Source organism: Lysinibacillus sp. IITD104 (assembly GCF_036698265.2).
Taxonomy (GTDB): domain Bacteria; phylum Bacillota; class Bacilli; order Bacillales_A; family Planococcaceae; genus Lysinibacillus; species Lysinibacillus boronitolerans.
The window spans coordinates 1,497,672-1,555,342 of sequence record NZ_JBAHYH020000001.1; the positions used below are offsets into that span (position 1 = coordinate 1,497,672).

General features: G+C 38.2%; 62 protein-coding genes, 1 riboswitch and 1 other annotated feature (1 of these 64 only partly in view). Of the genes, 54 read left to right on the forward strand and 8 right to left on the reverse strand.

Annotation, left to right across the window (positions count from 1 at the left end; genetic code table 11):
- The 12 genes from V1L66_RS07545 to V1L66_RS07600 form a co-directional block, all read left to right on the forward strand.
- Positions 1 to 561: the 3' portion of a GntR family transcriptional regulator gene (locus tag V1L66_RS07545; RefSeq protein WP_016991628.1), read on the forward strand. 162 nt of this gene lie to the left of the window's left edge; 561 of the gene's 723 nt are visible here — the last part of the coding sequence; the start codon falls outside the window, past its left edge; the stop codon is at positions 559 to 561.
- Positions 562 to 565: 4 nt separating this feature from the next.
- Positions 566 to 1,285, forward strand: coding sequence for an SIS domain-containing protein (locus V1L66_RS07550; protein WP_333004803.1), 720 nt, complete (start codon positions 566 to 568; stop codon positions 1,283 to 1,285).
- A gap of 19 nt (positions 1,286 to 1,304) precedes the next feature.
- Complete coding sequence (locus V1L66_RS07555) at positions 1,305 to 1,583, forward strand: HPr family phosphocarrier protein (RefSeq protein ID WP_258859809.1); 279 nt, start codon at positions 1,305 to 1,307, stop codon at positions 1,581 to 1,583.
- A gap of 86 nt (positions 1,584 to 1,669) precedes the next feature.
- Positions 1,670 to 2,845, forward strand: coding sequence for an enhanced intracellular survival protein Eis (gene eis / locus V1L66_RS07560; protein ID WP_258859810.1), 1,176 nt, complete (start codon positions 1,670 to 1,672; stop codon positions 2,843 to 2,845).
- Between the two features lie 226 nt (positions 2,846 to 3,071).
- Positions 3,072 to 3,383: a PTS sugar transporter subunit IIB gene (locus V1L66_RS07565; RefSeq protein WP_016991624.1), complete on the forward strand. Its 312-nt coding sequence runs from the start codon at positions 3,072 to 3,074 to the stop codon at positions 3,381 to 3,383.
- A 17-nt stretch (positions 3,384 to 3,400) separates the two neighbouring features.
- Positions 3,401 to 3,721, forward strand: a complete 321-nt coding sequence (locus V1L66_RS07570) for a PTS lactose/cellobiose transporter subunit IIA (RefSeq protein WP_016991623.1) — start codon at positions 3,401 to 3,403, stop codon at positions 3,719 to 3,721.
- Between the two features lie 47 nt (positions 3,722 to 3,768).
- Positions 3,769 to 5,094 carry a PTS sugar transporter subunit IIC gene (locus tag V1L66_RS07575; RefSeq protein ID WP_016991622.1) on the forward strand — a complete coding sequence of 442 codons (1,326 nt, stop codon included), beginning with the start codon at positions 3,769 to 3,771 and terminating at the stop codon, positions 5,092 to 5,094.
- 25 nt (positions 5,095 to 5,119) lie between these two features.
- Positions 5,120 to 6,202, forward strand: coding sequence for a MupG family TIM beta-alpha barrel fold protein (locus V1L66_RS07580; RefSeq protein ID WP_333004801.1), 1,083 nt, complete (start codon positions 5,120 to 5,122; stop codon positions 6,200 to 6,202).
- Between the two features lie 194 nt (positions 6,203 to 6,396).
- Complete coding sequence (locus V1L66_RS07585) at positions 6,397 to 7,158, forward strand: tRNA threonylcarbamoyladenosine dehydratase (protein WP_333004800.1); 762 nt, start codon at positions 6,397 to 6,399, stop codon at positions 7,156 to 7,158.
- Between the two features lie 140 nt (positions 7,159 to 7,298).
- On the forward strand, positions 7,299 to 7,685 hold the full coding sequence (locus tag V1L66_RS07590) for a hypothetical protein (RefSeq protein ID WP_333004799.1): 387 nt from the start codon (positions 7,299 to 7,301) through the stop codon (positions 7,683 to 7,685).
- Between the two features lie 209 nt (positions 7,686 to 7,894).
- Positions 7,895 to 8,413 (forward strand): hypothetical protein, encoded by a 519-nt coding sequence (locus V1L66_RS07595; RefSeq protein ID WP_333004798.1) that lies wholly within the window; start codon positions 7,895 to 7,897, stop codon positions 8,411 to 8,413.
- Between the two features lie 279 nt (positions 8,414 to 8,692).
- Complete coding sequence (locus V1L66_RS07600; RefSeq protein ID WP_016991618.1) at positions 8,693 to 9,409, forward strand: hypothetical protein; 717 nt, start codon at positions 8,693 to 8,695, stop codon at positions 9,407 to 9,409.
- Between the two features lie 84 nt (positions 9,410 to 9,493).
- Here the strand turns inward: V1L66_RS07600 and V1L66_RS07605 are convergent, their stop codons facing one another.
- Positions 9,494 to 10,780 carry a replication-associated recombination protein A gene (locus V1L66_RS07605; protein ID WP_016991617.1) on the reverse strand — a complete coding sequence of 429 codons (1,287 nt, stop codon included), beginning with the start codon at positions 10,778 to 10,780 and terminating at the stop codon, positions 9,494 to 9,496.
- A gap of 204 nt (positions 10,781 to 10,984) precedes the next feature.
- On the opposite strand from V1L66_RS07605, the gene cymR reads away from it, so the two are divergent.
- From cymR to V1L66_RS07630, 5 genes are all read left to right on the forward strand, one after another.
- Positions 10,985 to 11,404, forward strand: coding sequence for a cysteine metabolism transcriptional regulator CymR (gene cymR / locus V1L66_RS07610; protein ID WP_004226809.1), 420 nt, complete (start codon positions 10,985 to 10,987; stop codon positions 11,402 to 11,404).
- A gap of 339 nt (positions 11,405 to 11,743) precedes the next feature.
- A complete protein-coding gene (locus V1L66_RS07615) occupies positions 11,744 to 12,892 on the forward strand; it encodes a cysteine desulfurase family protein (RefSeq protein ID WP_016991616.1) in 1,149 nt (382 codons plus the stop codon).
- 78 nt (positions 12,893 to 12,970) lie between these two features.
- Positions 12,971 to 14,095 carry a tRNA 2-thiouridine(34) synthase MnmA gene (gene mnmA / locus V1L66_RS07620; protein WP_333004795.1) on the forward strand — a complete coding sequence of 375 codons (1,125 nt, stop codon included), beginning with the start codon at positions 12,971 to 12,973 and terminating at the stop codon, positions 14,093 to 14,095.
- Positions 14,096 to 14,169: 74 nt separating this feature from the next.
- Positions 14,170 to 14,829, forward strand: coding sequence for a lipopolysaccharide assembly protein LapB (locus tag V1L66_RS07625; protein WP_016991615.1), 660 nt, complete (start codon positions 14,170 to 14,172; stop codon positions 14,827 to 14,829).
- Positions 14,830 to 15,002: 173 nt separating this feature from the next.
- Positions 15,003 to 16,448: an MDR family MFS transporter gene (locus tag V1L66_RS07630; RefSeq protein WP_016991614.1), complete on the forward strand. Its 1,446-nt coding sequence runs from the start codon at positions 15,003 to 15,005 to the stop codon at positions 16,446 to 16,448.
- Between the two features lie 87 nt (positions 16,449 to 16,535).
- Here V1L66_RS07630 and V1L66_RS07635 read toward each other — a convergent pair whose 3' ends face one another.
- The 3 genes from V1L66_RS07635 to hisA all read right to left on the reverse strand — a co-directional run bounded on the left by V1L66_RS07635 (position 16,536) and on the right by hisA (position 19,131).
- Entirely contained in the window at positions 16,536 to 17,285 is a 750-nt protein-coding gene (locus V1L66_RS07635) for a GTP pyrophosphokinase family protein (protein WP_333004885.1), read from the reverse strand.
- A gap of 794 nt (positions 17,286 to 18,079) precedes the next feature.
- Positions 18,080 to 18,367 carry a hypothetical protein gene (locus V1L66_RS07640; protein ID WP_016991611.1) on the reverse strand — a complete coding sequence of 96 codons (288 nt, stop codon included), beginning with the start codon at positions 18,365 to 18,367 and terminating at the stop codon, positions 18,080 to 18,082.
- Positions 18,364 to 19,131, reverse strand: a complete 768-nt coding sequence (gene hisA, locus V1L66_RS07645; protein ID WP_036076247.1) for a phosphoribosylformimino-5-aminoimidazole carboxamide ribotide isomerase — start codon at positions 19,129 to 19,131, stop codon at positions 18,364 to 18,366. The genes V1L66_RS07640 and hisA overlap by 4 nt, the downstream gene beginning before the upstream one ends.
- Positions 19,132 to 19,319: 188 nt before the next feature.
- Here hisA and V1L66_RS07650 point away from each other — a divergent pair, with 188 nt between their 5' ends.
- From V1L66_RS07650 to mtnN, 22 genes are all read left to right on the forward strand, one after another.
- On the forward strand, positions 19,320 to 21,752 hold the full coding sequence (locus tag V1L66_RS07650) for an ATP-dependent RecD-like DNA helicase (RefSeq protein ID WP_333004791.1): 2,433 nt from the start codon (positions 19,320 to 19,322) through the stop codon (positions 21,750 to 21,752).
- A 136-nt stretch (positions 21,753 to 21,888) separates the two neighbouring features.
- Complete coding sequence (gene hpaB, locus V1L66_RS07655) at positions 21,889 to 23,322, forward strand: 4-hydroxyphenylacetate 3-monooxygenase, oxygenase component (RefSeq protein ID WP_333004788.1); 1,434 nt, start codon at positions 21,889 to 21,891, stop codon at positions 23,320 to 23,322.
- A 48-nt stretch (positions 23,323 to 23,370) separates the two neighbouring features.
- Positions 23,371 to 23,536: riboswitch (M-box (ykoK) riboswitch) on the forward strand.
- A 246-nt stretch (positions 23,537 to 23,782) separates the two neighbouring features.
- Complete coding sequence (locus tag V1L66_RS07660; RefSeq protein WP_016994168.1) at positions 23,783 to 24,748, forward strand: magnesium transporter CorA family protein; 966 nt, start codon at positions 23,783 to 23,785, stop codon at positions 24,746 to 24,748.
- A 68-nt stretch (positions 24,749 to 24,816) separates the two neighbouring features.
- Positions 24,817 to 25,033 (forward strand) — a binding site (T-box leader).
- An 88-nt stretch (positions 25,034 to 25,121) separates the two neighbouring features.
- Positions 25,122 to 27,782, forward strand: coding sequence for an alanine--tRNA ligase (alaS, locus tag V1L66_RS07665; protein ID WP_333004785.1), 2,661 nt, complete (start codon positions 25,122 to 25,124; stop codon positions 27,780 to 27,782).
- Between the two features lie 88 nt (positions 27,783 to 27,870).
- Positions 27,871 to 28,137 (forward strand): IreB family regulatory phosphoprotein, encoded by a 267-nt coding sequence (locus V1L66_RS07670; RefSeq protein WP_004226839.1) that lies wholly within the window; start codon positions 27,871 to 27,873, stop codon positions 28,135 to 28,137.
- A 2-nt stretch (positions 28,138 to 28,139) separates the two neighbouring features.
- The gene (gene ruvX / locus V1L66_RS07675; RefSeq protein ID WP_016994166.1) at positions 28,140 to 28,556 is read left to right on the forward strand and encodes a Holliday junction resolvase RuvX; all 417 of its coding nucleotides are present in this window, start codon (positions 28,140 to 28,142) and stop codon (positions 28,554 to 28,556) included.
- An 18-nt stretch (positions 28,557 to 28,574) separates the two neighbouring features.
- A complete protein-coding gene (locus V1L66_RS07680; protein ID WP_016994165.1) occupies positions 28,575 to 28,883 on the forward strand; it encodes a DUF1292 domain-containing protein in 309 nt (102 codons plus the stop codon).
- Positions 28,884 to 29,174: 291 nt separating this feature from the next.
- On the forward strand, positions 29,175 to 29,702 hold the full coding sequence (locus V1L66_RS07685; protein WP_333004763.1) for a DUF1292 domain-containing protein: 528 nt from the start codon (positions 29,175 to 29,177) through the stop codon (positions 29,700 to 29,702).
- Positions 29,703 to 29,970: 268 nt separating this feature from the next.
- Positions 29,971 to 30,780 carry a MetQ/NlpA family ABC transporter substrate-binding protein gene (locus V1L66_RS07690; protein WP_333004761.1) on the forward strand — a complete coding sequence of 270 codons (810 nt, stop codon included), beginning with the start codon at positions 29,971 to 29,973 and terminating at the stop codon, positions 30,778 to 30,780.
- A gap of 40 nt (positions 30,781 to 30,820) precedes the next feature.
- The gene (locus V1L66_RS07695; protein WP_205444559.1) at positions 30,821 to 31,900 is read left to right on the forward strand and encodes a methionine ABC transporter ATP-binding protein; all 1,080 of its coding nucleotides are present in this window, start codon (positions 30,821 to 30,823) and stop codon (positions 31,898 to 31,900) included.
- Positions 31,893 to 32,495 (forward strand): methionine ABC transporter permease, encoded by a 603-nt coding sequence (locus V1L66_RS07700; protein ID WP_333004883.1) that lies wholly within the window; start codon positions 31,893 to 31,895, stop codon positions 32,493 to 32,495. The genes V1L66_RS07695 and V1L66_RS07700 overlap by 8 nt, the downstream gene beginning before the upstream one ends.
- 14 nt (positions 32,496 to 32,509) lie before the next feature.
- Complete coding sequence (locus tag V1L66_RS07705; protein WP_333004756.1) at positions 32,510 to 33,346, forward strand: MetQ/NlpA family ABC transporter substrate-binding protein; 837 nt, start codon at positions 32,510 to 32,512, stop codon at positions 33,344 to 33,346.
- A gap of 14 nt (positions 33,347 to 33,360) precedes the next feature.
- On the forward strand, positions 33,361 to 34,707 hold the full coding sequence (locus tag V1L66_RS07710) for an LLM class flavin-dependent oxidoreductase (protein ID WP_333004754.1): 1,347 nt from the start codon (positions 33,361 to 33,363) through the stop codon (positions 34,705 to 34,707).
- Positions 34,704 to 35,891, forward strand: coding sequence for an acyl-CoA dehydrogenase family protein (locus V1L66_RS07715; protein ID WP_333004751.1), 1,188 nt, complete (start codon positions 34,704 to 34,706; stop codon positions 35,889 to 35,891). The genes V1L66_RS07710 and V1L66_RS07715 overlap by 4 nt, the downstream gene beginning before the upstream one ends.
- Before the next feature lie 169 nt (positions 35,892 to 36,060).
- Positions 36,061 to 37,188, forward strand: a complete 1,128-nt coding sequence (gene mltG, locus V1L66_RS07720; protein ID WP_333004749.1) for an endolytic transglycosylase MltG — start codon at positions 36,061 to 36,063, stop codon at positions 37,186 to 37,188.
- Between the two features lie 286 nt (positions 37,189 to 37,474).
- Positions 37,475 to 38,107: an O-methyltransferase gene (locus tag V1L66_RS07725; RefSeq protein WP_258859814.1), complete on the forward strand. Its 633-nt coding sequence runs from the start codon at positions 37,475 to 37,477 to the stop codon at positions 38,105 to 38,107.
- A gap of 5 nt (positions 38,108 to 38,112) precedes the next feature.
- Positions 38,113 to 39,045 (forward strand): peptidase U32 family protein, encoded by a 933-nt coding sequence (locus V1L66_RS07730; protein WP_333004747.1) that lies wholly within the window; start codon positions 38,113 to 38,115, stop codon positions 39,043 to 39,045.
- 14 nt (positions 39,046 to 39,059) lie between these two features.
- Positions 39,060 to 40,340, forward strand: a complete 1,281-nt coding sequence (locus tag V1L66_RS07735; RefSeq protein ID WP_036076254.1) for a U32 family peptidase — start codon at positions 39,060 to 39,062, stop codon at positions 40,338 to 40,340.
- Positions 40,340 to 40,978: a uridine kinase gene (gene udk / locus V1L66_RS07740; RefSeq protein WP_004226858.1), complete on the forward strand. Its 639-nt coding sequence runs from the start codon at positions 40,340 to 40,342 to the stop codon at positions 40,976 to 40,978. The genes V1L66_RS07735 and udk overlap by 1 nt, the downstream gene beginning before the upstream one ends.
- 175 nt (positions 40,979 to 41,153) lie before the next feature.
- Positions 41,154 to 41,642 carry a transcription elongation factor GreA gene (gene greA, locus V1L66_RS07745; protein WP_016994160.1) on the forward strand — a complete coding sequence of 163 codons (489 nt, stop codon included), beginning with the start codon at positions 41,154 to 41,156 and terminating at the stop codon, positions 41,640 to 41,642.
- A gap of 143 nt (positions 41,643 to 41,785) precedes the next feature.
- Complete coding sequence (locus V1L66_RS07750; protein ID WP_048392147.1) at positions 41,786 to 42,445, forward strand: YrrS family protein; 660 nt, start codon at positions 41,786 to 41,788, stop codon at positions 42,443 to 42,445.
- A 60-nt stretch (positions 42,446 to 42,505) separates the two neighbouring features.
- Positions 42,506 to 43,198 carry a 5'-methylthioadenosine/S-adenosylhomocysteine nucleosidase gene (gene mtnN, locus V1L66_RS07755; RefSeq protein WP_016994157.1) on the forward strand — a complete coding sequence of 231 codons (693 nt, stop codon included), beginning with the start codon at positions 42,506 to 42,508 and terminating at the stop codon, positions 43,196 to 43,198.
- A 330-nt stretch (positions 43,199 to 43,528) separates the two neighbouring features.
- Here mtnN and sigK read toward each other — a convergent pair whose 3' ends face one another.
- The gene (gene sigK, locus V1L66_RS07760) at positions 43,529 to 44,236 is read right to left on the reverse strand and encodes an RNA polymerase sporulation sigma factor SigK (protein ID WP_004226867.1); all 708 of its coding nucleotides are present in this window, start codon (positions 44,234 to 44,236) and stop codon (positions 43,529 to 43,531) included.
- Between the two features lie 86 nt (positions 44,237 to 44,322).
- A complete protein-coding gene (pssA, locus tag V1L66_RS07765) occupies positions 44,323 to 44,823 on the reverse strand; it encodes a CDP-diacylglycerol--serine O-phosphatidyltransferase (RefSeq protein ID WP_052125329.1) in 501 nt (166 codons plus the stop codon).
- Positions 44,824 to 44,959: 136 nt separating this feature from the next.
- Between pssA and V1L66_RS07770 the strand changes: the two genes are divergently transcribed.
- The 13 genes from V1L66_RS07770 to V1L66_RS07830 all read left to right on the forward strand — a co-directional run bounded on the left by V1L66_RS07770 (position 44,960) and on the right by V1L66_RS07830 (position 54,725).
- Positions 44,960 to 45,742, forward strand: a complete 783-nt coding sequence (locus V1L66_RS07770) for a phosphatidylserine decarboxylase (RefSeq protein ID WP_333004739.1) — start codon at positions 44,960 to 44,962, stop codon at positions 45,740 to 45,742.
- A 36-nt stretch (positions 45,743 to 45,778) separates the two neighbouring features.
- Positions 45,779 to 46,300: a YqeG family HAD IIIA-type phosphatase gene (locus V1L66_RS07775; RefSeq protein ID WP_016994153.1), complete on the forward strand. Its 522-nt coding sequence runs from the start codon at positions 45,779 to 45,781 to the stop codon at positions 46,298 to 46,300.
- Positions 46,297 to 47,400 (forward strand): ribosome biogenesis GTPase YqeH, encoded by a 1,104-nt coding sequence (yqeH, locus tag V1L66_RS07780; RefSeq protein WP_004226877.1) that lies wholly within the window; start codon positions 46,297 to 46,299, stop codon positions 47,398 to 47,400. Before V1L66_RS07775 ends, yqeH begins: the two co-directional genes overlap by 4 nt.
- A gap of 32 nt (positions 47,401 to 47,432) precedes the next feature.
- Positions 47,433 to 48,263 carry a shikimate dehydrogenase gene (aroE, locus tag V1L66_RS07785; RefSeq protein WP_312126019.1) on the forward strand — a complete coding sequence of 277 codons (831 nt, stop codon included), beginning with the start codon at positions 47,433 to 47,435 and terminating at the stop codon, positions 48,261 to 48,263.
- A gap of 5 nt (positions 48,264 to 48,268) precedes the next feature.
- Positions 48,269 to 48,571, forward strand: coding sequence for a ribosome assembly RNA-binding protein YhbY (gene yhbY / locus V1L66_RS07790; RefSeq protein WP_016994151.1), 303 nt, complete (start codon positions 48,269 to 48,271; stop codon positions 48,569 to 48,571).
- 9 nt (positions 48,572 to 48,580) lie between these two features.
- Positions 48,581 to 49,171 (forward strand): nicotinate-nucleotide adenylyltransferase, encoded by a 591-nt coding sequence (locus V1L66_RS07795; RefSeq protein ID WP_026023467.1) that lies wholly within the window; start codon positions 48,581 to 48,583, stop codon positions 49,169 to 49,171.
- On the forward strand, positions 49,140 to 49,712 hold the full coding sequence (gene yqeK / locus V1L66_RS07800) for a bis(5'-nucleosyl)-tetraphosphatase (symmetrical) YqeK (protein WP_312126016.1): 573 nt from the start codon (positions 49,140 to 49,142) through the stop codon (positions 49,710 to 49,712). Before V1L66_RS07795 ends, yqeK begins: the two co-directional genes overlap by 32 nt.
- On the forward strand, positions 49,709 to 50,053 hold the full coding sequence (gene rsfS / locus V1L66_RS07805; protein ID WP_004226890.1) for a ribosome silencing factor: 345 nt from the start codon (positions 49,709 to 49,711) through the stop codon (positions 50,051 to 50,053). The genes yqeK and rsfS overlap by 4 nt, the downstream gene beginning before the upstream one ends.
- Positions 50,054 to 50,791 (forward strand): class I SAM-dependent methyltransferase, encoded by a 738-nt coding sequence (locus V1L66_RS07810; protein WP_036076261.1) that lies wholly within the window; start codon positions 50,054 to 50,056, stop codon positions 50,789 to 50,791.
- Positions 50,792 to 50,835: 44 nt separating this feature from the next.
- On the forward strand, positions 50,836 to 51,012 hold the full coding sequence (locus V1L66_RS07815; RefSeq protein ID WP_409072218.1) for a hypothetical protein: 177 nt from the start codon (positions 50,836 to 50,838) through the stop codon (positions 51,010 to 51,012).
- A gap of 117 nt (positions 51,013 to 51,129) precedes the next feature.
- Positions 51,130 to 51,759 (forward strand): helix-hairpin-helix domain-containing protein, encoded by a 630-nt coding sequence (locus V1L66_RS07820; protein WP_312126011.1) that lies wholly within the window; start codon positions 51,130 to 51,132, stop codon positions 51,757 to 51,759.
- A gap of 105 nt (positions 51,760 to 51,864) precedes the next feature.
- Positions 51,865 to 52,434, forward strand: coding sequence for a ComE operon protein 2 (locus V1L66_RS07825; RefSeq protein ID WP_004226897.1), 570 nt, complete (start codon positions 51,865 to 51,867; stop codon positions 52,432 to 52,434).
- Positions 52,435 to 52,448: 14 nt separating this feature from the next.
- Complete coding sequence (locus tag V1L66_RS07830) at positions 52,449 to 54,725, forward strand: DNA internalization-related competence protein ComEC/Rec2 (RefSeq protein WP_409072219.1); 2,277 nt, start codon at positions 52,449 to 52,451, stop codon at positions 54,723 to 54,725.
- 28 nt (positions 54,726 to 54,753) lie between these two features.
- Here V1L66_RS07830 and V1L66_RS07835 read toward each other — a convergent pair whose 3' ends face one another.
- Positions 54,754 to 54,891, reverse strand: a complete 138-nt coding sequence (locus V1L66_RS07835; RefSeq protein WP_004226902.1) for a YqzM family protein — start codon at positions 54,889 to 54,891, stop codon at positions 54,754 to 54,756.
- A gap of 165 nt (positions 54,892 to 55,056) precedes the next feature.
- On the opposite strand from V1L66_RS07835, the gene holA reads away from it, so the two are divergent.
- Positions 55,057 to 56,067 carry a DNA polymerase III subunit delta gene (gene holA, locus V1L66_RS07840; protein WP_258859821.1) on the forward strand — a complete coding sequence of 337 codons (1,011 nt, stop codon included), beginning with the start codon at positions 55,057 to 55,059 and terminating at the stop codon, positions 56,065 to 56,067.
- A 100-nt stretch (positions 56,068 to 56,167) separates the two neighbouring features.
- On the opposite strand, the gene rpsT is transcribed toward holA, so the two are convergent.
- Positions 56,168 to 56,416, reverse strand: a complete 249-nt coding sequence (rpsT, locus tag V1L66_RS07845) for a 30S ribosomal protein S20 (protein ID WP_004226906.1) — start codon at positions 56,414 to 56,416, stop codon at positions 56,168 to 56,170.
- Positions 56,417 to 56,579: 163 nt separating this feature from the next.
- Between rpsT and gpr the strand changes: the two genes are divergently transcribed.
- Positions 56,580 to 57,596, forward strand: a complete 1,017-nt coding sequence (gene gpr, locus V1L66_RS07850) for a GPR endopeptidase (protein ID WP_312126005.1) — start codon at positions 56,580 to 56,582, stop codon at positions 57,594 to 57,596.
- Positions 57,597 to 57,671 lie beyond the last annotated feature (75 nt).

Below are 57,671 nucleotides of genomic sequence, written 5' to 3' on the forward strand. Positions count from 1 at the left end.
ACCAATCTAGTAAATAGTGGTCTATTATATCGAGAAAAAGGGAGAGGTACATATGTTGCAAATCCAAAATTAGAGCAACCGTTAAAAGGCTTAACGAGTTTCACGGAAGATATGCGAGCAAGAGGAATGGAACCAAGCAGTAAGGTGTTACGATTTGAGAAAATCATACCACCAGTGGATATTGCAAGAGATTTAATGATAGAGCCTGGCGAAGAAGTATTTTTTGTAGTGCGTATTAGAAATGCAGATGCGCAACCAATGGCAATCGAAAGAACATATATCCCCGTTAAAATTTATCCAGAGTTGGATGAGAAGCAAATAATGGGTTCGCTTTATGCCTTAATCGAAGCAAAGTTCCATCAAAAAATTGGAAATGCAGTACAACAGATGGAGGCAGCCATCGTATCGAAAGAGGATAGTAAGTTTCTACAAATTAATCAAACAGCACCAGTTTTAATTATCAAACGTACAAGTTATTTATCAGATGGTAAGCCCTTTGAGCTTGTACGCAGTACGTATCGAGCTGATCGTTATAAATTCATAAGTGAAATTAAAAGGTGATTTTATGCATGCATATTTTTCTGAAATCGAAAAGCTTATCCAGATTGTGAAGGAGCAGGAGGCATCCCATATAGGTGAGGCGGCACAACTCATTGTCCAACGTCTCCAAAAAGGTGGGATAATTCAATTATTTGGTTGTGGTCATTCACAGCTATTGGCACAGGAGGCATTTTATCGAGCAGGTGGTTTAGTACCCGTACGTCCTATATTTATTGAACCTTTAGCTTTACATGCTGGAGCATTAGCTTCTTCAATCAATGAAAAAGATCCAACTATTATTGAACAGCATAAGGAACAGTTTGACTTTCGTGAAAATGATGTTTGCATCGTCATTTCAACCTCAGGGAGAAATGCAGCACCTATTGACGTCGCTTTATTAGCAAAGGACTCAGGGATATTTGTGCTATCCCTCCAGTCACTCCTCTATAAGGAACAGTCTACACGGCATTACAGTGGGCTACGGCTAGAAGATGTGGTAGATTTCGTCATCAATACCCATATACCGATTGGCGATGGTGTACTAAATATACATGAGATGCAGTATGCGCCAGCATCCACTGTTATTGGCTCATTACTATTAAATGCTTTATTCAGTGAAATCATAGAAACGTTAGCAAAGTCCTCCATAGAGTTACCGATATTTGTCAGCAATAATGTTGATTCCGATTGGACGCATAATGAGAAAATGATTGCCAAATATCAACATCGGATTAACTTTACTTGAAAGAAAGGAGGTATGGTAAATGAAGAAAATGTATAAGATTACATCTCCTGAAGGTATTCATGCCAGACCTGCTGCATTACTTGTTACTGCAGTGACACCATTCCAAAATGATATTAAATTAACATACAAAGAAAAATCCGTTAATTTAAAGTCTATTATGGGCGTGATGTCATTAGGTGTTAAACCAGAAAGTGTAGTGGAAATTTCAGCAGAGGGGCCAGATGTGGCAACATTATTTCAAACTGTTACCGAAGTCATGTTGTCTAACGCAATAGGAGAAGAATGGCAAGAGGAATAAAAGATTCTTGCAGTGGTTACGATCATGCCACTGCAACAGAATCTTATAACTAATTGTCTGAATATTGGAAATTAAGAGGTGGTTAAATGGACATTCACATCGTCTCGCCTAATGATTATGGGCAGATTCATCGACTGAGAGACTATTGCTTTCCAAATAAGTATACAGGGGCTCGTCGAGAAGATTTTCATTATTGGATTGAGCAAAGCACGACATTAGGTGCTTATGATCATAATAAAGTTGTTGGTCAGCTTTTAATATTGCCGTTAAATATAACGGTTCATGGAGTTTCTTATAAAATGGGAGGCATCGGCTTTGTTGCAACGTATCCTGAGTATCGACAGCAGGGTATTATCAAAAGGCTTATGACAGAAGCGCTACAAAAAATGCGAGACAATGGACAAACGATTTCAGTATTAGCACCATTTTCTGTGTCCTTCTATCGTTATTTTGGTTGGGAATTATTTTTTGAGAAGCTCCATTATACAATTCCTCAGACGCTTTTTCCCTCTTTAGGGAAACAAGTAGACGTCATGAAAAGAATGAGCTTTGAATGGTTAGATCCTGCACTTTTTCAGATGATTAAAGATTTTCATAATGCACTGGCAATTGTTCAAAATGGTGGCATGGTAAGGGATGAAGGATGGTGGAAAAGAATTGAGAGAAGGAGCCCAGATAGTCACTTTGCAGTCTATTTTCAAGACAATAATATAGAGGGCTATATTCGTTATACGATTCAAGATGGGATATTTACTATCCAAGATTTTGTTGTAGCAAATCACTTAGCCGAACAAGCTATGTGGCGTTATATGACATCTCATGCAGCGAGTGTCAGTAGCATAACTGGGGTTACTAGTAATCATTATCCTTTTGGCTTTTATTTCAAGGAGCCACAATTCAAAAGAGAAGTCAAACAGGATGTGATGATTAGAGTAGTAGACGTTTTCGCATTTATGCAGCAGTATCCGTGGAAGGATATTCAAGAAACATTAACCATTCGTATTGAAGATCCATTTTGTCTCTGGAATGAGCATGTTTATCAAATAAATAAAAATGGTCAGGTCTCAATAATTGAGACAAATTCAGTCTCTGACAAGCATATGCTAACACTACCAATTAATCTTTTTTCTGCGATGATGGTAGGATATCTTTCCGTCAAAGAAACGGTTGTCTATGCTAATCAACCTACGGCAGAAAAAATTATCGAACAGTGGCAACGGGCACTCCCTACTGAAAAGCCAGCATTTTATGAGTATTTTTAGGTAGTGAATAATAAGAAAATTTGAAATTTTTTTGGCTTTTTTTCTGGACTATACCAGTTGAGTATAACCATTAATTTTACGATAAAAATAACGTAGCCCAATTTTGTAAATAACTTGATTAATATAAATTTAATGTAAAATTTATATTGTGGTATATACCAATAGGTGCTATTCTCAAAATAAGTAAGCGATTACACAATCGAAGAAAATAAAAGGAGTGTATCGAATGAAAAACATCATGTTAGTGTGTGTAGCGGGTATGAGTACTAGTTTATTAGTGTCAAAGATGCAAAAAGCAGCTCAAGAGCAAAATATTGAAGCCGATATTTTCGCCATTGCTGAGGGAGAGGTTGAAAAGATCCTAGCGACAAAGAAGGCTGATGTTCTTTTATTAGGCCCACAGGTTCGTTATTTAAAAGGATCCTTTGAAACAAAATATAAGGATAAGGGCTTTCCAATCGATGTGATCAATATGGCGGATTATGGCATGATGAACGGTGAAAATGTCCTGAAACAGGCACTACAACTAATTGGATGAAAGAAGGGCAAAGGGGAATGGAAGATACAGCATTAATGGAGTCCATTATGGGACTGATTGTGCATAGTGGAAATACGAAAAGTGAGTGTATGGAAGCTATTCAACTAGCAAAAAAGGGGCACATTGAGGCAGCAAAAGAAAAAATTAACCTAGCGAATGAGTCATTAATTGATGCACATCATTCTCAAACGGGCTTACTGTCTCAAGAAGCAAGGGGAGAAAAAGTAGAGGTTTCGATGTTATTAATTCATGCGCAAGATCATTTAATGAATGCCATTACTTTTCGCGATTTAGCACAGGAAATGATTGAGCTATATGAACGAATCAAAGGGGAGTAACATCAAATTTTGATGTTATAAATAAAAAGCAAAGGGAGTGTATGTGAGTGTTCCGTTTTTTAGAAGAAAAGTTTGTACCGGTTGCTGCTAGGGTAGGGAATCAGCGTCATTTAGTTGCCATTCGTGACGGATTTATTACGATTATGCCTTTAACGATTGTGGGATCTTTGGCTGTACTTATTAACAATTTGCCTATCGATTTTTATCAAAATGCACTCGATGCCATTTGGAAACATGAGACATGGACTCAATTCGGCGGTAATATTTGGAGTGCTACATTTAATATCATTTCACTGTTACTTGCCTTTACCGTTGCTTATCATCTTGCAAAAAGTTATCAAAAAGATGGGCTGTCTGCTGGGGTCATTAGTCTATCAAGCTATATGACATTTGGAACTTTCGGGGAAGGCGGATTAACCGGCTTAACAACAGGTACCGGTGGAATATTTATTGCTCTGATTGTTGCACTACTTTCTACAGAATTGTTTTGTAGATTGTCTGGCAATCCTAAGCTACTAATTAAAATGCCTACGGGTGTACCACCAGCTGTTGCCAAATCATTTGCTGCGTTACTTCCTGCCATTATTACGATTGGAATATTTGCTATAGTACGTACAATTATTTCAGCAGGTTTTGATATACCTGATATTGTCGGATCCTTCTACTCTGCGGTTCAAGAGCCATTTATGGGTCTAACAAATACATGGCTAGCCGCTTTAATTTTGGCATTTATACCTACATTTTTATGGACACTTGGCGTACATGGAGCAAATATCATCGAACCATTTATGCAAACGATTAATTTACCCGCTATTAACGAAAACGTTGCAGCTATCTCTGCTGGTAAAGTTGCGCCTTACATTGTCAATAAACCATTCTTTGATGCTTTTATTAATATGGGAGGCTCTGGCACGACAATAGCACTTATTATTGCGATTTTCATATTTGCTAGAAAGAATAAGCAATATAATACAGTTGGGAAATTATCTGCAGCACCTGGGATTTTCAATATTAATGAGCCATTACTTTTTGGGTTACCAATTGTATTAAATCCGGTTTTATTCGTACCGTTCATTTTGACACCAATGATAAATGTAACCATCGCATTCTTTGCAACGAAATGGGGCTGGGTGCCAGCTGCTACCGTCTCACCACCATGGACAACACCGCCGATTATTAATGGATTTTTAGCAACTCAATCTTGGCGTGGTGCTGTTTTGAGCATGGCCTTAATTGTCATCGCTGTTTGTATTTATCTGCCATTTATCTCGATGGCAAACCGTATGGCAAGGCAGAATGAGCAAAAAGCTGCTTTAGAGGCACAGAGTGAGGAGTCTGTAGTGGAATCCAGAGGACAAAAAGTAGAAGTATAAGCGTCAAATTAACGGAGGGTTTGAAGTGAAAAGATTAGGAATCTCGCTATATCCGCAGCATAGTACGTTTGAGGAAATGAAGCGCTATGTTCAGCTGGCTCATGACAATGGCTTTGATCGTATTTTTACATGCCTAATGTCATTAAAACAGGATGAGGAGCGTCAAAAGTTACAGCAAATCAATGAATTTGCCCAACGCCTCGGCTTTGACATATCCGCTGATATTGCACCAGGTGTTTTTGAAGATTTAGGGTTAACCTATAGGGATATTGGCTATTTAAAAGAACATTATTATTTGGCAGCCTTACGTTTAGATATGGGGTTTTCAGGTCAGGAAGAAGCGTTGATGTCGCTTGATGCAAGTAATCTAAAAATAGAATTAAACATTAGTAATGGTACGAAGTATGTAGATAATATTCTCTCTTATCAGCCCAATAAGGAGAACATTATTGGCTGTCATAATTTTTATCCAAGACGCTTTACTGGGCTATCTCGTCAGCATTTTTTACAAACGTCTCAACACTTTAAAGCACACAATGTGAGGACAGCAGCGATGATCTCCTCGCAACATGGTCAATTTGGACCTTGGGAGCAAACAGAGCACGGGTTACCTACATTAGAGGAACACCGTCATCTCCCAATCACTGTACAGGCGAAAGATTTATGGCATACGGGGTTAATTGACGATTGTATTATTGGCAATATGTTTGCTTCTGAGGAAGAACTACATGCATTAGGACAATTAAATCGTAATAAGCTTGAGTTAAGGGTTGTCCAGGATGAAGACACGAGCATTTTAGAGGAGACGATTCTTTATAAAGAGCCTCATTTTAATCGAGGTGATGTGTCTGAATACGTGATTCGGAGCACCCAATCCCGTGTGAAATATAAAAATGGAGATTTTCCTGTGCATGATATACGGCCATTAAAAACAGGAGATGTCACGATTGATAATAATTTAGATGTTCGTTATAAGGGAGAGCTACAGATTGTGCTAAAGGACATTCCGAATACGGGATCGAGTAATGTCGTAGCTCGCATTGTGGAGGAAGAACAATTTTTATTGACACATATTCAACCATGGTCAACATTTGGATTTACAAAGTAAAGAAGAGAGAAAAAGAGATTGAGTCATCAATCTCTTTTCTTTATGGTGGTCTTACATATTCCGTAGGCAATTTGGATTTTTTCTTTATATTTTTCTCTTGAACAATAACATGATAAAATGTAAGATAGGTTTTGATTTTATCTTAGTATATAACTAGGTTTACTAATAAAATTTCATAGATGGAGAGTGTCAGGATGTTACATCAATTTTCACGTAACGAGCTCGCAATAGGAACAGAGGGTCTCGAGAAATTAAAAAATACAACGGTTGCCATTCTTGGTGTGGGTGGTGTCGGTTCATTCGCGGCTGAGGCATGTGCACGAAGCGGAATCGGCCGTATTATTCTAGTCGATAAGGACAATGTAGATATCACAAATGTCAACAGACAACTTGTTGCATACTTATCAACAGTTGGTCAATCAAAATCAGCTGTCATGAAAGAGCGTATTGCAGATATTAACCCAGCATGTGAAGTGATTGACATGCACATGTTTTATACGGAAGAAACCTATGAAGAATTTTTTGCACAAGGCATTGATTATGTGATCGATGCAAGTGACACAGTGATGTATAAAATTCATATAATGAAGGAATGCTTAAAGCGTAATATCCCTATTATTTCAAGCATGGGTGCAGCAAATAAAATGGACCCTACTCGCTTCCAAATTGCAGATATTTCAAAAACACATACAGACCCATTGGCTAAAATCATTCGTACAAAGCTACGTAAAGAAGGAATTCATAAAGGTGTTACGGTTGTATTTTCAGATGAAAGTCCAATTGTCGTACGTCCAGATGTTGTCGAACATGTAGGTAAGCCTGATGCAGCAATTCGCAAAGCAAAGATGCCGCCTTCATCTAACGCCTTTGTACCGTCCGTAGCGGGTTTAATTGCAGCAAGCTGGGTAATCAATACCATCCTAAAAGATGTAAAAATTATGCGCGTACAAGGTTAATACCATTTACGTGCTTTGGTAATAGTCAAAAAACAGCATAAATGTTCATATTCGTAGAAGTAGCTGCCTTAATTGTATTTAGAGGTAGCTACTTTTTCTATGTTACAATTAGACCGTTGTAAAAAAGGAGGCGTATACAAATGGAAAAAATTTATCAAATGGAATATAGAGGTTTAAATCTTTTCGACGAGATTAGCACAGTAGAGTTAGCTATTGATGAAGAAAACCAAACTATACATATTTTTGATGTTGGACAGGTTGTCAGCCCCATTTTTAATTTTGATGTATCAGCCTACGAATTGTCAGATGGTTTTTATAAAATGGCTGATGTTCTGCGACATAAAAAAATCTTAACAAATCAACAAGCAGGTAGTGATTTAACATTAAGTGAATGGTTAATTATGAACAATGCTTATTTTTATATACCCCAAAAGCGCATTAAAAAATATGTGTATGGAAGTATTATCGAAATCATCGATCGAGCAAAGGATCCATGGTTATTTGATGAATATGTACAAAGGGTATAATTTTACCAAAATAGTTCCTCTTATGTACATAAAATGCTATTAATTCACGAAATTGTCTTATTTTTTTCATGTCCACACTACTTCATATGGTTTATTGCTATAATTTAAATCATCCATTAGATAATCGATCAGTTTGTTTGGTATGCTTGGTGCTACTCAGTGAATAGCCAGGAAGTTAAACAGCAAATGACATATGGGAGAGTGGGGAAATGGAAATTCAAGTAATTCGTGATCATTTAGATATTGTCAAACTTCAAGAGAAAATGAATGCCATTGTATTTGACTATTTGGATACATCCAACAATTATCCGAAAGCCATGAGAGAATTGAATCCTTTATATATACAAGTCATAACCTATTATAAGGAATATGTTAATCAGCGGGCAGGGGAATTACCAAAAGCAAATACGTATTGGCATTTATTTATCGATTGTTGTGCAAAATTATGCTACTTTTTAGCTGCATCGACCTATTATTCTTCGAATGCTTTACAAAAAACGCCTGAAAAAGTAGAGCATTTATTAAAAATAGCAGCCTATTCCTTACCAAGTATTGAGCAGGAAGAGAATGAGCAATTATTAGAAGATATCATTGCTCTTTTAACTGAAGTGCTAGAGGATGAAGAACAAGCAACAATCATACGCAACGAGGTGCTGTCACAGAAAGGTGAAGTGAAGCAATGTCTTCAACAGTTTAAATTATTTGTTGATCAGGAACTTTCTTCTTAGACCTTAGACAATAATAGACTATCTATTTTCTGAAAATAGCCTATACGTCAAGAATCTACGTAACTAATTGTAAATAAATCAGTTTTTTCTACAATGTTCGATGTGGAAAGAGAGTGATTTACTTGCTTTTTTAGTGGCGTGGATTCTTTTTTTTATTGTGGGGAAAGTAAAAAGACATATTTTCTTGAAAGGTATTTATGTATTTTTGTCGAATTATAGTTAGAAAATTGGTAATATATGTGCTCGCGCTGTAAGAACTTATTGGAAGGGGGCTAAGCAATGATTGTAAATGGAATAGAAATAGATTTGGCGAATTTGGAAAAACCTCTTTTATTAGTTAGTGAGGAAGATGAACTATTATTTCAACAGCTTATCCAACCGACAATTGAACAGGAGCTTATTCAATGTCAATTAGCGCTCTCAACAAGGAAATCTATTTCATTGGTCAAAGATATTTGGTTGGCTATGTATAGAGATCGGGAAAAGCTGTACATCAATAGCGGCCATGCCATGCTTTATCCAATTCGTTTAATTCTTTTTGAACTAGTCACACAAGCAGAATATTTCCAACGCTTGGCAAAAAAATCACGTGGCGATGAATGTCTTTCCCTTATCTATGCAGTGATTCTTTTGCAATTTGTCTTGCAGTGGTTAAAAGATCGATTTAGTGGAAATCAAGAGGTCTATGGTGCATTAAAACGGTTATACAGAGTGTCGGATGATGAATTAAGTACGGACCCCTCCTGTGAAACAAGAGAACAAAAAATTGCACAAGCAATTGCTGTAAAAGCAATTCGCTTTGAGGTAAGAGAAAACAATCAAGAGTTCGCGAGCTTATTGTATCAGTCGTATAATTTAATTGTCTTTTTGCATAGTAAGGCAGATAAAGGAGATGTAAAAGAATCCATTTTGCCATCACTTCGACATTTAGCAGAACCATTAAATTTGTTTTACCAAGAACGCTACACAACAAATAACCCGAGCTTTACAGGTTGATTGCTAGAGCAGCCTATCCTGTTGTTAGATAAAAAGCAAAGTCATTTCAATTCCTTGAGATAGTGACTTTGCTTTTGTGTTTTATTATTTCTTATATTGAAATGATTTGAGTTTGTCGTAGATACTGGCCATGCGTTTTTCCTCACCAGCAATAACAGGCTTGTAGAATTCAGTGCCTACAAGTTCGTCTGGCAAGTATTGCTGGTTTACCCAACCACCAAAAGTACCAATCGGTGTGTTATGAGGATATTGATAGCCAACATGTCCTAAATCTTTGGCACCCTCGTAATGAGCATCTCGCAAATGATGTGGAATATCGCCTGTTTTGCCTTCATGAATAGCCTTAATGGCAGCATCAATTGCCACAATGGCTGAATTGGATTTTGAGGCAAGGCACATTTCGATGACAGCACTTGCAAGTGGGATACGTGCCTCTGGTAATCCAAGTCGTTCGGCTGCTTGAATAGCAGCTAACATATGAGGTCCGACTTCGGGATTAGCCAGACCAATATCCTCATAGGCCATAACAAGGAGGCGTCTGCTGACAGCCACTAAATCGCCTGTTTCCAATAAATGCGCTAAATAATACAGAGCAGCATTGGTATCACTGCCACGCACAGATTTTTGCAGGGCTGATAGTAAATTATAAAAATGTGATCCTTTTTTATCGCCATATACACCAATTCGACTGATGAGATGTTCAATGACATGGTCTGCAGCAATCGTTTGCCCATCCACCTCGTCACTGGCATAATAAATGGATTCAAGCAAAGTTAATGCCTTTCGCGCATCTCCGTTTGCTGCGGCTGCAATTTGTTCAATTTGTGATGGTGTTAAGGCAAAATGATATTTGCCTAGTCCCCGTCTTTCATCAGCTAATGCTTTTTCGATTAATTCGATTAAATTTTCCTTCGTTAAGCGTTTTAGCTGATAAATTTCGCCACAGCGTGAACGAATCGCTGGATTAACATCATGATACGGATTTTCTGTCGTGGCACCAATTAATACAATCGATCCATTTTCTACATGTGGTAACAGCGTATCCTGCTGTAATTTATTGAAGCGATGAATTTCATCCAAAAAAAGAAGCACTTTCCCTGAAATTCTGGCTTCTTGGACAATATCTTCCACATCTTTTTTGCCAGCTCGTGTGGCATTAAGTGCGAAGAAAGGGAGCTTGGAACTTCCTGCAATGGCATTGGCAATGGATGTTTTACCGATTCCAGGTTCTCCATATAGCAACATGGAAGGGACATGTTCATTTTGAATCATTTTATAAAGGGCGGTGTTGGGACCAATGAAATCCTGATGACCAACAATCTCATCAAGGGTTAAAGGTCGCATTCGAAAAGCGAGTGGTTCATTGTGCAAAATAACTTCCCCTTTCAGTCGTTGTCATTTTTTTGCTTCATCCATTTTTTTACGCTAAAATAAAGCACTCATATAGCTTTTGAACGATTTTATATCGCTTTAATTAGTATATCATATCCTTCTAGGTGTATTTCCGAGTTCATCAAGAGGAGATTATGATATACTGTTGGTAGTATTTTGACTAGACTAATTGAGGGTGATAAAATGAAAATTTCAACAAAGGGCCGTTACGGGCTTACAATTATGATTGAACTAGCAAAGCATTATGGAGAAGGACCAATTCCTTTGCGTAAAATTGCTGCGGAAAAGGAGCTTTCAGAAGCATATTTAGAGCAATTAGTATCTCCGCTTCGTAATTCAGGCCTAGTAAAAAGTGTACGTGGTGCTTATGGTGGTTACATGCTAGCTAATCCACCTAGCGAAATTTCAGCGGCCCATGTTATTAGTGTGCTAGAAGGACCTATTCAACCAGTAGAGGGCATTGAAAATGAAGAAGCACCTCAACGTGAGTTATGGCTACGTATTCGCGATGCAGTAAAAAATGTGTTAGATACAACGACCATTGAAGATTTAGCACAATATACAGAAGAAAATGTAGTGGAAGGCTACATGTTCTATATTTAAAATAGTTTAAGCTAAAGCGCTACTCCTGCATTCACTTCATCTTTTAGGGAGATTGTGAACGATTCACATCTCAATAACTATTTTACGATGAGTGATGTGGGTTTTGTGCTTTTATCTCGATTCAGAAATGTTTTTTGTCCTAAAATGAACCACCAAGTACGGAAGACTCCCCTCTCATAGAGGAGCGAGGTATACTTGTATTGATTTTGCAAGCATTAACTGAATCAAGCGAAAGCCTCTGGCGGATGTCACAGAGTTTGAAAAGGGCTTTTCGAGCGAGCTCGAAAAAATCCTGACTTAATTATGCCGAGGTGTAATTGATAAAAAGGAGTTTTCAACATGAATTCATATATCTATCTCGATCATGCGGCCACGTCTCCGATGAATGGCCAAGTAATAGAGGCGATGACGACTGCTATGCAGGAGGTATTTGGCAATGCATCGAGTATTCATAAAGCAGGTCGAGAGGCAAGAAAATATCTAGATGATGCACGTGAGCTATTGGCGAAATCAATTGGTGCGCAAGCAGGGGAAATTATTTTCACAAGTGGTGGCACAGAAGCTGACAATATGGCAATTTTAGGGACTGTCTATGCCCGTGCAAAGGAAGGAAAACACATCATTACAACGCAAGTAGAGCATCATGCAGTATTACATACTTGTGAAAAACTTGAACGTGATGGCTTTGAGGTGACCTATTTACCTGTCGATCAAAGAGGGCGTGTCGCGGTTGAGGATGTCCAAAAAGCCCTTCGTGAAGATACTATTCTAGTGACAATTATGTATGGAAATAATGAAGTTGGAACGATTCAGCCAATTGCGGAAATTGGTGAGCTATTGCGTGAGCATCCTGCCACTTTCCATACAGATGCGGTTCAGGCTTATGGCTTAGAGCGCATTGATGTAAATGAATTACAGGTGGATTTATTGAGTGTATCTGCTCATAAAATCAACGGTCCAAAAGGTGTTGGATTCCTTTATCAAAAATCAGGAACACCGTTAGCAAGTTATGCTCTTGGAGGCGCACAAGAGAAAAAACGTCGTGCAGGTACTGAAAATATACCTGCCATTATTGCTTTTGCGACTGCAGTGCAAGTTGCAAATGAGTTGCGTGAAGAAAAGCGTTCACTATACAATCACTTTAAGCAAATTATGCTTGCTGTTTTTTCACAGCAAAAGCTAGCATTTCATGTAAATGGTGATGAGGTACATTCGTTGCCTCATGTTTTAAATATTAGCTTTGCGGGCATGGAGGTAGAATCGTTTTTAGTGAACCTTGATATGGCAGGTATTTATGTTTCGAGTGGTTCGGCATGTACTGCAGGATCGATTGATCCTTCTCATGTGTTAGTAGCAATGTTTGGACAAAGTGCAGAGGAGCTACGAAACTCCATCCGATTCAGCTTTGGGCAGGGTTTAACGGAAAAGGATATTCGAGATGCGGCAGAAAAAACGGCTCAAATTGTGAAAAAGCTAGCTAAAAAATAATTTGCAAAATACCAATGTTATGTTTCGGTAGAATATTGAAACATAAACTGTAATTAGATAAAAGAAAAGGTGACCACAATGAAAGAAACACGTGACCCCTCACAAATTCGAGTTGTTGTCGGCATGTCAGGTGGGGTAGATTCATCGGTGGCGGCATACTTGTTAAAACAACAAGGATATGAAGTAATCGGGATCTTTATGAAAAACTGGGATGATACGGATGAAAACGGTGTTTGTACAGCAACGGAAGATTATGACGATGTGATAAAAGTATGTAATCAAATTGATATCCCATACTATGCTGTCAATTTCGAGAAACAATATTGGGATAAAGTTTTCACATACTTTTTAGAAGAATATAAAGCAGGGCGTACACCAAATCCTGATGTTATGTGCAATAAAGAAATTAAATTTAAAGCATTTTTAGAGCATGCCATGAACCTTGGTGCTGATTATTTAGCGACAGGTCACTATGCACGAATTGATCGTAGTGGTGATGGTGAAGTTAGAATGTTACGTGGCGTTGATGATAATAAAGATCAAACATACTTTTTAAATCAATTATCACAAGAGCAATTGGCGCATGTAATGTTCCCAATTGGTGATATAGAGAAAAAAGAAGTACGAAAAATTGCAGAAGAAGCAGGACTTGCTACGGCCAAGAAAAAAGATTCAACAGGCATTTGCTTTATCGGTGAACGTAATTTCAAAGAGTTCTTAAGTCAATATTTACCAGCTCAACCTGGGAAAATGGAAACAATGGATGGCGTTGAAATGGGCCAACACGATGGTTTAATGTACTATACACTTGGTCAACGACACGGGCTTGGTATTGGTGGGGACGGCGAGCCTTGGTTTGTGCTAGGAAAAGATTTAGCGCGTAATGTTCTACTTGTCGGACAAGGCTTTGACAATGAATATTCGTATTCAACATCATTAACAGCAGTGAAAATGAACTATACTTCGACAAAAAAATTGCCTGGGAAATTTTCTTGCACAGCAAAATTCCGTTATCGTCAAACCGATACACCAGTAGAAGTTGAAATTTTACCAGATGGGCGTGCCCATATTACCTTTGCAGAGCCTGTCCGTGCTATCACTCCAGGACAAGCTGTTGTTCTTTACGATGGAGAAGAATGTATGGGTGGCGGAACAATTGACGAAGTCTTTAAAAGTAATGAAAAACTAACATATGTTGGATAAATTGCGTTAAGACTGCTTTTATGGCCTCTTGGCTTCCTAAAAGCAGTCTTTCGCTACATAGAGGTGAAGAATAAATGAATTATAATGAACAGGGCATCCAAGCATTTCAAGAAAAACGTTATGAGGATGCTGCTCAACTATTTACAAAAGCAATTGAGGCAGAGCCTGAAAATGCTCTTGGCTATGTAAATTTCGGCAATTTATTAGCCGTATTAGAGGATACTGAACGTGCAGAACGTTTCTTCCAAAAGGCAATTACTGTGGATGAATCAGCAGCTACAGCCTATTACGGTCTAGCCAATTTATATTACAATGCTGAACGCTATGCTGAGGCTGTGAAGCTATATGAGCAAGCGCTAAAACATCATATTGAAGGTGCCGATGTCTATTATATGATGGGGAAATGCTTTGAACGTATGGATAACACAAAATTGGCATTACCTTATTTACAACGTGCTGTAGAAATTGCTCCAGAGGATACACAGATTCGTTTAGCCTATGCGATCGTACTATGTGCATTAGAAATGTTTGAGGAAGGGAAGAAGGAACTGGATCTCTTGATTGAACAGGATTGGAATAATGCAGATGCACATTATAATTTAGGTGTACTATATGCCGTGTCCACTGAACAAACAGAAGATGCAATGTATCATTTGAAACAAGCCTTTACATTACAACCTGAATATGACCAAGCGCGTTATATTTACGATATGATTGCTCAACGATTTAACTGATTAGATAATAAGCAGCGAGTGAATGTTGATTTACATTCTTGCTGCTTTTTTATTGATTTTATCTAGTAAAACAGAAAAACATCGTTTATTTTTTCATAAATTGAATCCCTTCTCTTTTATTTCTAGTTCAAACTTGGTAATGTATGTCATGCAGGAAAGGAAAAGGTGACAGAATGAATAAAGTATTTATGGCACTATTACTTGTAACAGCACTTGCTGCAATTGAAGGAACGATTGTAAGTACTGCTATCCCAAGTATTACGGCTGATTTATTAGGTGTAGACTTAATAAGCTGGATCTATTCCGCTTATTTACTAGCCTCAGCCATTGCGGCGATTATTTTTGGTAAATTAGCCGATTTATTTGGCCGTAAACGAATGATTATTACAGGTATCATTATTTTTTTAGTAGGTTCTATGTTATGTGGTTTAGCTCAATCCATGGAGCAATTAATTGTTTTTCGAGCAATTCAAGGTATTGGCGCAGGTTCAATTTTGCCCATCACATTAACAATGGTTGGTGAATTGTTTAAGACTGAAAAAGAGCGTGCCAAAGGACAAAGCTATTTAAGTATGGTATGGGGCGTTTCTGGTGTTGTAGGTCCATTATTTGGAGGGTTTATTGTTGACCAAGTATCTTGGCATTTTATTTTCTTCATTAATGTACCGTTTGGTTTAGCCTCTATTTATTTAATTGCTAAACATTATAAAGAACAACTAGAGGCAGTGAAGCGTAAAATTGACTACCTAGGTGCAGTATTTTTTACAATTGGCATGGTTGCGTTACTGTTTGTGATTATCGAAAACAGTAAAACACAAACTTGGTTATCAGGTCAATCGCTGCTAATGTACGGTGTTGCCCTTGTATTCTTAAGTATTTTTATCTGGGTGGAGTTGCGAGCAGAGGAGCCAATTATTCCGTTAACACTGTTTAAAAATGGACGACTAATGGTCATTAATGCATTAACTTTAAGCGGCATGTCTATTGTCATTGGTGTGACGGTTTATATTCCAATATTTGCCCAAAGTGTTTTAGGCAAAAATGCAACGCAGGCTGGTTTATTATTAACACCAATGTCTATTTTTTGGACGGTGAACTCGATTATGGCAGGTTATTTAATCGGTCGTTTAACAAATAAACGCATTATCCAAATGGGTACGATTTTACTTGTTACGGGTACATTATTGTTGGCAAGACTATCTTCCGGTTCTAGTGATTTCAGCGTTTATTTCGCTTCATCATTAATTGGACTAGGGATGGGCTTTATTATGCCGATGTTGATGATCTCTATACAAAAGGTGGCAGATCCGAAGCAACTTGGTATATCAATTGGTTTGAACTCCTTTACGAATACATTTAGCCAAGCGATTGGGGCAGCACTATTTGGTATGATTTTCAACCTAGCAACGAGTGAAAAAATGGCTTCATTAGGAAAGGGTGAAATTCAATTAAATGGTGAATTTGCAAAAGGTGGCTTTAATTTAGAAGAAGTAAGCTTTTTAAAGGACACTATTGCGAATGGCGTCAGTTATGTATATATAGCTACCTTTATTTTTGCTATTTGTGCTCTGATTTTCTCCTTTTTTGTAGCAACGAAATCCATAAGGAAGTCGCAATAGCGAATAAACAGTAAAATCCACCTCACATTCTGTGGTTAAGCAGTGTGAGGTGGATTTTTCATTTGATAACCAAGTCTAAGCATGGATTTACTTTTTGAATAGAGCATCATCCATTATTTTATTGCCAGGTAGTTCCGTTAAGTATTTCGCTAGATGTGCGATTGGGGTACTGTCTAGCAATGAAGGTTCGGCTTCATTTTCTTTTAAAATATTGATTTCCTTGTTCAGTCGCTCCATTTTTCGATCTAATTCAGCTGCTTGTAGGGCAGCTTCCTTTAATTCATGTCGAATATGCTCAGGTACTTCTTTATTGTACTTATAATAAATTTTGTGTTCTAAGCTTGCCCAGAAATCCATTGCAATTGTACGAATTTGAATCTCTGTATAGACCTTTTCCATATGGTCTGACATAAAAATAGGGATTTTAATGATGAGATGTAAGCTTTGGTAGCCATTTTCTTTTGGATTGGCTATATAATCCTTCACCTCAACAACTTCCATGTCATGCTGTGCTTGTAACATGGCGCTTACCTTGTAAATATCCTCCACGAAGGAACAGGTGATGCGAGCACCAGCAATATCACGAATATTTTCACGAACAGCCTCTATTGATGGAGAAAGCTCTTTTTTCATCATCTTCGTTAAAATACTTTTCGGTGATTTTACACGTGTAGAAATATGTTCAATTGGATTATATTCATGAATTAACTTAAATTCTTCTTGTAATATATTAATTTTCGTCTCCACTTCCTGTAGAGCAAATTTGTAAGCTAAAAAGAAGCGTGTTAATTCAGTTTGAAATGATTTTAAAGTGTTTACTTCTAGTTCAGTTTTCATCGTTTGTAAATCCTTTCTTTTTCGGTTTGTTCGATTTTTATTTTTGTATGGCTGTGATGGCAATGAGATAGCCGATAATTGGCGAAATTCCATAGCCATATCAGCCACTAAAAATAATTTGATCCACATCTAGGACTGGAGCTAAATAAAGGCTAATATAAGTAGTGAAATGTACTGTCATTTCGAATTTACTATAGCTCTCCATAATATAATGGTGGATAAACATGCAAACCCAGTGATTTGCGCTATATTTGGTTGCATTAATAATATACCTTCAATTGAGGAACATGAATCCTATCATACATGATAAATGTTTATTTATTGAAAGCATCCATAAATAAACAATTAATATAGGCAAAATAAAACTAGCCAGATAAAAATGAATCGGACCTAAAGTTATCTATCAATGAACACCCTCTATACCATTAAACCAAAAGGGCATAATGCGTAAAATGATTAAAACAGATAGGATAGAAAGAGGGCTTACATCTAAAGATTTAAGGGTAGTTTTTGTTGAAATAACATAGCAAAAACTAATACCTGAACATTTTCTGTATTCAAAATAAAGCCTATGCCATGAGAGATCATGGTGAGAGCATCCCTATAAGAAGGGTGGAAGCATAAAAAATAATGTAGGAAATGTTGAGTATGTAGTTTAGTGATAGAACCCCCCTATGGTTTATGCTATATAATATATAACTCACATGACAATGAAAAGGTTTCGGTAATAGGGGAAAGGAATTATGCAGAAGGGGGTTTGAGGGTAAAACAAGGGAAGCTTTCCGTCCCTTGTTTTAACTAATTATTTCAGCATTTAAGTTATAACGTTTATTAAACTCATCAACGAAAACTTGTAGATCAATATAGGTTCCGATATAAGGCTCTGTTTCTTGATCGCGTAAGAACCCACATGTTGCCTTTAGTGATTTTGAAAATTCCAATAGCATTTGTTCGTTGTCAAGCTGCACATGAATCGCAAGAGAATGATCTTTTTTATTCACTTTAAAATACTTACCATCTATGATTCTCTCTAAATTTGTTTCGTGAAATGGAAAAACATAATCCTTATAAATAAGCTTCACAAGATCCCGCCTTTTTTACAATATTCTACTACATCTGTATAAGGTAAATTGCCCCCAAAAATAGAGAGCGCACTTCCTATTGTTACATGAAGTTTTCCATTGGCTAATTGATTAAACTTTTCTAAGTCTTCAATTGAACGAACGCCGCCTGCATAGGTAGTCGGAATAGATGTCCAGGCAGCTAAATCCTGTACCAAGCTTTCCTGCATGCCACCCTTTTTTCCTTCAACATCGACAGCATGTATTAACAGTTCATCACAAAAATCTTCAATATAGGCAATGGACGCTGCATTGACTTCGAAATGACTAAATGTAGTCCATTTATCTGTCATGACAAACCACTTCCCGTCACGCATCTTACAGCTGAGATCGATGACGAGGTGCTCTTTACCTATTAATTGATTTAAATGCTTTAAACGAGCTAAATCGAGCTGACCATCATGGAAAATATAGGATGTGACAATGACATGCGAAGCACCTGCGTCAATATACTTTTGGGCATTGTCAGACGTGATGCCCCCACCAATTTGTAAGCCTTGAGGATAGGCTGTTAAAGCGGATAGGGCAGCATCTTCATTACCTGAACCGAGCATGATAACGTGTCCACCTGTTAAACGATCTTGGGCAAACATTTGTGCATAGTAGCTAGCGTCATGCTGAGAAATAAAGTTTTCTACAACTGCTTGATTCGTATACCCTAAAGTACTCCCTACAATTTGCTTTACTTTGCCATCGTGTAAATCGATGCAAGGTCTAAATTCCAATAATTTCACAATCCTTCCGTGCAACTAATTCTTCTTAATCATAGCATGGAATGGAGGATAAAGGCAGAGAATTGTCATTTGTCAAAATAATGTAAAAATAATAAAGCGAATATATATTTGTCTGCGATATTTTCATGAGGCTATGGTAAAATAAAAAGATTGAAAACTATAGAAAGGACGGACCGAACATGACAGATCATTTAGATTTATTTGAACTTAATAAATTTTTTATACTCGGACGTCCGATCGTCTCTATCTTTCATAATGCGCAAAATATGTATTCGATTGTACGTGTGAAAATTCAAGAGACGAATTTGCAATATGAAGATAAAGAAATTATTGTTGTTGGTTATTTTCCCCCACTACAAATGGATGAGCAATATCGATTTACAGGTATTTTAAAACAGCATCCTAAATATGGTGCTCAATTTCAAATTGAGACATTTACGAAAGAGGTACCTGCCACCGAGCAAGGAATTATTCATTATTTATCTAGTGACCTATTCGTTGGAATCGGGAAAAAAACAGCTGAAACGATTGTTGAAAAACTAGGTGCTAATGCACTCCGTGTTATTTTAGAAGATCCAAGTGCTCTCGATGCTGTTCCGCGGCTATCCGCTGAAAAAAAAGAAGTTATTCATCGCACTATTGAGCAAAACTTGGGCTTAGAACGGGTCATGATACAATTGAATGAGTGGGGATTTGGTCCACAGCTTGGGATGAAAATTTATCAAACCTATCGAACAGAAGCCATTGAATTACTGACAGAAAATCCATACCGCTTGATTGAAGATGTGGAAGGGGTTGGTTTCTTTCGAGCCGATGAGCTAGGTGCGAAATTAGGTATAACCGGTAAACATCCTGATCGTGTCAAAGCAGCGATTTTACATATTTTAAATACAGCGGCTTTATCGGATGGACATGTCTATCTAGATGCAGAACATGTTTTACCGCTCGTTAAGGAAATGCTTGAACAAAGCCAACGACAGGAGATACCGTTCGAGGACATTTCTCAAGCCTGTATTGATTTGCGTGAAGAAGGCAAAATTTGTGGTGAAGAGACAAGGTTATATTTGCCATCACTCTATTTTTCAGAGGTAGGGATTGCATCGAAAATCTTATCGCTTATCGAGCGGAATAATAAGGCTGAACATTTTAGTAAAGATGAAATTCGAAAAGCCATTGGAGAAACAGAGGAGTTACTCAATGTTACCTATGCAGAAACACAAGCGAATGCCATTGAACAGGCTTTAAATTCAGCTGTTATGATTTTAACGGGTGGTCCTGGTACGGGGAAAACCACTGTTGTACGGGGAGTCGTGGAAGTTTATGCAAAGCTTCATGGCCTATCCTTAAATCCAAAAGAGTATGCCCAAAAAGAGGAGCCATTTCCGATCATTCTTTGTGCGCCGACTGGACGTGCTGCTAAACGATTAGCTGAATCAACAGAGCTTCCAGCGATGACCATCCATCGACTGCTTGGCTTTACAGGGCAAGAAAAAGAGGAAGAGACAGAGCGGGAAGTGACAGGGAAGCTGATTATTGTGGATGAAATGTCCATGGTTGATACATGGCTAGCCCATCAATTATTAAAAGCTTTACATGAAGATGTCCAGGTTGTCTTTGTAGGAGATCAGGATCAGCTCCCACCAGTGGGTCCAGGACAGGTGTTAAAGGATTTATTAGCATCCAAGCAGCTACCAACTGTTGAGCTAACAGATGTTTACCGACAAGCAGAGGGCTCAACGATTATTGAACTTGCCCATCAAATAAAAAAAGGAACGATTCCAAAAGAGTTAACAGCTAAAACTTCTGATCGTTCGTTTATTAAGGCTTCAGCCGATCAAGTTGCCAACGTTGTTACACAGGTTGTCAAAAGTGCTGTCGCAAAAGGTCAGGAAATCCGTAATATTCAAGTGTTGGCGCCTATGTATAAAGGACCAGCTGGTATAGATAATTTAAATAAAATGATTCAAGAGCTTATTAACCCAAATGATACTGGAACACGAAAAGAGCTGGTCTTTGGGGATGTAACCTATCGAATAAAAGATAAAGTCCTTCAATTAGTCAATCAACCTGAAAGCAATGTCTTTAACGGAGATATGGGTGAGGTCATTAGTATTATTAAGGCAAAAGAGACGGTAGAAAAACAAGATTTACTGATTGTATCCTTTGATGGCATTGAAGTGACCTATCAACGAAGCGATCTCAATCAATTGACACTAGCTTATTGTTGCTCCATTCATAAATCTCAAGGCTCTGAGTTTCAAACGGTCATTATGCCTGTCGTTAGAGGGTATTCCAAAATGCTGCGTCGTAATCTATTATACACAGGGATTACACGTGCAAAAAACTTTTTGATTTTATGTGGGGAACCAGATGTGCTTGCGGATGGTTTACAACGTACAGATGATCTACAGCGTTTCACCTCTTTACGTGCAAGACTTAACCCAATGGAAATTGTTGAAGAACTTGTGGAAGTCGAGGCAGTTTCTTTAGAAAATGAAGGGATGCAGGAGCCTGTTTCCATTGAACAAAAGCTAACAGTAGAAACAGCCCCTTATATTCATCCAATGATTGGTATGAATGATGTCTCTCCATATGATTTTTTAGATGACTAAAATAAATATCTATCTATAAGTACCCGATTAGACTGTCTAATCGGGTTTTTCTAATTGATCATATCGTCACCTAATATTTGGACATTTCATATACTAGATAAGTACAAAAACATAGGGAATGTATAGGGGTGACAGAATGCCAATAATGACAGGGCAGCAGTATATTGAACGAATTGATGCTTTAAAAACGTATATTTCGCTAGATGGGAAAGTCGTAACAGGAAAGGTGTCAGAACATCCTGCCTTTAAAGGAATTATGCATAGTCAAGCGAAACTTTTTGATTTACAACATCAAGAGGCACTTCTTGAAAAAATGACCTATGAATCGCCAACTAGTAAACAGAGAGTTGGCATGTCCTTTCTTCAAGTAATGACGCCAGAAGATCTTGTGAAAAGGCGCCATGCAGCAAGGGAATGGGCATTATCTTCCCATGGCTTTATGGGAAGAAGTCCTGATTATATGAATACAACATTAATGGCCCTGGCATCAGCAGCAGACTTTTTAAAAGAAAAGCCAAATTGTTTTCCAGAGCATTTGCTAAAGTTTTATGAGTATGCTCGCGAGAATGATATTACGATGACACATACCTTTATCGAACCACAGGTGAATCGCAAGCGCTATTACTATGAGGATGAAGAAGTGACCATTGCTGCTAAAATCATTGGGAAAACAAGTGAGGGCTTAGTCATTAAAGGGGCAAGATTACTAGCGACACAGGGTGGCATAACAGATGAGCTTCTTGTTTTATCTACAAATGGCTATGATGAAGGAAAGGGATTTGGCTTTTCTATACCGAGTAATACGAAGGGGTTAAAATTTTTATGTCGACAGTCTTTTGTAGGTGGACCTTCTACTTTTGATCATCCTTTGAGTGCTCGTTTTGAAGAAATGGATGCGATCGTTGTATTTGATGATGTAGTTGTTCCATGGGAGCGCGTTTTTTATTATGAAAATGTCGACGTGGCAAATCAATTTATGAATGTCAGTGGCTTCCAGGCTTATGGTTTACATCAAGTGTTGTCTCGCCAAATTGCCAAGACTGAATTTGTACTAGGGGTTGTACAATCGATTGTGGACACTATTAATATCGGTGACTACCAACATGTACAACAAAAAGTAGTGGACGTAATTGTACCATTAGAAACGATGAAAGCATTGTTAATCAAATCAGAAGTGGATGCACATAGGGATATGTTTGGCTTTATTCGACCAGATCTCTCAACATTACAAGTGGCTATTCAAATTTTCCCGAAAGTATATCCAACTTTTACGGAAATTATCCAGCAACTAGGGGCAAGTGGCTTGATGTCCATACCAACTGAACATGCATTTGCAGCAGATGAGGGTGACCTTGAACATTATTTGCAATCATTCAAAGATAAAGGTGAGGAGCGAGTAAAGAAATTCCGTTTAGCTTGGGATTTAACGATGAGTAGTTTTGGCACAAGGCAAACATTGTACGAACGCTTTTTCTTTGGTGATCCTGTGCGTTTATCTAGCCTTCTCTATCAATCTTATCAACGAGAGCATTTAGTGCAACGAGTGGAAGACTTTTTAAAAAATGATTGATTGACAGTTTTGAGGCAATCCGCTATGATGTGTAGGAACAAAAAAATAACATCCCTTCGTTAGGTGAGGCTCCTATGCTGGAGATACGCTACTACCCAAAAATGTCGAGAGACGCCAATGGGTCAACAGAAATCATCGAAATAAGGTGTTTTTTAACGTAGCTGGACATATTCCTATGCCGCATAGTGCTAAAACTCAACGTTTGAAGGTAACAAGCATGCAATGTTTTTAATTGCTATTTTTTGATATGTGTATTCAACACGCCTTCATTCGTAGAAGGCGTGTTTTTGTTATGAAAGGAAGGTGATGAGAAATGGATAGTAGTCCTGAACCGAATAAGTATCCTTTAGGCAAACGGAAACACATAAAAAGTCATCGATTTCTGATCACCAACGCAAACAAAAGGTGATAAAGGATGACCTTTTGTTTCCCTCAATAACAAAACACGAGGTAAAATGCAATGATTAAAATCCACTATTATAATAGCGGCAGCAAGACAGTCCAACATGATTTCAATATGATGGATTTCCAACTTCCTATTCATAACGGAGACTTATTATGGGTAGATTTATATGCGTATAGTTATAATGAATTGAATAATATAGCAGATGTATTTGGCTTTCATCCACTAGCTGTGGAGGATTGCTTACATGAGGGCTCACGTCCGAAAATGGATAGTTATGGTGATTATAAATTTTTTGTGCTTCATGCACCAATCTATAATGAAAAAAGTAACAATGAAATTACAACCGTTGAATTAAATATTTTCATGGGTCCAAACTATATTGTGACTGTGCATAAACAAAAGTTGCAATGGCTAGGCAACATGGAGAATGTTTGTATCAATAGTCCAAAATATTTGGAAAAGGGTACTGATTTTTTATTGCATACCATTATTGATGGAATTACAGACGAATACTTCCCCGTATTAGAACGAATTCGAGCACGTATAGATGAACTGGAAGAAGAGATTTATGATTATCAACCAAAAGTGGTGACTGAGGAATTTCTTGCACTGAAGCGGACAATCATTTTAATTCGTCAGGCCATAATGCCACAAAGAAGAATTTTTTCAACAACCAATGGCCAGTGGAAATTTGATATTCAAGAAGAAAATATTCCATTCTATAAAGATTTGAATGACCATCTAGAACGGATTGTCGACTCTACAGAGACTTACCGCGATTTAGTTAACAGCACGCTTGATACGTATTTTTCAATAATCAGTGGTAAATCTATTGAAAAGCTGAATTTATTAACGGTCATTTCGACAATTATGTTGCCGCTATCTGTAATTACTAGCTTTTTTGGTATGAATGTACCTTTACCTTATCAGGATTCACCCTATACAACTATTGCTATCAGCGCCTTTTTAGTCATTTTCACGTGGGGTATGTGGGCATATTTCAAAAAAATGATTGCTTAGTTTGTGTTAGTCATACTAGTACTAATTGACAGCGCAATAGATTTTTTTTATAATTTTCGATAGAAAAAGTAAAAACGATGATGGAAAAAGTACGTATTTGTGTGTGGACAAGAAAGGGATTTCTAGGCTGAAAAAATCCTCACAGCAGCAAATGCCGAAAGCTACTCCAGAGTGCAGCTAATCCCTGCCGTTCACTGACGTTACAAGTGCTAAAGAGGTAAGTAAAAATTTTTACTTACAACTAGGGTGGTACCGCGAGACTAATGACAAGTCCTCGTCCCTTTTTTGGGGATGAGGGCTTTTTTTATTTTCTTCGGTAAATCGCAGGATTCGTATCGTGATTTTACAATATTAAATAGGAGGAATTTATCCAATGAAAGCAGTAGATATTCGCCGTATGTATTTGGAATTTTTTAAAGAAAAGGGGCATCATCATGAGCCATCAGCACCACTTGTGCCGATAAATGACCCATCACTCCTTTGGATCAACTCAGGTGTTGCAACATTGAAACCATATTTCGATGGCCGTATTATTCCTGATAATCCACGTATTACAAATGCACAAAAATCGATTCGTACCAACGATATTGAAAACGTTGGGAAAACAGCTCGTCACCATACGTTCTTTGAAATGTTAGGAAACTTTTCTATTGGTGACTACTTTAAAAAAGAAGCAATTCATTACGCTTGGGAATTTTTGACAGATAAAAAATGGATGGGCTTTGATCCAGCGTTATTATCCATTACGATTCACCCAGAAGATCAGGAAGCATATGATGTTTGGCATCAGGAGATTGGTATTCCAGAAGAACGTTTAATTCGTTTAGAAGGAAACTTCTGGGATATCGGAGAAGGTCCATCTGGTCCAAACTCTGAGATTTTTTATGATCGCGGTGTAGAATACGGCTCAGATGAGAATGATCCTGAAATGTATCCAGGTGGGGAAAATGAGCGTTATCTTGAAATTTGGAATCTTGTGTTCTCTCAATTTAACCATAATCCTGACGGTACTTACACGCCACTACCAAAGCAAAATATTGATACAGGTATGGGCTTAGAGCGTATTGTATCAGTCGTTCAAAATGTACCAACGAACTTTGATACAGATTTATTCATGCCAATCATTGAAAAAATCGAGGAATTTGCCAACCGTAAATATAAGCGTCCTGGTGAAGTGGATTTAAATGAAATCTTTGGCTCAGAAGAAGATATTAATACACCATTTAAAGTGATTGCAGATCATATCCGTACAGTAGCATTTGCAATAGGCGATGGTGCCCTGCCATCAAACGAAGGACGTGGCTATGTATTACGTCGCTTACTACGACGCGCTGTTCGTTATGCTAAACAAATTGGTATTGAAAAACCATTTATGTTTGAACTTGTACCAACTGTGGGTAAAATTATGGAAGACTTCTATCCAGAAGTTACGGAGAAATGCGAATTTATTCAACGTGTCATTAAAAATGAAGAAATTCGTTTCCATGAAACATTAGATGGTGGTTTGACTATCTTTAATGAAGTAGTGGAATCTCAAAAAGCTGCCGGTCATGATTACATTCCAGGAGCAGATGCTTTCCGTTTATATGATACTTACGGATTCCCAATCGAGTTAACGGAAGAATATGCAGAAGAAGTAGGCATGAAAGTAGATCATGAAGGTTTTGAGGCAGCAATGGAAGAACAACGTGAACGTGCGCGTGCTGCTCGTCAAGATGTTGACTCTATGCAAGTACAGAATGAAGTATTAGCAAACTTAACGGTGGAAAGTGAATTTGTTGGCTATGATACGTTAACAGCTAGTACTGAAATCGCTGCAATGATCGTCAATGGTCAAGTAGCAAAAGTCGCTTCAGAAGGTCAAGAAGCATTGGTTATTTTAGCGAAGACACCATTCTACGCTGAAATGGGTGGCCAAATTGCCGATAGTGGAACAATTTCAAATAATAGCTTTACGGCTATTGTAAAAGATGTTCAAAAAGCACCGAATGGTCAACCGCTTCATACGGTAGTAGTTGAATCTGGTGAAATGCATGTGGAAGATGCAGTGCAAGCAGTGGTCAATCGTGATGATCGTAATTTAATCATTAAAAACCATACAGCGACACATATTATGCAACGTGCATTAAAAGATGTGCTAGGCGATCATGTGAACCAAGCTGGATCATATGTAGGCCCTGATCGTTTACGCTTTGACTTCTCTCACTTTGGTCAAGTTACAAAAGAAGAATTACAGCAAATTGAACGTATTGTAAATGAAAAAGTGTGGGATGATATAGAGGTCGTTATTGAAGAAAAAGGCATTGATGAAGCAAAAGCAATGGGTGCCATGGCCTTGTTCGGTGAAAAATATGGAGATGTTGTACGTGTAGTATCAATCGGAGATTATTCAATTGAGCTATGTGGTGGTATCCATGTTAAACGCTCTTCTGAAATTGGCTTCTTCAAAATTGTTTCAGAAGGTGGTATCGGTGCAGGTACTCGTCGTATTGAAGCTGTTACAGGAAAAGTGGCTTATGAAGCAGTAAAAGAAGAAGAAGCATTATTAAATGATGCAGCAGCATTACTAAAAGCAAATGCGAAAGATATTGTCACAAAAGTACAGGCATTACAAGCCGACTACAAAGAATTACAACGTGAAAACGAAGCATTATCTCAAAAAATTGCCAATGCACAGGCAGGGGCAGTTGTGGATGCCGCTCAAACAATTGGAGATGTAACAGTGCTATCTACAAAAGTGGAAGCGAAGGATAACAATCAACTTCGTCAAATGATGGATGACCTGAAAGCGAAGATGCCAAAAGCAGTCATTGTTCTTGGAGCAGTTGATGGTGAGAAAGTTATGTTATGTGCTGGCGTTTCAAAAGAATTAGTTGGTGGCAATTACCATGCGGGGAATATTGTGAAAATGGTTGCAGAAGCATGTGGTGGTAAAGGTGGCGGTCGTCCAGATATGGCGATGGCAGGTGCAAAAGATGCATCAAAACTTGATGAAGCACTACTTTCTGTGTATGATTATGTTAAATCCATTTAATTAATTCACCAAAACATGTTATAATAAAGAGAAATTGGAGATGAGCTTGTTTGCACATCTCCTTATTTCTGAAAGCGAGGTGCTGGTCATGAGTTCATTTGATCAAACGATGAAATTTAATTTTCCAGAAGAATCAATGGAACAGGAAGTCAAGCAGGTAATGTTGAAAGTTCATTCTTCGTTAGAGGAAAAGGGATATAACCCTATCAATCAGATTGTTGGTTACTTACTTTCTGGTGATCCGGCGTATATTCCTCGCCATCAGGATGCTCGTAATTTAATTCGCAAGCTTGAGCGTGACGAAATTCTAGAGGAGCTTGTTAAATTTTATATTAAAAAGAATAACGAGGACTAGAAATGAGAATTATGGGATTAGACGTTGGGTCAAAAACTGTGGGTGTTGCTGTAAGTGATGCACTTGGTTGGACTGCCCAAGGTATTGAAACCGTAAAAATTGATGAGGCTAATGGTGAGTTCGGTATTGACCGTATCGCCGAGCTAGTAAAGGAATATACTATAACAGAATTTGTTGTAGGATACCCAAAAAACATGAATAATACGGTAGGACCGCGTGGTGAAGCATCCGAGAACTATAAAAAGTTGTTGGAAGAAACATTTTCACTACCCGTCAAGTTATGGGATGAACGTTTAACGACGATGGCTGCAGAACGTATGCTGATCGAAGCGGACGTGAGTCGCAAAAAGCGCAAGCAGGTCATTGATAAAATGGCAGCTGTGATGATTTTACAAGGCTACTTAGATAGCAAAAATTAATTGATGAGGTGACAATGCATGGCACACGAGCATAACCATGAAGAAGAACTACATGTTCAACACATTACAGTGATTGACGAGAACGGAAACGAGCAGCTTTGTGAAGTGATTCACGTTCATGAATCTCCAGAGTTTGGCAAATCATATGTATTTTACTCAATGGTAGGCGCAGAGGAAGACGAAGATGGCTCCGTTGAAATTTTCGTATCTTCATTTGTACCATCTGAAAATGGTGAAGATGGTGAATTAACACCAATCGAAACTGAAGCAGAGTGGGATATGGTAGAGGACGTTTTAAACGCTTTAGAGGATGAATACGAAGACTAAACTTCTAACTCAAAGCTTGGAACAAGGATCGCAGCTTGCAGTCCTTGTTCCTTTTTTATTGACACTCTTCTATATGTAGAAGAATTGTTGGGACCTGCTCATAAAGTGAGGGGATTCGCTCAGAAATAGAGTGAAAGTGCTCTAAGAATGTGAGAACCCGCTCAAAAGTAGAGAAAAAGCGCTCCTAAACAGGGAAAACCGCTCAAAAATTGGAGAAGCTATCTAAAAAGTGCCTAACCTCAAAAAACGATTTAATAAATGACATCAAATTGTCATAAAGGAGGAAACTGTATGAATGAAGAAACGCAAGAATTTATGATCATTGGGAAAGATGGTAAGGAACAGCAGTGTCGTGTGGTCTTTACCTTTGATGCGGAGGACAAGTCCTATGTGTTATTTTCCCTTGTAGATGAAACAGGTCAAGAAATCCCAGGAGACCTTTCGGCGATGACTTTTGATTACGATGATAATACAGGTGAGATGACCAATTTACAGCCTGTTGAAACAGATGCAGAATGGGAAATGATTAATGAAGTGGTGTTAACACTACTTGATGAATTTGAGGAAGAGCCACAGCTAATTACCGTGACGGATGAAGAAGGGAAAGATCAAGTTTGTGAAGTCATTCATACGTTTTCATCTGAGCAATTCGGTAAATCGTATGTTTTGTATGTACCAGCGACGGATGAACCTATGGGGGAACGAGATATTTTTGCGGCTCAATATCTGTCTGGAAATGACGGTTCTATAGAAGAATTATTACCAATTGAAACTGATGAAGAATGGGTATTTGTTGAAGATGTATTAAACGAATTGTAAAAACTCTGAGTGGCTAACAACCACTCAGAGTTTTTTGTTTATTAATAGAAATTTTCTATCAATGGTCTAAAAATATTCTATCTGTAAATGGAATTTTTGTATTTTTAAATGAATTTAAGGGATTTTCGAGAAAAAACATGTATTTCTCCTCTTCGTTTTCTGAATTTTTTAATAAATAGAATAAAAGAGGCATTGACCAATTCTGAGTAAATAGATAAGATTTTTTTAAATTAAACCAAGTAAATTTATTAACTAAGGAGGAAATTTAATGAGATTAGGTTGGAAATTGCTTATCGGTGCATTGGTAATAGGCTTGTTGGCTGGTTGCACAAACAAAGGAAAGGCTAGTAAAGAGGACATTGTAACATTAAAAGTAGGAGCTGCCAGTGTTCCTCATGCGGAAGTATTGGAGTATTTAGCAAAAGATCTTGAAACGGATGGAGTGAAACTAGACATTACCATAATAAAAGATGCTGTTCAAACGAACCAACAAACGGCAGATGGCGAGCTGGATTTTAACTATTTTCAACATGTTCCGTTTTTAGAACAGACGAATAAAGAAAGTCATTTAGATTTAGTCAGTGTAAAAGGAATTCATATTGAACCATTTGGTGTGTATTCGAAGAAAATAAAAAAAATTAATGATTTGCCACAAAATGCAAAGGTTGCTGTACCTAATGATGTTGTCAATTTTTCACGAGCGTTATTACTTTTTCAAAATAATGGCTTGATTGAATTAGATAAAACTAAGAAAGGTGATTATACAGTCGAAGATATTACGAAAAATGAGAAGAGTATTCAATTTATAGGTGTTGATTCTCCATTACTTGTTCGTTCATTAGATGATGTAGAAGCATCTGCTATTAATACAAATTATGCCTTAGAAGGGGGCTATAATCCTGTGAAGGATGCCCTCATTATAGAAGATTCTGAATCACCCTATGTCAATATAATAGCATCGACAAATGAAAAAAAGGATGATCCAGCTATACAGACAGTTGTTAAGTGGTTAACAAGTGAAAAGGCGCGTTCTTTCTTTGAAGATCAGTATAAGGGTGCTGTTGTCCCAGCATTTTAAAGCTTTGCAATCAACATAAATGCTAAGGAGGTAGACGTGCATGATTGAGTTTATTGAAACGACAAAAGAATTCCAGGTCGGTACTTCGACTGTAACGGCCCTAAATCATATCAATTTAACGATTCAGAAGGGGGATATTTTTGGTGTTATCGGCTTTAGTGGTGCTGGTAAGAGTACACTGATTCGGACAGTAAATTTACTGGAAGAGCCAACTTCTGGACGAGTACTTGTGAATGGCAAAGAATTAACTACGCTCACTAAAAAGCAGCTTCGAGAGGAGAAGAAAAAAATCGGTATGATTTTTCAACACTTTAATCTTCTTCATTCTAAAACTGTATTTGAAAATGTGGCAATGCCTTTAATCATAAGTGGCGTAAAAAAATCGAATTTGGAAGGTCAAGTTAAAGAGGCTTTAGCATTTGTTGGCTTAGCGGACAAAACTGATCGTTATATTGACGAGCTATCAGGCGGGCAAAAACAAAGAGTCGGCATTGCTAGAGCACTAGTGACAAAACCAACTATCCTTTTATGTGATGAAGCAACTTCGGCTCTCGACCCACAAACGACCAAATCGATTTTAGCTTTACTAAAGAAGGTCAATATAGAGTATGGTATTACAATTTTGATGATTACGCATGAAATGGAAGTTATCCGGGATATTTGTAATCGTGTAGCTGTCATGGAAAATGGAAGAATCATTGAAACAGGTAATGTACTTGAAATTTTTTCTACACCAAGAGAAGAGACAACTAAAAATTTTGTCCAATCAGTTGTTCGGGACGAAATCCCATCTTCTGTTTATGAACAGTTAAAAAGTATAGATGCCTCTAAAAAAATTTACAATTTAAAATTCATAGGAGTAGACGTCGGACAGCCGATTGTCTCACAGGTAGCTAAGAAATTTGCTGTAGATGTCAATGTTTTATTTGGCAATATCACTGAGTTACAAGGAATCCCATTCGGCCATTTAATCGTGGAGCTCGTTGGTTCTGAAAAAGATATACAAAAAGCATTTCTATTTATTCAGGCTAAAAATATTCAAATAGAGGAGGTTGTTGCACGTGAAAGTGAGCACACAAATTATTATCAACGCGGTTCTAGATACGCTGTACATGGTTAGCCTTTCTTTATTTTTTGGTGCCATTTTAGGCTTTATTTTAGGGATCATCTTAGTTGTGACGAGAAAAGGACATATTCTTGAAAATAAATTAATCTTCTCGATTGTCAATCCGATCGTCAATACATTGCGTTCCATTCCATTCATTATTTTACTTGTTGCAATCATTCCATTCACAAGATTACTCGTTGGCACCGCTATTGGTACAACTGCTGCCATTGTGCCGTTAGTCTTGCATATTGGACCATATATTTCAAGATTAATAGAAAATTCATTATTAGAGGTGGATGAGGGCATTATTGAAGCAGCCAAAGCAATGGGAGCTTCTCCATTTCAAATTATTCGAAAGTTTTTGTTGCCTGAAGCCTTTCCATCCTTAATTTTAAGTGTCACGACTGCAACGATTGGACTTATTGGTGCGACGGCTATGGCAGGAGCTGTTGGAGGCGGTGGTTTAGGTGATGTTGCTATTACTTACGGATATCAACGTTTTGATAATACGACGATATTAGTTACAGTGGTCATTTTAGTTGCACTTGTACAGATTATTCAAAGCATTGGTAATAGTCTTGAACGAAAAATACGTAGGGTGTCTTAAGGGAGAATGTGAACATGAAAAAGCTGAAATATGTAATAGGACTTTTTACATTATTATTTTTACTAGCAGCATGTGCAGAAGCAGATGAAAAAGATACTGTGAAGGTCGGTATCCGTAGCTCAGAATTGAAAACATGGGAGTATGTAAAGGAACAGGCTAGTAAGGAGGGCATTAACCTGGAATTAGTAACATTCTCTGCGCAATATGACCCGAATCAGGCATTGGCGGAGGGTGAAGTCGATATTAATGCTTTTCAACATGTTGCGTATTTAAATTTATTTAATACAAACAATAACTCGGATTTACAGGCAATTGGCACAACGATAATGGCACCAATTGGCTTATATTCAAACAAATATAAATCGCTAGATGATATAAAAGAAGGCGCAAAAATCGCTGTGCCAAATGATCCTTCCAACTGGGGTAGAGCTTTGCTGCTGCTTCAGGAGCATGGACTACTAACCGTAACAGACAATTTTGATGGTAACGGTGGAGAAGATCGAATTAAAGGTAATCCCAAAAACTTAACAATTTTGCCTGTTGATGGTGCAACAACGCCACGTGTGATGGAGGATGCTGATTTTGCCATTATTAATAATGGTGTTGCTGTAGAAGCTGGTCTTTTATTGAAAGATGCCATCATACATGAGAGTAAAACAGCTAAACCATTTATTAATGTTATCGTGGCAAAGGCAGAAGATAAAAATAATGACACATTGAAGAAAATAGTGGAAATTTATCAGCGCGATGAAACGGGGAAATTTATTAAAGAAGTATCGAATGGCAATTATATTCCAGTGGAGATGCCTCTGGATGAATTAGCAACATGGAAGGATTTCTATTCATATTAGGGAGGAGAATCATAATGACTAAGAAAAAAGAAATAAAACTGGCCTTATATTTAATTGGAGCAGGTATGCATGTGGCTGCATGGAGGCACCCATCTGCCCAAGCAAATGCAAGCATCGATATTCAAGCATTACAAAAAGTAGCGCAGATTGCGGAAAAAGGAAAATTTGATATAGCTTTTGTTGCCGACAGTTTAGCCATTAATCATGAGTCACACCCACATATTTTAAATCGCTTTGATCCATTAATTCAAATTACGGCTTTAGCAGCGGCAACAACTAAAATTGGACTGGGTGCAACTGCTTCAACGACATACAGTGAGCCATATGTGCTAGCAAGACAGTTAATGTCCATCGATCATATAAGCAATGGGAGGGTTGCTTGGAATTTAGTAACCACAGCAGATGCCACAGGGGAAACGGCTTTAAATTTTAGTCGCGATAAGCATTGGGAGCATGACCATCGCTATGAACGTGCAGAGGAATTTATCGATGTTGTTCAATCATTATGGGATTCATGGGAAGACGACGCTTTTCTTTATGACCGAGATAATAATCTATTTTATGATCGTCATAAAGTGCATGAAACATCATTTAAGGGCAACTATTTATCTGTCAAAGGTCCATTAAATATTGCTCGTTCTGTACAGGGGCAGCCTGTAATTGTAGAGGCTGGTGCATCTAAACCAGGCCAACAATTAGCTGCACGTACAGCGGAAGTTGTATTTGTCCATTGGGATGATATTGAAAAATCGAAAGAACACTACCGTCAACTAAAGGCACAGCTTATTCCATTTGGACGTAAGGAGGAGGAGCTTCTTGTTTTACAAGGAATTTCCCCAATAGTGGGTGATACAGAGGAGGAGGCAGTTCGTAAATTTAATGAGTTACAGGCATTGATTGATCCATACGAAAGCTTAAAATTTGTTTCTGGGTACATGGGAAATGTCGACTTTTCAAAGTACTCACTTGAGACACCTGCTATCGAAGTGGAATTCCCAGAAGTTAATAGTATTCAAAGTCACTTTTATGAACACTTAGAGATTATTAAAAAGGAAAATTTAAAAGTTGGTGATTTGTATGCACGCCTTTTTGGACCTGCAAAGCGCGATGCTTTTGTCGGAACACCAACACAAATAGCAGATGAGATGGAGCGTTGGATAGTAGAGCAAGCAGCAGATGGCTTTATGCTACAGTTTTCGTTATTACCACGCGATTTAGAGGATTTTGTTGACAAGGTTGTACCGATTTTGCAGGAGCGAGGTATTTATCGTAAAGATTATACAGGCACAACGTTAAGAGAGCATTTAGGATTGAAAAAGCCGCTGAATCGTTTTGCTAAAAGTAAGGTGACTCAGGAATGATTGATATTTTTATTCGAAATGAACGAGAGCAAAAGCTTGTTCAATATGCTCAGAATTTAGCGAAACAAATTGAGAATACAGCTAATCAATATGATGAGAGTGGAGAATTTCCATTTGAGCATTTTAAGATTTTAGAAGATGCAGGTTATTTTCGGTTAACAGTGCCTTTAAAATACGGTGGAGAAGAAATTTCTCTATACGAAATGTTATTAGTCCAAGAACAATTAGCTAGAGGTGATGCTTCTACTGCATTATCTGTTGGCTGGCACTTATTGACGTTTTTGAATGTTCGTGAGGCGAAAACATGGCCAGAGCCTATCTTTGCAGAATTATGCCGAAAAGCAGTAGAGGAAGGCTCACTTTTGAATATTATTAACAGTGAACGTGGAAAGGGGAATATTTCTCGAGGGAGTTTACCTGGTACAATCGCTAAAAAGGTAACGGGAGGATATTGCATTACTGGTGAAAAGGCATTTGCTTCATTAGCGCCGATTTTAAAACAATTCACCATTATTGCTTATCTGGAAGAAGAAAATCTAACAGCTGAGTTTCTCATTACTAAAAATGAACAAGTGGAAATTGTTGAAACATGGGATGCGATGGGCATGAGAGCAACGGGCAGTCATGATATTATTTTTCATGACACGTTTGTACCAGAAGCAGCGTTACTTTACAGACATCGTCCAAATGAAGTTAATCGTTTTTTAGCTGATGGTCGCGTGTACTCGTTAGAGGTTCCAGCCGTTTATTTAGGGGTGGCAGGAGCAGCAAGAGATTATGCCATTGATTTTGCTAAAAATACGTATTCACATAGCTTAGAAAATACAATCGCTCATGCTGGTCATGTTCAGCAAAAAATTGGTGAAATAGAAGTACTTTATCAAACTGCACGAAGAACATTGTATAGTATTGCAACACAGGTTGAACAAAATCCAGTTCTTAAGGAGCAACTATCGGAGTCTGTTAGTATTGCAAAGTATGTTATTTGTAATTACGCCATTGATATTGTAACAAAAGCTATGCAGGTTGTAGGGGGACGAAGTCTATCTAAAGAAAACAAAATCCAGCGTCTATTTAGAGATGTTCAATGTAGCCGTTTTAATCCGCCAGCAGATGATGTGGTTATATCTCAACTTGCGATGGGATTACTTGTCGATAAGAAGCAAGAAACTTTTCAATTATAGTATATATAATGAAGATTCTGAACCGTAAAAGGTTTATAGAGAGGGGATCTGCCAGCAAAAATAGCTGGCAGATTTTTTTACATATACAATTTCTCCTGAATTGTCGATTTCTGTTTGTCGTGAAAGTTGATTTCTAGTATGATATTGAATAGTGATAGGGGGGAAACCCGTGGATAACGGTTCTAAAAAACAAGAAATGTTTTCAAAAATGCAAGAAAGAAAATCTGAGGTAAAGATCGTGAGAAAAATCGTCGCAATTATTGCCATTGTTTTCGTACTAATAATTGGAGTTGTTGGTTTATTTGGGTACAATTATGTAAAAGGTGCTTTAAAACCACTGGACCCTAATGCAACGAAAACAATTGCGGTAGAAGTACCAATTGGCTCTAGTTTGTCCTCCATTTCAACACTACTAGAGAAAAAAGGTGTCATAAAAGATGCACGTGTTTTTAAATACTATGCAAAATTTAAAAATGAATCACAATTTCAAGCGGGGAATTATGATTTAACACAGGCAATGACATTTGATGAACTCATTGAAAGCTTGAAAACAGGGAAGGTATATCGTAAGCCTGTCTTTACGATGACAGTCCCAGAAGGCTTAACACTTGAACAAATTGGGAAAGTGATTGAAAAGAAAACACCGTACACACAAAAAGAATTTATGGATCTTGTGACGAGTGACACATTTGTTCAACAAATGATGGCTAATTATCCTAAGCTAGTTACAGAGGCTGTTTTAGCTGACAACATTCGCTATGACTTAGAGGGCTATTTATATCCAGCTACGTATTCTTATTATGAAGAAAAACCATCTTTACAAGCGATTGTAGAAGAGATGGTAGCAGCCATGAACAATGTGGTGAAGAACTATAGTGATGTTTTAGCTGAAAAACAAATGTCCGTACATCAGCTGTTAACATTTGCTTCATTATTGGAAGAAGAAGCGACTGCTCAAACGGATCGAGAGACTATTGCAAGTGTCTTCTATAATCGAATCAATGAAGGGATGCCACTCCAAACAGACCCAACCGTGCTCTATGCACTGGGTGATCACAAGGATCGTGTTCTATATGAAGATTTAGAAGTGGATAATGCCTATAACACTTACAAAAATAAAGGTCTACCACCTGGTCCAATAGCGGGGGCAGGTAAAACTTCGATTGAGGCATCATTAAATCCAAGTCAAACAGATTATTTCTACTTCCTAGCAGATAAAGAGGGTGTCAACCACTTCTCAAAAACCTATGATGAGCATTTGCAGAAGGTAGAGAAATATTTACGAAAAGAAGAATAAACGTATAGGAAGAACAAAAATCATATAGCAAACAGATGGATAGAAGGAAAGAAAAATAGCTTTCCTTCTATTTTCATGCTATTATAAAGTGTGATTTTTGATCAATCCGTTCATTTATGCGGGACAAATATGCGTGGTGGCAATTGTTTGAGCATATCGAAGCAATTGCTCATTTTTGTATGGCAAAGTACCAAGACATCACGTTTGGTCTTTTTCTTTTTGTTGATAAATGATGAAGTACAGACAACGACAAACGCTCGTTGCCTTTTAAATGAGGGTGGAAACAATGGAATTATCAGATGCATATATACAATCATTTATACAGCCACGTAATGAATTGCTTTTAGAAATGGAAGCATATGCGGAGGAGAATCATGTACCGATCATGCAACTAGCAGGTATAGATGCATTAAATCAGCTGTTGCGTATTCAAAATCCGTCAAAAATTTTAGAGATAGGTACGGCAATCGGTTACTCTGCTATTCGTATGGCTGAGGCATTGCCTAATGTCCAAATTGTTACAATTGAACGTGATCAAGATCGTGTAGCAAGGGCAAAAGCCTATATTAAACGTTCGACTGTATCAGATCGAATTACGGTCATTGCGGGTGACGCTTTAGAAGTGGATGACGAGGCTATTAACACAACATTCGATGCTGTCTTTATTGATGCTGCGAAGGGACAATACCAACGCTTTTTTGAAAAATACGCGCCTTTAGTAAAATCAGGTGGGGTATTATATATCGATAATATGTACATGCATGGTTTGTCTGATTTAGAGTTGAAGGATGTTCCACGTCGTAAGCGTACAATGATTCGCAATTTAAAAAACTTCACGGATTGGATTATGCAGCACCCAGATTATACGAGTGCTTTTTTACCAGTCGGTGACGGTTTATTACTATGTTTGAAGAGGTGACTACTATGAAAAAACCAGAATTGCTTGTGACACCACAATCATTAGAACATATAAAAGCACTTTTAGCAGCTGGAGCAGATGCTTTTGTTATTGGTGAACAACAATTTGGTCTACGTCTAGCAGGAGAGTTCTCAGTTGAGGAAGTTGAAGAAGCGACGAAGCTTATTCACGAAGCGGGTAAAAAGGTGTATGTTGCAGTCAATGCACTTTTCCATAATGAGAAACTAGAGGCACTTGCTGATTATTTAAAAGAAATGCAACGTATCGGAGTGGACCGTTTAATTTATGGTGATCCAGCGGTACTTATTATTCGCCGAGAGCAAGGTGTCACAATTCCGTTACATTGGAATCCAGAAACGACAGCCACAAACTGGTTTACCGCTAATTACTGGGGGAAACGTGGTGCAACGCGTGCCGTGTTAGCACGTGAACTTTCTCTTGATGAAGTATTAGAAATTAAAGAAAATACTGAGATGGAGATTGAAGTACAGGTACATGGGATGACATGTATGTTCCAATCAAAGCGTCCATTACTCGGCCATTATTTCTTATATCAAGACAAAGTAATGGCTATTGAAAATCGTCAAGAAAATCGTAATATGTTCCTACATGATGATGAACGGAATAATAAATATCCAATATACGAAGATGTAAATGGTACACATATTTTTAGTCCAAATGATATGTGTATTATTGATGAGCTTGGCGAATTATTTGAGGGTGGCATCGATGCGCTGAAAATTGAAGGGGTACTTCAAACGCCCGACTATGTAGTAGAGGTAACTGAAGCTTACCGAAAAGCAATCGATACGTATTTTGACGAGTCAGAAGAAGCATATGAAGAGATAAAAGATGATTTATTAGCAAAAATTGAAGATATTCAACCAGCCATTCGACCATTAGATACAGGCTTTATCTTCAAGGAAACAGTTTACTAGGAGGGGGCAATAACATGGCATTAGCGTTAGAGCAAAATGACAAAATCCGTGAGATTGTCGACGGTAAACGTGTCATTACTAAAAAACCAGAGCTACTTGCCCCAGCAGGTAGTTTAGAGAAATTAAAAGTAGCTGTCCATTACGGAGCAGATGCTGTATTTATCGGTGGGCGAGAGTTTGGTCTACGTTCGAATGCGGATAACTTTTCAATTGAAGAAATGCGTGAAGGTGTAGAATTTGCCAATCGATATGGTGCGAAAATATATGTAACGACTAATATTTTTGCCCACAATGAAAATATGGATGGTTTAGAGCGTTACTTAAAGGACATTGAATCAGTCGGGGTAACTGGTATTATTGTAGCAGACCCGCTCATTATTGAAACATGTCGCACAGTTGCACCTAAGCTTGAAATTCACCTTTCCACACAGCAGTCACTGTCCAACTGGAAGGCCGTGCAGTACTGGAAAGAAGAAGGCTTACATCGTGTCGTTTTAGCACGTGAAGTAGGCGGAGAAGAAATGAAGCTGATGAAGGAAAAGGTCGACATTGAAATTGAGGCCTTCGTTCATGGTGCAATGTGTATTGCCTACTCTGGGCGTTGCGTTCTTTCTAATCATATGACAGCTCGTGACTCAAACCGTGGGGGATGCTGCCAATCATGCCGCTGGGACTATGATCTATATGAATTAGAAGATGGTGAAGAAAAAGCACTTTTCGATGATAGCCATGCGCCATTTGCAATGAGTCCAAAAGATTTAAAATTAATTGAAGCAATTCCTCATATGATTGAGCTAGGTATCGACTCGTTAAAAATTGAAGGTCGTATGAAATCCATTCACTATGTAGCGACAGTCGTTACTGTGTACCGTAAAGTGATTGATGCTTATTGCGCAGATCCTGATAACTTTAAAATTAAACGTGAGTGGCTAGAGGAATTAGACAAATGTGCCAACCGTGATACGGCTGAAGCATTCTTCCATGATGCACCTGGCTTTGAGGAGCAAATGTTTGGTGTGCATGGTCGTAAAACAACCTATGAATTTGCTGGTCTTATTTTAGATCATGATCCAGAGACAAAAATAGTGACAATGCAACAGCGTAATTATTTTAAACCTGGAGACGAAGTAGAATTCTTTGGTCCTGAAATTGAAAATTTCCGTATAACAATGGGCGAAATTTGGGACGAGGATGGCAATAGCCTAGATGCAGCCCGTCATCCATTACAAATTGTTAAATTTAAATGTGATACACCATTGAAGCCGCATAACATGATGCGAAAGGAGAATAACTAATGGCAGTGAAGCGCCCTGTTGTCATCGGAATCGCGGGTGGCTCATGCTCGGGAAAAACGAGCGTGACGCGCGCCATTTATGATGTTTTCCGTGAGCATTCTGTTGTGGTAATTGAACAAGATTTTTATTATAAGGATCAAAGTCATTTAACATTTGAAGAACGCTTAGGAACTAACTACGATCATCCGTTAGCTTTCGATAATGATTTATTAATTGAGCACATAAAAAAGTTGCTAGTGCGTCAACCAATTGAAAAACCTGTGTATGATTACGTCCAGCATACAAGGGCAGAAGAAGTTATACATGTTGAACCAGTAGATGTTATTATACTAGAAGGTATTCTAGTCCTTGAGGATGCTGATTTACGTGATTTAATGGATATTAAATTATTTGTGGATACAGATTCAGATTTACGTATTATTCGCCGTATTATGCGTGATATTAAAGAGCGTGGACGTACAACGGATTCGGTGATTGAGCAGTATTTATCAGCGGTTCGACCGATGCATAATTTATTTATTGAACCAACAAAACGTTATGCTGATATCATTATTCCTGAAGGTGGGGATAATGAGGTGGCGATTGATTTAATGGTAACGAAAATTAAAACTATTCTTGAAACCGACAACGTATTGTAATAAGATAGAGTGGTATTGACAATATTTACATGCATATTTTGAAAAAGCATGCATACTATTAGGTCAAAGCGTAATTTGAAAACGTTTAAAAATAATAAAATTCGATTAAATGCATCTTCCGTGCATTTAGTCGAGTTTTATGTTTTTATATTGAAGAAACAAGGAGTGAAGGACTTTGGCAAATGAAAAACAATACCCTATGACAGCTGAGGGAAAACGTAAATTAGAAGAAGAATTAGTAAAATTAGAAACTGAAACACGAAAAGAAATCGTTGAACGCATTAAAATAGCACGTGATTTTGGAGATCTTTCTGAAAACGCTGAGTACGATTCTGCTAAAGAAGAACAAGCCTTTTTAGAAGGTCGTATTTCAACATTAAAATCAATGATTCGCAATGCAGTGATTATTTCTGAAGACGAGACAGATAACAGTGTAGTATCACTAGGGAAAACGGTTACATTCGTAGAAATCATCAATGGTAAGCCATCAACAGATGAAGAATCTTATACAATTGTTGGTTCTGCTGAGGCAGATCCTATGGAATTCCGTATTTCGAATGAATCACCAATTGCAAAAGGTCTACTTGGTCGTGCTGAAGGTGAAGAGGTTGTCGTTCAAACACCTGGCGGCGAAATGAAAGTGAAAATTGTCTCAATTAAATAATATGTATATGTACAAGCAGTTAGCCTTTGGCTGACTGCTTGTACCATTTTTAGCGTGATAACTATGTAGTAAAATAGTGAGTAGAATTATTTTGCAAGTGCTGTCGAACTTGATAGAATATTGCCTAGAGAGGGGGAGACATTATGAGTGAACGACAAACTCGAAGTGGTCGTCATTTGCAGCCATCTCGTAATAAAAAGCTAGATAAACTATTGAATGTTCTAATTGGTGTTGTGGTTGTACTCATTATTATCACAGCAACCTATGTGTTTAAATGGCAAGATGATGCAGATCAAGCAGTGAAAGAGGAACCCGTTCAAGAAGAACAGAGCGGTGATGATGAAAAAGAAGTAGAAAAAGAACCGACGGATGAAGAAAAAGAAGATCTTGCTGTAGAAGAAGATAAACCTTCAGAAGAAGAATCAGAACCTGAGACATCCCAGGAAGAACAAGGCACAGCAGAAGAATCAGCATCAGATAATCCAATTGTTGAGAAGGTCATCACGAATAAAAATTGGCAACCAACACCTACAACTCAAACAGGTCAGCATGTGTCTTCATATGACGACACGTCTGTAGACTGGGCTGAGAAAGTAGCAACAGTATCTACTGTGACAGGTATTGACCAAAGCAATATGATCATCTGGCGTATGCAAAATAATGGTGGTCCTAATTCATCCATTGCAACTGTTTCGACCAATGATAAATCTCAAATGTATCGTGTAAGCATGGAATGGGTTGATAATGAAGGGTGGAAGCCTGTGAAGCTAGAGCAACTAAATACATTAGAAGGCGCCTATTGACGAAAATCACTCTTTTGATTATTTTTAATAGAGTTGATAAAAGAAGGGAAGTAACAGTACATGAAAATTGCAGTAATTGGCGCAATGGAAGAGGAAGTGGAGCTTCTAAGAGCAGCATTAGACGATGCACACAGCACAACGATTGCAGGTAGTGAGTATACAACAGGAACTTTTGAAGGCAAGGAAGTCGTATTATTAAAAAGCGGTATTGGTAAAGTAAATGCTGCTATGTCTACGACAATTCTTTTACATGAGTTTAAACCAGATGTTGTCATTAATACAGGCTCTGCAGGTGGATATGATGAAGCTCTTGAGGTAGGCGCTGTCGTTATTTCTGATGAAGTTCGTCACCACGATGTGGATGTCACAATCTTTGGCTATGAAATTGGACAAATGGCTGGTATGCCAGCAGCATATAAATCAGATGAGAAATTGATGAAGGTAGCTGAGGAGGCTGTAAAGGCAGTTGGAGAGCACCAGTATGGCGTTGGTTTAATTTGCTCTGGGGATGCTTTTATGAATGATCCTGAACGTGTAGAGGCTGTTCGTCGCCATTTCCCTCAAATGAAAGCTGTAGAGATGGAAGCGGCTGCAGTTGCACAAGTTTGTTATCAATTTGCTACACCTTTTGTAGTCATTCGTGCATTATCAGATATTGCAGGTAAAGAATCGAATATTAGCTTTGATGAATTTTTACCAGTTGCTGCAAAACATTCGACACAAGTCGTATTAAAAGCAATTTCCTCACTATAAACTACACAGAATGGTCAAAATGTGTGGTTTATTCTGTGAGAAAAATCACAGTTGATACAAAAAACAAATGCTACACTGACATTAATAAATCTCTTCATAATAGAATGGGAGGCATTCATGATGTTATTTTTAACAGCAGGTGTAGTGATTATTACAACTTTAATAGGTACGTTGATTTCAGCAGAACTCTCTGAATCAGCACACTAGTATGACGGGAAAGCTCCTTTGCGACATAGTCATGTCGCAGGGGAGCTTTTTATATGCCATGAAATAGGCATATTCTTCCGTCATTGAAGGATTGAATTTTTTTCATAACCATTTTACAATATATTATTCAATAGTTTTTTGGTCTCGTTTATATAGTTGATAGAGTTTAATAAGTGCCCGTTTTTCAATGCGAGATACATAGCTACGTGAAATATTTAAGCGTGCTGCAATTTCCTTTTGCGTAAGTGCATCCTGTTGATTTAATCCATAACGGAGTGTCACAATTTCGAGCTCACGTTCATCGAGCATATGCAAATAGTGGTATAGTTGTGCTACATGCTCTTTATGCTCTAGCTTCTCTGTGGCACTTTCTTCATCACACTGAAGTAAATCGCGAATTTGCAGTGCGTTCCCATCTTTATCAGTTCCAATCGGCTCAAATAGCGAAACGTCTTTTTGCACTTTCTTTTGGGTGCGTAGATGCATTAAAATCTCATTTTCAATGCAACGAGCTGCATATGTGGCAAGTCTAGTTTTTTTATCAGGGGTATAGCTCTCAACGGCTTTCATTAGTCCAATTGTTCCAATAGAAATATAATCATCGAGTTGCTCATGTTTTGGATGGAATTTTTTAACGACATGTGCGACAAGCCTCATATTACGTTCTATTAGATCAAGACGCGCCTGCTCATCGCCACCTAAAAATCGTTCAATACAAGCAGCTTCCTCTTCTTTTGAAAAGGGTTTATGGAATGTTTGCCCCTTTAAATAGCCAAGCAACGCAGGGATTTCAAGCCATAACTGCAACATCGATGTAAAAATTCCGCTCATTGAATGATTTCATCCTTTCCCCATTTTTCGACAGTATATGTTTAAAAGCCGTGGGAAATGAAAAAAGTGCAACAGCAAATGTGCTGTTACACTTTTTTTAACGTAAATGTACTAATCATGAGAAAAGCTAAAATGGGGAAAAGGAAAAGATAAAATGCCGGATGGAACGTATAAGCTGCGAAATACGTTAAAGTTAAGAACGTACCTGCGGCTGTAATTGGTAAACCTGTGAAATAACCGTTCGCTTCGCTAATATTGAAGCGAGCTAAACGCATCGCGCCACAGACGATAAATAATACGGCCATCATCATGCCGACAAAACCAAAATCAACTAGAACAACTTCATACATTAATAATGCAGGCGCCACGCCAAATGATATAATATCACTCATAGAATCTAATTGTTTACCTAATTCAGACACTTGTCCGAGCGCTCTCGCTACCTTACCATCGTAGCGATCAAGAAGAGCTGCTATAAAGATAAACAAGACACTATAGCTATAGTATTCATGTAGAGTGGCCATAATAGCCGCGCCTCCAAAGGACATATTACTAATTGTTATGAAGTTAGCTGCGTGCGATTTCATTTTCTTAACCGTGGTATCCACCAACTTGTGATAAAAAAACAAGGGGGATCACTCCTTTGCACTTAAGATATTGTACCATTATACTTCGAATGCGAAAAAATTGACAGTCTAAATTAATGGATAGGGGTTTTACTGTATGAAAGAAAAACTATATCAACGCTTGATAGAACTAACGAATGGAAAGCAATCTTCCAATCTTTTGCAAGCAATTGCAAAAGCGAAGTGGAGTAAACGTATAATTCCAAGCTACATGAAGTTATACGATATTAACCTTGAAGAAGTTTCAAAAAAACAACAACAATTTTCGTGTTTACATGATTTTTTTACAAGAGAACTTATTGAAGAGGCTCGACCTATTGAAAAAAATCCAACTGTATATGCAAGCCCTGTGGATGCTAAAATAGAATCCTTTGGTCGTATTGAATGGGATATGACATTTCTTGTGAAGGGTAAGCCTTATGCATTACAAGATTTACTCGGCAATACAGAACGAGCTGCACAATATGCAGACGGACATTTTATCGTTTTTTATTTAAGTCCGGCTGATTATCATCGTATCCATAGCCCGATAGATGGAGAAGTTTTACGCCAATATACACTTGGTCAGAAATCTTATCCTGTGAATCAGCTAGGTCTTACATACGGTAAAAAACCAATTTCTCATAATTATCGTTTAGTGACTGAGCTGAAAGCAGCTAATAATCAGCATGTTGCCTTTATTAAAGTGGGTGCGACCTTTGTGAATTCAATTGTACTCACAAATACAACAACGAAATGGCGTAAGGGGCAGGAAGTTGGTTATTTCTCATTTGGTTCCACTGTTGTGATGCTATTTGAAAAAGATACCATTAAATTTACGGATAATGTTGTAAAAGGAAGCCCAATTCGAATGGGTGAAGCCTTTGCAAATATGCTATAATGGTCGAATAATACGTTAAGATTAGGGGTCGCTATTTTGTATAATTTTTTATTACCGAACGAATTTGTGACGAATATTTTTGAAATTACGCCAGAAAAGTTACAGGAATTAGGGATTAGAGGAATCATTACGGATTTAGATAATACGCTTGTTGAATGGGATCGTCCAGATGCAACAGAAGAGCTAATCATTTGGTTGCGCATTATGAAAGAATCAGGTATTCGTGTTATTATTGCGTCAAATAACAAGGAAGCTCGTGTAAAGCATTTTGCTGAACCATTAGGTATCCCTTATATTCACAAGGCGAAAAAGCCACTTCGTAATGCTTTTTATAATGCGCTGATTCAACTAGGCCTGCGTCCAAATGAAGTAGTAATGGTAGGAGATCAACTCCTTACGGATGTAATGGGAGCAAACCGCTTAGGCTTACACACGGTGCTCGTGAAGCCTGTTGCACAATCAGACGGGCTTGTAACAAAATTGAATCGTTTCATTGAACGTCGCGTATTTAATGATTTGAAACGAAAAGGAATTATAACTTGGGAGGAACAAGAATGATTGAAATGCCAAATTGTATTGGCTGTGGTACAACAATTCAAACAGAAGATAAAACAGCAGTTGGGTATGCACCCCCATCATCATTAGAAAAGGATGTAGTCATTTGCCAGCGTTGCTTCCGTTTGAAAAATTACAATGAAATTCAACCAGTATCATTAACAGATGACGATTTTTTACGTATTTTAAATGGTCTTGGCACACAGCAAGGCTTAATCGTAAAAATTGTTGATATATTTGATTTTAATGGCAGTTGGCTACCAGGGCTTCACCGTTTTGTAGGAAAAAATCCTGTCCTATTGATTGCGAACAAAGCAGATTTATTACCAAAGTCAGTGAAACCGAAAAAAGTTATTAACTGGCTGAAACGAGAAGCAAAGGCTCTTGGGCTACAGCCTGTCGATGTCCTACTAGTCAGTGCCCATAAAGGCAAAGGGATGGCAGAAGCAATGGAAGCCATCGATGAGTATCGTAAAGGACAAAATGTATATGTTGTTGGCTGTACAAATGTTGGGAAATCCACGTTCATTAACAGGATTATTAAGCAGGCAACAGGTGAGGGTGAAGTGATTACAACCTCGCACTTCCCAGGTACGACTTTAGACATGATTGATATTCCATTGGATGATGGTAGTGCATTATATGATACGCCAGGTATTATTAATCATCATCAAATGGCACATCACATTGATTCCAGTGAATTAAAATATATTATGCCGAAAAAAGAAATTAAGCCGAAAGTCTACCAACAAAATGCTGGGCAAACCTTATTTATTGGTGCATTGGCAAGATTTGATTTTATTCAGGGAGACCGTTCTGCCTTTACAATCCATGTGGCAAATGATTTACCAATTCATCGTACAAAGCTTGAGAAGGCAGATGCGTTATATGAAGAGCATAAGGGGGAATTATTGGCGCCACCAACTGCGGACTTTATCGACCAGTTGCCACCATTGGTTCGTCATGAATTTTCCATCAAAGAAGCGAAAACAGATGTTGTATTTTCTGGGCTAGGCTGGATTACCGTTCAGCATGCGAATGTAGTAGTAGCAGCTTACGCACCAAAAGGTGTACAAGTTTCAATTCGTCCTTCGCTAATCTAAATGGAGGACATAGTAGAGAGAGGGACTAGAACATGAAGAAGTGGTTTGCAGTTATGGGTGATCCAATTGAACATTCAAAATCACCTGCCATGCACAATGCTTGGTTCGAGGACATGTCAATTGATGCGACATATATTCCTTTACATGTAAAGCCTAATCAATTAGAGTCAGCTGTTGCTGGCTTGAAGACGTTAGGGGCAAGTGGCTGGAACGTGACAATTCCTCATAAAACAGCAATCATTCCATATCTAGACGAGCTAGATGAGCTGGCACAAAAAATGGGCGCAGTGAATACCGTCGTACGAACAACAGAAGGAAAGCTGAAAGGCTATAATACAGATGGTATTGGATTTGTTCGATCACTCGAAGAAGCCGTTGGGGTATCTCATAAAGACAAGCCTGTATTACTTGTTGGTGCTGGTGGAGCAGCTCGTGGCATTGCCTTTGCTATGCAGCAACAAGGCTATTGTCATGTAACCATTGCCAATCGTACGGTGATGAATGCACAAAAGATTATTGATGAAATGGGTATGGGACATGCCATTTCTTTACAACAAGCGGAAGAGACGCTAGCTGATTTCAGCATTATTGTGCAAATGACATCAGCTGGCCTTTCCACGGGCAATTTTTCAATGCCATTTTCATTAGATCGGCTGATGAAAGGAGCAATTGTTGCGGATATTGTGTATAATCCATTAATGACGCCTTTTTTACAAGCGGCTGAAGAAAAAGGAGCAACGATTGTTACTGGCTTAGGAATGTTTGTCCATCAAGGAGCCATCGCTTTTGAACACTGGTTAGGAAACTATCCAAATACAAATTCAATGATTGCGCAACTGAAGGCGCAATTAGGAGGAAACTAATTTTTATGTTAACAGGTAAACAGAAACGTTTTTTACGTGCAGAAGCACACCATTTAACACCTATTTTCCAAGTAGGAAAAGGTGGCGTTAATGATGAAATGACAAAGCAAATTCGTGAGGCATTAGAAGTACGTGAATTGATAAAAGTACGTATTTTAGATAACTGTGAAGAAGATAAACATGAAGTCGCTGAAGCATTAGCAACAGGCGCTCATGCGGAGCTTGTCCAATTAATCGGTCTGACAGTTGTTTTATATAAAGAGTCCCGCAATCATAAAAAGATTGTATTACCAAAAGTAGCGAAATAAGGTGAGACGATGAAAAGGGTCGGTTTACTAGGAGGTACATTTAACCCACCACATATGGGTCATCTTTTGATAGCAAATGAAGTATTTCATGCGCTAGAACTTGATGAAATCCGCTTTATGCCTAATGCCATCCCACCACATAAGCATGCACGTTTTGATGCTAGTAGTGTTGAACGGCTTGAAATGGTAAAACGTGCGATTCGCCCATTTCCTTATTTTTCAGTAGAGTCGTATGAGCTGGAGAAGGGTGGCGTATCCTATTCCTATGAGACACTTTCTGCATTGTGTAGAAGAGAGCCGAATGTGAAATTTTACTTTATCATCGGTGGCGATATGATTGATTCGCTACATACATGGCATTGTATAGATGATTTAGTGAAGCTTGTTCAGTTTGTCGGAGTAAAGCGTCCAGGGACAGCCGCGGCAACAGAGTACCCTATAAGTATGGTGGAAATACCCCAAATCGATTTATCGTCCACACTGATTCGTGAACGCCTGGCTACAGGAGGAACGGTGACATTTCTACTACCAGAAGCGGTAGAGACGTTCATACGAGAGGAAGGTCTTTATGGAACGCGAACAGTATTTAGCGGCGATTAAGCCAAGAATGCCTGAAAAACGTTTTATTCATACAGTCGGAGTGATGGAAACGGCCATCAACCTAGCTCAAAAGTATGGCGAGGACGTAAAAAAAGCTGAAACAGCAGCTATCCTCCATGATATTGCTAAATATGCTGATATTGAGTGGATGGAGAATATCGTTCGTGATGAAAATTTAGATGAAAGACTCATTGGATGGGGTAGTGAATTACTACATGGTCCAGTAGGTGCATATATAGCACAAAGTGAGTTTGGCATCACAGACGAAGAGCTGTTGAATGCTATTCGTTTCCATACTACTGGGCGTGCTAGTATGAGCCGTTTAGAAAAAATTATTTTTGTCGCAGATATGATTGAACCGAACCGTCGATTTGATGGTGTGGAGCGTCTGCGCAAAAAAGCACAAAAAAATTTGGATAAGGCGATGAGTGCATGTGTACGCCATACTTTGGCATTTTTAATTGACACCAAGCAGCCAATTTATCCTTTATCAATAGAATGTTATAACGATATGATGAACAGAGAGGATAGTGAAGGATGACTTCAACTTTATTACAAGCAGCGTACAAAGCAATTGACGACAAACATGGTGAGGATATTGTCGTTTTAAATATGCAAGGAATTTCCCTTTTAGCAGATTATTTTATCATTGCTCATGGTAACTCAGATCGCCAAGTGCAAGCCATTGCACGTGAATTACAGGATGTAGCTGAGCAACAAGGCTATGAAATTCGCCGTGTCGAAGGATTCGATGGAGCACGTTGGGTACTAGTTGACCTAGGCGATGTTGTGGCACATGTATTCCATAAGGATGAGCGTGCTTATTATAATTTAGAGCGTCTTTGGGGCGATGCACCGCAACTAGACATGCCAGAGGCCTAAGTGAGTTACGAACGCTTTGCTCATGTCTATGATGAGCTGCAAACGGATATTCCTTACAATCTTTATATAGATTGGGTTGTACAGCATGCACCGAGCAGCCAATACCCAAAACTTTTAGATATTGGTTGTGGCACTGGTGTACTTAGCTTGTTATTTGCAAAGTCTGGCTATCAAGTCAGTGGAATTGATTTATCAGAAGAGATGCTGTCCATTGCAGCAGAACGCTTTGCTGGTGCAGGCTATCATGCCCCATTATACTGTATGTCTATGGTCGAACTAGATGGCTTTGAGGAAATCGATGTTGTCACAATCACAATTGATTCCTTGAATTATGTGATAGAGGAGCATTCTGTTTATACGACATTAGAACGTATCTATTCGGCGTTGCGTGATGGAGGACAGCTGTTTTTTGATGTTCACTCTTTATTTAAAATGAATGAGATTTTTTTAGATGGTCCGTTCACATATGATGATGGTGATATTAGTTATGTATGGCATACGGAGCCTGCCGACTTCGAGCATTCGGTTATTCATCAAATGACCTTTTATGTACGAGATGACGCAAGTGCATTATATGAACGCTTTGATGAGGAGCACGTGCAACGTACTTTCACTATCGAGCAGTATATGACTTGGTTACGTGCTATCGGTTTTAGTTATGTGGAAATCACAGCAGACTTTTCGGATGAGGCACCTGATGATGAAAGTGAACGCATTTTTATTCGTGCGGTGAAATAAAGAAAAGAGAGCTACACTGTGTAAGAGGCAGTGTGGCTTTTTTGATGGATAGAAACGCTAAAGTAGCGGATAGAACACTTGTACAGGCGGATAGAACACTTGTACAGGCGGATAGAAACGCTAAAGTAGCGGATAGAACACTTGTACAGGCGGATAGAAACGCTAAAGTAGCGGATAGAACACTTGTACAGGCGGATAGAAACGCTAAAGTAAGTGGATAGCTCTCTTCAACAGGTAATTGAAACTCTGATGTTTTTTTATCATTTTCAACAACCCATCCATAGTGTAAGATATATGTAACTCCATATGATGATCTTTCATAAGGAAAGGATGGTACTGTGCTACAATCTTTATGGCAAAAGTACAAAAAAAGTATGTTATTCCCCAGCATACTAGTCGTCAGTGGACTTTGTTACTTCTATTTTTCGAGTTCTGACTCTTCACCTCCCCAAGAAGAGCTCATCGAAACAATCCAACCTATTGAAGAAAAAAATTTGAGTGAATCTGCTGAGGAAGCGGTTATGCAGCAGGTATTTGTGGAAATAAAGGGTGCTGTAATGTATCCAGGCGTTTATGAGCTTCAGCAAGACCAACGTATAAAAGATGTTGTACAGCTCGCTGGTGGCTATACAGAGAATGCTGACACACAATTTATCAATCATGCCCAAAAGGTACAGGATGAAATGGTGATCTATATTCCTATCAAAGGCGAACAGCTAGAGGAAGGAGCCCCTTCTCTGTTAACGCTACCTACTGAAAGTAATAATAAAGAGCAAAAGATTAATATCAATAAAGCTGATGAAGCAATGTTAGCAACATTGCCAGGAATCGGTCCTTCCAAAGCTCAAAGTATCCTGACGTATCGAGAGGAAAATGGGCAGTTTCAAACCATAGAAGACTTAAAAAATGTTAGTGGTATTGGTGATAAAACATTTGAGAAGCTAAAGGATGCGATTACCGTAAAGTAATACCTTAACACGATGGTATATTGACGCCCCTTTTCTAAAAGGGCTACACTATAGTAGAAAAGCAAGAGAAAGTTAATTTGTTAGATAATTTTTGGAGGTAGTCATATGGAGCGAATTACTTGGGATCAATTTTTTATGGCACAAAGCCATTTACTCGCATTACGCAGTACATGTACAAGACTAGCTGTAGGAGCAACTGTTGTGCGGGATAAACGTATTATTGCAGGTGGTTATAACGGTTCCATCACTGGGGACGAGCATTGTATCGAAAAAGGGTGCTATGTGGTTGATAATCATTGCGTGCGTACCGTGCATGCTGAAATGAATGCCTTACTGCAATGTGCTAAATATGGAACACCGACAAAAGGTGCTGATTTGTATGTAACACATTTCCCATGTTTACCATGTACAAAATCTATCATTCAAGCTGGCATAGAACGTGTGTATTACGCAACGGATTATAAAAATAATCCATATGCACAGGAGTTATTTGCAAAAGCTGGAGTGGAAGTTGTTCATGTACCCTTTGATGAACGTAAAATCGATTTTTTACGAGATGACAAGCTAGCTTTGTATACAGAAATGCTGCACGAGCTTCGCGAGAGTGGGGTATCTGCTGAAAAATTGCTCCCATATGAACAGAAGGTGAGTGCATTATTTGGCATCAAGCTTTAAAGCATAGATGGATTATGATAGCTCTTGCTGTACTGATAGCTACTATTGCGGTATACAAATCAGTATGGCTACTCATTTTTTTACTGCTACTAGCCCTGTGGCTCATCATAAAAGGTGAGTCACGTTTCCTTGCAATTTTTGTACTAACTAGTGGTCTACTAACTTATTTTTTCCTTTCTATCAATCATCTGACGGAACCTTCCCCATTACCGTCAACCTTCCCTATAACTTGGTCAAATGACTATAAAATAAACGGGCAAAAACTCCGTGGGTTTGCGACAACAACAAATGGCGAAAAACTTTACGTGGTTTATACCTTTTCTTCAGAACAAGAGAAAAATTTTTATGAAAATACCTCATTAACAGGAATGACATATTTGGCAAAAGGTGAACTTGTGACCCCCTCACCATCTGCACATGCTTATGCCTTTTCCATGTCAAACTATTTAACAAGCAAAGGAGCAACAGGCGTTGTAGAAATCACGAATTGGCATTATGTAGGAAAACGAACCACCATCTTCACGATTCTTGCCGAGGTAAGACATAATATGAAAAAACATATAGAGAGGACTTTTCCCAAATCGCTTGTAGCAGAGGCTCAAGCACTTCTAATAGGGGTGCAAGATCAGATGGAGGATGAACTGCAGCGTGCCTATCAAAAGCTCGGTATTACCCATTTATTTGCGATTTCTGGGCTCCATGTCGCGCTGATGTCTTGGCTCTTTTTTGAAGGATTACTTAGAATAAGAATTCGCAAGGAAATGGCTACTGTCGTGCTATTGATCCTCTTACCCGTTTATGGAGTCATTGCAGGTGGAGCACCTTCCGTATGGCGTGCTGTTTCTGTAGTAGAGTTGATGCTGCTACTGCGCTTTTTTAAGTGGGTTCTTTCGATGGATGATGCGTTAGCTATTAGCTTTATCGGCTTTGTTTTGCTTGAACCAGGTGTTATTTTCCAAATTGGTTTCCAGCTATCCTATTTAGCAACCGTTAGTCTTATTTATTCTGGTATTATTTTTAAGCAGACAAGAACTTGGCTAGGTCGTTCTTTTTTTATCACGTACGTGTGCCAACTGCTCGTTTACCCACTATTACTCCATCATTTTTATGAATTATCTTTATCCTCGTTTTTTGTCAATATTGTTTTTGTTCCACTGTTTTCCTTTGTTATATTACCATTTAATATTGTAGCCTTTGTGTTATCCTATCTTTCCTTACCACTTGCCAACATCCTATTTGCAGGCTATGAACCACTGCGTAATTGGCTGACCGAAATAATCTTTAATATGCAAGAGCTCCCTTGGCAATTATGGTCACCAGGTAAACCATCTATTTGGCTGAGCTGCATTGCAATGTTAAGTGTTTTAGTAAGCTTCTACTATTTGGAAATAAAACGGTTCAGGAAAGCTATGATGGTCCTTGTCATTCCTGCTATTTTGACTCATTTGGCACCCATGTTGTATAACGAAACAAAGATTACCTTCTTAAATGTAGGACAAGGAGATAGTATCGTCATTGAATTGCCATTTAGACGGGCTGTTTATGTTATAGACGCAGGTGGAGTATTGCGCTTTGAGCAGGAATCATGGAAGAAAGCAGATAGTCCTTATGAGGTAGGGAAGCAAGTTGTCGTGCCATTTTTAAAAGGCAAGGGTATACGAACTATCGATATTTTTATTGCTTCGCATGCGGACGCAGATCATATTGAGGGAGCAGAGGAAGTATTACAAGAAATAAACATAAAGGAAATCCATGTTACACCTGGCTCATTGAATGAGCCTTTAATGCATGATTTATGGCAAGAAGCAACTAAGCGCCATATTCCTATTAAAGAAAAAATGAAGGGGACCTCGTGGCGTGTAGGGGAAACAGATTTTTATTACTTATGGCCTGATGACACCTTTTATGAGGGAAATGATGATTCTCTTGTCCTCTACATGCAGCAAAAGGGGTTTACAGCGTTATTTACAGGGGATCTGGAGCAATATGGCGAACAACAGCTGATCAAGCGTTATGGACCTTTATTGGCCAATCTCACATTGCTGAAGGCGGGGCATCATGGGAGTAAGACATCGAGCTCAGAAGCCTTTGTCGAGCTGCTGCAACCCCAATTAACCGTTTTTAGTGCAGGTCTTCATAATCGTTATGGTCATCCACATGAAGAAGTAGTACAACGTTTTGTCAGTAGACATTTAGTGACATGGACAACAGGGGTGAATGGATCAATCGAAGTACGTATTCGTGATAATCGCTGGTCTGTTAACATAAATGAAAAGAGCCTTGTCCAATGACCAAGGCCCTTTTCCTGCATAAGTCCAATTACTGTGATACAAATTCTACTATAGTTGCAATAATAAACATTAGCGTGAAAACGCCAAATGATACACCGAAGCCAACACCAGAATCGATGGCATCGTTACGTCGACATTGTATGTTTTTTCCTTCAAATGGATTCATTGTTATCCCTCCAATTCTGTTATTTATTATAAGACAACATGGTCATAAAAGCTATATCGAAAAGGTGATTTCCCCGTCTGGCAAGGAATCGACACAATTCGGTCAAAGACACAAAGGACTATGAAATCATGTATACTAATAGTATTGCTAGATGGAGGGGAAATTATGATTTCAACGGTTTGGAATACAATAAAAAAAGGTGAGCTTGCACCAGTATATTTGCTTGTTGGTGAAGAAAGCTATTTTATAGATGAAACCATTAAACGTTTAAAAGAGGCAATGGGTCCAGAAGAAGATCTGGAGATGACTACATTTGATTTAGAAGAAGTACCTGTAGATGCGGTCATGGATGAAGCAGATACCATTCCTTTTTTCTCAGAACGTAAGCTTATTATTGCTAAAAATGCATCGTTTTTAAAGGCAACCGAGAAAGGGAAGGAAAAAATTGATCATGATGTGAAACGATTGGAAACATGGTTGTCGAATCCTTCTGATTTTTCCGTAACGGTTTTTATTGCCCCTTATGAAAAATTGGATGAACGCAAAAAAGTGACTAAAATGATGAAAGAGCATGCACTATTTATACAAGCAGAAACACCAAAAGAGCAGGATTTAGCTGTATGGATTCAAGGCATTGTCAAAGCTCAAGGTAATAGCATTACACAAGATGCTATTGAATTGCTTGTTACGATGGTCGGAGCCAACATGCTACAATTACAGATGGAAATTGACAAGCTAACTCTTTATTTAGGTGATGGTGGCGAAATTACAACTTCTTTAGTGGAGGATTTGGTGGCAAAAACATTAGAGCAAGATGCCTTTAAAATGCTCAATGCCTATTTGGCTAATGACTCTGTCAGAGCCTTGGCCATCTATCATGATTTATTGCGACAAAAACAAGAGCCTATTATGTTAGTAGGCTTGCTAGCATCCAATGTTCGTACCATGTCAAATGTTTTTTATTTATTAAAAAAAGGTTATCACCCACAACAAATCGCTAAAAATCTAAAAATTCATCCATATCGCGTCAAACTTATGATTGAGCAACGACATCGGCCTTCAGAAGAAAATTTGCTACGGGCATTATATCAATTAGCAGAGGTTGATTTACAGCTAAAATCGACTGGTGGGAATCGAGAGCGCTATCTAGAGCTATTTTTATTGCGCCAATTATAGGCAACAAAAGCTGTCCGATAAGGGCAGCTTTTTATGTTCGGTTCTCTATAAAATTAAAAAGATCAGCTACTCCTAATAGAGTATCTGATCCTTTAAACAATTACGCTTTTTTAGCAAGGCGAGACTTTTTACGAGCCGCCGCGTTTTTGTGGATAAGTCCTTTTGAAGCTGCTTTATCTAAAGATTTGAAAGCTGCTTGTAAAAGTTCTTGTTTGTTTTCAGCGTTAGCAGCAACAGCGTTTTCAGCTTTTTTCACTGTAGTACGCATTGCAGATTTAGCTTGAGAATTAGCAATGTTAGCTTTTTCGTTAACTTTTACGCGTTTAATCGCAGATTTAATGTTTGGCATATATTTCACCTCCTAAATTAGGTACGAGATGATATCTTCTCATTGATTTCTTGTGTCAATACAACAAAAATCATTTTAACAAACGCTTGGCTAAATTGCAATAGATAAATGCAAAGAATATTTACTTGACAGTTTGAACAAACTACAGCTTGAGGTGAACTGTATGCAAAATTTTAATTGGCAACGAACAGATTTAATCGATGAATCAGAAGAGGTAGTTGTCCATCAGACCAAAGAGCAAAAAGAAAAGCTTGAACAATCAAGTGGCATTCAAATTGAAGATCGGAATGCTGGTAGGGTAAAAATTACAGATGTTCTAGTAGACGCTGAAGGAGAAAAGCAAATTGGCAAAAAGGAAGGGCAGTATATTACCCTGTCTGTCCCAACGCTAACATTAGAAGATCAAGAAGGCTTTGCACAACTTGAGCAAGAATTGCTAGTAAATTTCAAAAAAATGCATGAGGCACTTTCTTGGCAAGAGGACGATAAAATTTTAATAGTTGGTTTAGGTAATCGCACCATTACACCCGATGCAATAGGTCCCTATTTAATTGACCATTTGCATGGTTTAGATGTCATTGATGAAAAATTTGTCATGTATGCTCCTGGGGTAACAGGACAAACAGGCTACGAAACAGGTGAGTTTGTGGCTGCTATTGCTGAGCGTCTGCAACCGAAATTAATCATTGTAGTAGATGCACTTGCTACAAGAGCGAGTAATCGACTCTGTAAAACCATTCAATTAACTGATACAGGCATCCATCCAGGTTCAGGAGTAGGCAATCAACGGCAAGAAATTTCCTATGAGATGCTTGGCATTCCCGTAACAGCAATAGGGATCCCTACTGTAGTAGATGCACCTGTATTAATTGCGGATGCGGTAGAAACAATGCTACGTTCGATAGCTGCTCGTGTAGCTGAACGCAGTAAACCGTCATCAAAGCTTTCATTATCCTCATGGCAACCAGATATCAACAAGGAACTGGATATGACATTAGTACAACCTATATTTGGAGAATGGGCGACATGGACGAAGGAGGAGCGGCAGCAGCTGTTTGAGGAAACCTTCGCTGGCTCCCACACACAATTGATGGTTACACCAAAAGAAGCAGACTATTGGATTGATCGCTATGCAAAATTAGTGGCTTCTATGCTAATGGATTGGGCAAGTGATTTATAAAAAATTAAGAAGCAAATGCTAAGAGTAGTCCTCCTAAAACACGCCTATTTATGCGTAAAACAAGAAAATTATTTT

What these genes read in the sequence shown, in the direction of transcription:
- V1L66_RS07550 (WP_333004803.1), top strand. Translation starts at nt 566, where the DNA reads ATGCATGCATATTTTTCTGAAATCGAAAAGCTTATCCAGATTGTGAAG.
- V1L66_RS07555 (WP_258859809.1), top strand. Translation starts at nt 1,305, where the DNA reads ATGAAGAAAATGTATAAGATTACATCTCCTGAAGGTATTCATGCCAGA.
- eis (WP_258859810.1), top strand. Translation starts at nt 1,670, where the DNA reads ATGGACATTCACATCGTCTCGCCTAATGATTATGGGCAGATTCATCGA.
- V1L66_RS07565 (WP_016991624.1), top strand. Translation starts at nt 3,072, where the DNA reads ATGAAAAACATCATGTTAGTGTGTGTAGCGGGTATGAGTACTAGTTTA.
- V1L66_RS07570 (WP_016991623.1), top strand. Translation starts at nt 3,401, where the DNA reads ATGGAAGATACAGCATTAATGGAGTCCATTATGGGACTGATTGTGCAT.
- V1L66_RS07585 (WP_333004800.1), top strand. Translation starts at nt 6,397, where the DNA reads ATGTTACATCAATTTTCACGTAACGAGCTCGCAATAGGAACAGAGGGT.
- V1L66_RS07590 (WP_333004799.1), top strand. Translation starts at nt 7,299, where the DNA reads ATGGAAAAAATTTATCAAATGGAATATAGAGGTTTAAATCTTTTCGAC.
- V1L66_RS07595 (WP_333004798.1), top strand. Translation starts at nt 7,895, where the DNA reads ATGGAAATTCAAGTAATTCGTGATCATTTAGATATTGTCAAACTTCAA.
- V1L66_RS07600 (WP_016991618.1), top strand. Translation starts at nt 8,693, where the DNA reads ATGATTGTAAATGGAATAGAAATAGATTTGGCGAATTTGGAAAAACCT.
- cymR (WP_004226809.1), top strand. Translation starts at nt 10,985, where the DNA reads ATGAAAATTTCAACAAAGGGCCGTTACGGGCTTACAATTATGATTGAA.
- V1L66_RS07615 (WP_016991616.1), top strand. Translation starts at nt 11,744, where the DNA reads ATGAATTCATATATCTATCTCGATCATGCGGCCACGTCTCCGATGAAT.
- mnmA (WP_333004795.1), top strand. Translation starts at nt 12,971, where the DNA reads ATGAAAGAAACACGTGACCCCTCACAAATTCGAGTTGTTGTCGGCATG.
- V1L66_RS07625 (WP_016991615.1), top strand. Translation starts at nt 14,170, where the DNA reads ATGAATTATAATGAACAGGGCATCCAAGCATTTCAAGAAAAACGTTAT.
- V1L66_RS07630 (WP_016991614.1), top strand. Translation starts at nt 15,003, where the DNA reads ATGAATAAAGTATTTATGGCACTATTACTTGTAACAGCACTTGCTGCA.
- V1L66_RS07635 (WP_333004885.1), bottom strand. Translation starts at nt 17,285, where the DNA reads ATGAAAACTGAACTAGAAGTAAACACTTTAAAATCATTTCAAACTGAA.
- V1L66_RS07650 (WP_333004791.1), top strand. Translation starts at nt 19,320, where the DNA reads ATGACAGATCATTTAGATTTATTTGAACTTAATAAATTTTTTATACTC.
- hpaB (WP_333004788.1), top strand. Translation starts at nt 21,889, where the DNA reads ATGCCAATAATGACAGGGCAGCAGTATATTGAACGAATTGATGCTTTA.
- V1L66_RS07660 (WP_016994168.1), top strand. Translation starts at nt 23,783, where the DNA reads ATGATTAAAATCCACTATTATAATAGCGGCAGCAAGACAGTCCAACAT.
- alaS (WP_333004785.1), top strand. Translation starts at nt 25,122, where the DNA reads ATGAAAGCAGTAGATATTCGCCGTATGTATTTGGAATTTTTTAAAGAA.
- V1L66_RS07670 (WP_004226839.1), top strand. Translation starts at nt 27,871, where the DNA reads ATGAGTTCATTTGATCAAACGATGAAATTTAATTTTCCAGAAGAATCA.
- ruvX (WP_016994166.1), top strand. Translation starts at nt 28,140, where the DNA reads ATGAGAATTATGGGATTAGACGTTGGGTCAAAAACTGTGGGTGTTGCT.
- V1L66_RS07680 (WP_016994165.1), top strand. Translation starts at nt 28,575, where the DNA reads ATGGCACACGAGCATAACCATGAAGAAGAACTACATGTTCAACACATT.
- V1L66_RS07685 (WP_333004763.1), top strand. Translation starts at nt 29,175, where the DNA reads ATGAATGAAGAAACGCAAGAATTTATGATCATTGGGAAAGATGGTAAG.
- V1L66_RS07690 (WP_333004761.1), top strand. Translation starts at nt 29,971, where the DNA reads ATGAGATTAGGTTGGAAATTGCTTATCGGTGCATTGGTAATAGGCTTG.
- V1L66_RS07695 (WP_205444559.1), top strand. Translation starts at nt 30,821, where the DNA reads ATGATTGAGTTTATTGAAACGACAAAAGAATTCCAGGTCGGTACTTCG.
- V1L66_RS07700 (WP_333004883.1), top strand. Translation starts at nt 31,893, where the DNA reads ATGGTTAGCCTTTCTTTATTTTTTGGTGCCATTTTAGGCTTTATTTTA.
- V1L66_RS07705 (WP_333004756.1), top strand. Translation starts at nt 32,510, where the DNA reads ATGAAAAAGCTGAAATATGTAATAGGACTTTTTACATTATTATTTTTA.
- V1L66_RS07710 (WP_333004754.1), top strand. Translation starts at nt 33,361, where the DNA reads ATGACTAAGAAAAAAGAAATAAAACTGGCCTTATATTTAATTGGAGCA.
- V1L66_RS07715 (WP_333004751.1), top strand. Translation starts at nt 34,704, where the DNA reads ATGATTGATATTTTTATTCGAAATGAACGAGAGCAAAAGCTTGTTCAA.
- V1L66_RS07725 (WP_258859814.1), top strand. Translation starts at nt 37,475, where the DNA reads ATGGAATTATCAGATGCATATATACAATCATTTATACAGCCACGTAAT.
- V1L66_RS07730 (WP_333004747.1), top strand. Translation starts at nt 38,113, where the DNA reads ATGAAAAAACCAGAATTGCTTGTGACACCACAATCATTAGAACATATA.
- V1L66_RS07735 (WP_036076254.1), top strand. Translation starts at nt 39,060, where the DNA reads ATGGCATTAGCGTTAGAGCAAAATGACAAAATCCGTGAGATTGTCGAC.
- udk (WP_004226858.1), top strand. Translation starts at nt 40,340, where the DNA reads ATGGCAGTGAAGCGCCCTGTTGTCATCGGAATCGCGGGTGGCTCATGC.
- V1L66_RS07750 (WP_048392147.1), top strand. Translation starts at nt 41,786, where the DNA reads ATGAGTGAACGACAAACTCGAAGTGGTCGTCATTTGCAGCCATCTCGT.
- mtnN (WP_016994157.1), top strand. Translation starts at nt 42,506, where the DNA reads ATGAAAATTGCAGTAATTGGCGCAATGGAAGAGGAAGTGGAGCTTCTA.
- sigK (WP_004226867.1), bottom strand. Translation starts at nt 44,236, where the DNA reads ATGAGCGGAATTTTTACATCGATGTTGCAGTTATGGCTTGAAATCCCT.
- pssA (WP_052125329.1), bottom strand. Translation starts at nt 44,823, where the DNA reads ATGAAATCGCACGCAGCTAACTTCATAACAATTAGTAATATGTCCTTT.
- V1L66_RS07770 (WP_333004739.1), top strand. Translation starts at nt 44,960, where the DNA reads ATGAAAGAAAAACTATATCAACGCTTGATAGAACTAACGAATGGAAAG.
- yqeH (WP_004226877.1), top strand. Translation starts at nt 46,297, where the DNA reads ATGATTGAAATGCCAAATTGTATTGGCTGTGGTACAACAATTCAAACA.
- aroE (WP_312126019.1), top strand. Translation starts at nt 47,433, where the DNA reads ATGAAGAAGTGGTTTGCAGTTATGGGTGATCCAATTGAACATTCAAAA.
- yhbY (WP_016994151.1), top strand. Translation starts at nt 48,269, where the DNA reads ATGTTAACAGGTAAACAGAAACGTTTTTTACGTGCAGAAGCACACCAT.
- V1L66_RS07795 (WP_026023467.1), top strand. Translation starts at nt 48,581, where the DNA reads ATGAAAAGGGTCGGTTTACTAGGAGGTACATTTAACCCACCACATATG.
- yqeK (WP_312126016.1), top strand. Translation starts at nt 49,140, where the DNA reads ATGGAACGCGAACAGTATTTAGCGGCGATTAAGCCAAGAATGCCTGAA.
- rsfS (WP_004226890.1), top strand. Translation starts at nt 49,709, where the DNA reads ATGACTTCAACTTTATTACAAGCAGCGTACAAAGCAATTGACGACAAA.
- V1L66_RS07815 (WP_409072218.1), top strand. Translation starts at nt 50,836, where the DNA reads ATGGATAGAAACGCTAAAGTAGCGGATAGAACACTTGTACAGGCGGAT.
- V1L66_RS07825 (WP_004226897.1), top strand. Translation starts at nt 51,865, where the DNA reads ATGGAGCGAATTACTTGGGATCAATTTTTTATGGCACAAAGCCATTTA.
- V1L66_RS07830 (WP_409072219.1), top strand. Translation starts at nt 52,449, where the DNA reads ATGATAGCTCTTGCTGTACTGATAGCTACTATTGCGGTATACAAATCA.
- V1L66_RS07835 (WP_004226902.1), bottom strand. Translation starts at nt 54,891, where the DNA reads ATGAATCCATTTGAAGGAAAAAACATACAATGTCGACGTAACGATGCC.
- holA (WP_258859821.1), top strand. Translation starts at nt 55,057, where the DNA reads ATGATTTCAACGGTTTGGAATACAATAAAAAAAGGTGAGCTTGCACCA.
- rpsT (WP_004226906.1), bottom strand. Translation starts at nt 56,416, where the DNA reads ATGCCAAACATTAAATCTGCGATTAAACGCGTAAAAGTTAACGAAAAA.
- gpr (WP_312126005.1), top strand. Translation starts at nt 56,580, where the DNA reads ATGCAAAATTTTAATTGGCAACGAACAGATTTAATCGATGAATCAGAA.